Below are 57,671 nucleotides of genomic sequence, written 5' to 3' on the forward strand. Positions count from 1 at the left end.
AGAAGCCAGACCAAAGAAAAAATATATTCCACCTATAGATCATCCTTGGAAACAGGCTTCCTACTTAAATTTTCTTGCAAAACAAAAGCACCGTTCTGGTGCTAATGTTTAAAATTTTTTAGGACATTTTCAAATTTGCTTGACACACTTTTTTTGTTTTTTAAAAGAAAACAAGACCTGTATTCAGATCTTGTTTAATTGATTTATTCTGCTGATGTAAATTCTTCATCAATTTCACTACTACTTAATAAACTTTCAGATAAAGTCTCAGCTTCCAAGTGTTCTGCTTCTTCCAATTCTTTTTCTTTACGTGCTTCTTCTAATTCTCTAGCAATTGTTTCAGGAGATTTCAAAGGTCCTCTTAAACCTGTTCCAGCAGGTAATAATTTACCAATAATAACATTTTCTTTTAGACCTTTTAATTCATCAATTTTTCCTTTAATTGCAGCATCCGTTAAGATTTTTGTTGTTTCCTGGAATGATGCAGCAGATAAGAATGATTCTGTTTCCAACGATGCTTTTGTAATACCTAATAAGATTGGTCTAGCAACAGCAGGATGTTTTCCAGCCTTTAAGACTTCCTTATTCAATTCTGTAAATCTTTGAACATTAATATGTGTTCCAGGCAATGCTCCTGTATCTCCACCTTCAACAATACGCATCTTTTTCAACATTTGATGAATAATAACTTCAATATGTTTATCAGAAATTTCAATACCTTGTAAACGATAAACTTTTTGAACTTCTTTCAAGATATAATTTTCTACAGCTTTCACATCAGCCACTGCCAGTAATTCCTTTGGATCAATTGAACCTTCTGTAATTTTAGATCCAATTCCCACTTCATCACCGACAGATACTCTTAATTTTGCACCATATGGTGTTAAATAACTTCTTGTTTCTAACAAATTAGAAACGACAACTTCTGCTCTACCATTATTATCAATGATATTAGAAACTTCACCATCAATTTCAGAAATAATAGATTTTGCTTTTGGATTTCTCGCTTCAAATAGCTCTTGAATACGAGGTAAACCTTGAGTGATATCAGCACCACCGGCAACTCCACCCATGTGGAATGTACGCATTGTTAACTGAGTACCAGGTTCACCAATAGATTGAGCAGCCATAATACCAATAGCTTCTCCTAATTCAACTTGTTCCCCAGTTGCTAGGTTACGACCATAACATTTTCTACAAATTCCATTTTTAGCTTTACATCCAAAGATTGAACGAATTTCAACTTCTTTGATTCCAGCATCTGTAATATTTTTAGCAATCGCTTCATCAATCATTTCTCCCGCTTGAACAAGCACTTCTCCTGTTTCAGGATGAACAACATCCTTTTGAGAATAACGTCCTACTAGACGGTCATATAATGGCACAATCACTGAATTATCTGAAGTATTGTACAATTCAGTAACAACAAATCCCTGATCTGTGCCACAATCATCTTCAGTAACAATGACTTCTTGAGCAACATCAACCAAACGTCTTGTCAAGTATCCTGAATCGGCTGTCTTTAAGGCTGTATCAGTAGATCCTTTACGGGCACCATGTGTAGAGATGAAGAATTCAGATGCTGTTAAACCTTCTCTAAATGAAGATTTGATAGGCAACTCAATCGTTTCACCTTTTGGATTAGACATCAATCCACGCATACCTACTAACTGTGTAAAGTTTGAGATATTACCACGTGCTCCTGAATCAGACATAATGAAGATTGGATTACGATCATCTGCCTCAAATTCTTCCTTAACAACAGCTTGAACTTGGTCTTTAACAGATTCCCATAACTTAATAACAATATTATGTCTTTCTTCATCAGTGATTTTCCCTTTACGATATAATTTCTTGATTACTTCAAGTTTTTCATCAGCTTCATCAAATAAAACGTATTTACTTTGTGGAACCTGAATATCATAAACAGAAACTGTAATACCAGCAATTGTAGAATAATAGAATCCTTGATCTTTTAATTTATCCAACATCGCTGTTGTATCACTAATTTTTGTAGGATCAAACATTTCATTGATAATGTTTCCTAAAGCTTTTTTACCCAATGGTTTAATTAAAGGCTGTGCTTTAATATGTGCTTTAATATCAGTACCCATTGGTACGAAATATTTATCTGGTGTTGCTACTAAATTTTCTTTACTAGAATCATTGATAAATGGGAATGCCCCATCAAAAATCTGGTTAAAGATAATTTTACCAACACTTGTAATTAAATAGCTATTATTTTGTTTTTCAGTAAATGTCTTATTCTTTAAAGATTTTCCTCTAATCGCAATTCTTGTGTGTAAATGTACAGTTTTTGCATCATATGCCATTAAAACTTCATTCACATCTGCAAAAACAGTTCCTTCACCAACAGCCCCTTCATCTTCTAATGTTAAGTAATAGTTACCTAACACCATGTCCTGAGAAGGTGTAACGATAGGTTTTCCATCTTTTGGTCCAAGGATATTGTGAGAACCTAACATTAACTGTCTAGCTTCTTGAATAGCTTCTTCCCCTAATGGAACGTGAACTGCCATCTGGTCACCATCAAAGTCAGCGTTGAACGCTGGACATACTAATGGGTGCAAACGAATAGCACGTCCTTCAACCAATTTAGGTTCGAATGCCTGAATACCTAATCTATGCAATGTAGGCGCACGGTTTAATAAGACTGGATGTTCTTTGATGACTTCTTCAACGATTGGCCAAATCACATCATCCATCTTATCAATTAATCTTTCAGCCGCTTTAATATTTGTTGCTATTTGTTCTCTTACTAATCCACTAATGACAAATGGTTTAAATAAGTTTAAAGCCATTTCACGTGGAATACCACATTGATACATCTTTAAATCAGGTCCAACAGCGATAACTGAACGTCCTGAATAGTCAACACGTTTTCCAAGTAAGTTTTGACGGAAACGCCCTTGCTTTCCTTTTAACGTATGACTTAATGATTTTAATGGTCTTCCTCCAGCCCCAGTAATTGGTTTTGAACGACGTCCATTATCAATTAAGGCATCCACTGCTTCTTGTAACATACGCTTTTCATTTTGCACAATAATAGAAGGTGTTCCTAGCTCTAACAACTTTTTCAAACGATTATTACGTGTAATAACACGACGATATAAATCATTCAAGTCACTTGTCGCAAAACGTCCACCATCCAATTGTAACATTGGTCTTAAATCAGGTGGAATAACAGGAAGAACATCTAAGATCATCCATTCTGGTTGATTGTGTGAAGTTCTAAATGCCTCAATTGCTTCAAGTCTTTTCAATAATTTTGAACGTCTTTGTCCTTGTGCTTCTTTTAAGTCTTTTGTTACCAATTCAAATTCTTCATCTAAATCGACTTTTTGAAGCAAGATTTTAATCGCTTCTGCCCCAGTTTTAGCCTCAAATTGATGACCAAATTTTTCATAACAGTTACGATAATCTCTTTCAGATAAGACTTGTTTATATTCTAAAGGTGTACTTCCCTTATCAGTAACAACATAAGAAACGAAATAAATAATTTCTTCAAGTTGTTTTGGTGTCATATCAAGGATTAATCCCATTCTTGATGGAATACCCTTTAAATACCAGATATGTGCAACCGGTGTAGCCAGTTCAATATGCCCCATACGTTCACGACGTACAGATGATTTTGTCACTTCAACACCACAACGATCGCAGATAACACCTTTATATCTCACTTTCTTATATTTTCCACAGCTACATTCCCAATCCTTAGATGGTCCAAAGATTTTTTCACAAAATAGACCATCTTTTTCAGGCTTTTGAGAACGATAATTAATAGTTTCAGGTTTTTTAACTTCACCATAAGACCATTCACGAATTTTTTCTGGAGAAGCTAATCCAATTTGGATTGCTGAAAAGTTATTGACATCTGCCATTCATATTTCCTCCTATTCTTCGTTACTTTCTTCTTCATCATCACTAAAGAGTTCATCAATTGCTGAATCTAAATCATCAAATGATTCTTCATCTTCTGAGAAATCACCTTCAACCTCAGCCACTTCTTCATCAGTAACCTCTGGTTGTTCAGGAGTTGTATCAATTGAAGTAGGGAAGCGACGTTCTTCATCTTCAATCTTTCTTGCATCTATTTCTTCACCATTTTCATCTAACATACGAATATCTAAAGCTAAAGCCTGTAATTCTTTTGTTAAAACTCTAAATGATTCAGGAAGTCCTGGTTCAGGCAATTTTTGTCCTTTGACAATAGCCTCATAAGTTTTGACACGTCCTACAACATCATCAGATTTGACAGTTAAAATTTCTCTCAGTGTATAAGCTGCACCATAAGCTTCAAGTGCCCAAACTTCCATTTCTCCAAATCTTTGTCCACCATTTTGTGCTTTACCACCAAGAGGCTGTTGTGTTACTAAAGAGTATGGACCAACTGATCTGGCATGAAGTTTATCATCAACCATGTGAGCTAATTTAATCATATACATGACACCAACAGAAACGTTTGAATCAAAATATTCACCAGTCATTCCAGAAATCACTGGTTGTTTTCCATCAACAGACATTCCTGCTTCTTTCATGATATCTTCAAGATCTTTTGAATTAATACCATCAAAAGCTGGTGTTGCAAAATACATACCTAACTCTCTGGCAGCATAACCTAAATGTAATTCCAATACCTGCCCAATGTTCATACGTGAAGGAACCCCTAATGGATTCAACATGATGTCAAGAATTGTTCCATCTTCTAAGTGTGGCATATCTTCAATTGGTAATATTTTAGAAATAACCCCTTTATTACCATGACGACCTGCCATCTTGTCACCTTCAGAAATTTTACGTTTTTGAACGATATAAACTTTAACTTCTTTATTAACACCCGGTTGTAATTCATCACCATTTTTTCTAGAGAAAATTTTAATATCATGAACAATTCCTGCCCCTCCATGAGGAACTCTTAAAGAATTATCTTTGACTTCTCTAGATTTTTCACCAAAGATTGCTAATAATAATTTTTCTTCTGCAGATAATTCCGCTTGTCCTTTTGGTGTGACCTTACCAACTAAGATGTCACCTTCCTTAACTTCAGCACCAATCATAATGATACCTTCACTGTTTAAGTTTTTACGTGCATCTTCACCAACATTAGGAATATCTCTTGTAATTTCTTCAGGTCCTAATTTTGTATCACGACATTCAATACTATATTCTTCAATATGAATAGATGTATAAACATCTTCTTTAACTAATCTTTCAGACATGATAACAGCATCTTCATAGTTGTAACCATTCCATGTCATGAAACCAACTAATACGTTTTGTCCTAAAGCTAATTCTCCCTGTTCCATTGATGGACCATCAGCAAGAATTTCACCTTTCACAACTTGATCGCCAACTTTTACAATTGGTCTATGGTTAATACAAGTTCCTGCATTGGAAATCGCAAATTTTGTCAAACGATATTTATGAGGCCCTGTATCTTCTTCAACAATAATCTTTTTCGCATCAACATAAGTAACAATACCATCTTTTTTCGCAACAACGGCTGCTCCAGAATCTCTTGCTGCCTGATATTCCATACCAGTTCCTACAAGAGGTGTATGTGGATTTAATAATGGGACAGCCTGACGTTGCATGTTGGCACCCATTAAGGCACGAGTGGCATCGTCATTTTCAAGGAAAGGAATACATGAAGTGGCAACAGAAACAATCTGTTTTGGAGAAATATCAATAAAATCAATTTCTTCTGGTTTTGCCATGATATTTTCCCCTAAATGACGGGCAATAACCTGTTCATCAAGGATTTTACCATTTTCATCATGTTGAACCTTAGCTTGTGCAATCACATAATTCTTTTCTTCATCAGCTGTTAAATAACGCACATCATCTTCATCAATAACACTATGATTGACTTTACGATAAGGTGTTTCAATAAATCCATATTTATTGATTTTTGCATAAGAAGCTAACGTTGAAATCAACCCGATATTTGGACCTTCAGGTGTTTCAATTGGGCAAATACGACCGTAGTGAGAAGCATGAACGTCACGAACTTCATAACCAGCACGATCTCTTGATAACCCACCTGGCCCTAACGCTGATAAACGACGTTTATTCGTTAACTCTGCTAATGGATTAATCTGATCCATAAATTGAGATAACTGAGATGATGAGAAAAATTCTTTAATAGCGGCTGTTAATGGACGAATGTTTGTTAATGATTGTGGAGTGACACTATCAACTTCAGACAATGACATTCTTTCTTTAACAACTCTTTCCATTCTTGACAAACCAATTCTAAATTGATTTTGAATCAATTCTCCAACAGAACGGACACGTCTATTTCCTAAATGATCAATATCATCTAATAAACCAATACGACTCATCAAATTGACTCTATCATCACTTGCTAAATCTAATGAATCATAGATATCCACAAGATTTAACATATATGAATAGGCTGCAATCATATCTGAAATTGTAATATATTTACAATCTAATGATAAATCTGTCCCTACAACTTTCATTTTCTTTGATTTTGTTTCATCAACATAAACTTCTAATACTTGAATACGTCCATGTGATCTTAAAAAATCATTTGTGTGAATATCTCTCATATGAGCTCCAGCTTGGAAAACAGGAGCTAAAAGGTCTACTTTATCTTTTGTTAATAAAGTTCCTTCTTTCATCACAACATTTCCATCTATATCTATAACATCTTGAGCTAAAACACGGTTTGTAATTCTATCTAATAAACTCAATTTTTTACCAAGTTTAAAACGTCCTGCACGTGCAAGGTCATATCTTTTTGCATCAAAGAATCTTGTATATAATAAATTGTTAGCACCTTCTAAAGTTGCAGGTTCCCCTGGTCTTAATTTATTGTAAATTTCAATTAAAGCTTCATCAGTATTATGAGTTGTATCTTTAGCTAATGTATTTCTGATAAACTCATGATCTCCTAATACTTCAATAATATCTTCATCACTACTTAATCCTAAAGCACGTAATAAAATCGTTCCCGGTATTTTACGAGTTCTATCAATACGTACATTTAAAATATCTTTTGCATCGTTTTCAAATTCAAGCCATGTTCCTCGTGAAGGAATCATACTTCCAGTGAAAACAGTTTTACCACTTTTATCCATTGCATCAGCAAAATATGCTCCTGGCGAACGTACTAACTGTGAAACAATAACACGTTCAGCTCCATTAATAATAAAAGTACCAGAATCTGTCATTAATGGAAAATCACCCATAAAGACTTCATTTTCCTTAATTTCACCAGTGCCATTATTCACTAAACGTAAAGTTGCACGAATAGGTGCACAATAATTTGTATCTCTATCTTTTGCTTCTTCCACTGAATATTTCGGTGCATCAAAGCGACAATCCACAAACTCTAAAGTTAAAGTTTCGTTGTAATTGCTAATAGGATAAACATCGTTATAAACTTCTTTAATTCCTTCGTTTTTAAACCATTCAAAAGAATTTGTCTGGATTTCTACTAAATTTGGCAATTCCAAAGACCCACTAATTCTTGAATAATTGCGACGATTAATACGACTTTTTGCCTGAGTTCCATTTCTTTCCAAGCCTGTTTCACTCCTTATTCATGATCTCTATCTCCTAATTAAAGCAAGCAAAAAACACTGCTTTTTATATATGAGTAGGCATTTTATTATACTAGCATAGAGGCCAGTTGAAGTCAATACCAAATCATAAATTTCAAAATTTCTTTTGAAACACAAAAAACAGTGTTATTTTACCGATTTTAAAACAAAATATCCTTTATCTCTTTTTATAATTTCACAATTCCCAAAAACATCTTCCATCTTTTTCTTAGCAGAAGGAGCCCCTTGTTTTTTTTGAATAACAACAAACAAAGTTCCCGAATCATTTAAATGATGATATGCTTTTTCTAAAATTTCAAAAACAATTGTCTTTCCAGCACGAATCGGTGGATTAGATACAATAACATCAAAAGTTCCTTTGACATTTTCATAAACCGAACTTTTATATATTGTAACATCTTCCAACTGATTATAACAAGCTGATTCCTTAGCTAAATTCAAAGCACGTTCATTTACATCAACCATTTCCACCTTAAGCCATGAATACACTTTTTTTAATGATAACCCCAATGTACCATAACCACACCCAACATCCAGTAATGATTTTTGTGATGGTAAAAGATGTATACTTTCAAGAAGAACACGTGATCCATAATCAATATACTCTTTAGAAAAAACCCCTATATCACTGACAAAAGTCAAATCTTGATTACGATATTGAAATGTAATATATTTTTTCTGTGATTTTAAATCAGTATTATTTGTATAATAATGAGCCATCATCTCACTCCTTGTTAAAAAAAAGCCCTTCAATAAGGGCTTTTTAATTTTAGAAATTATTTAACTTCTACAGTTGCACCAGCAGCTTCTAATTGTTCTTTAATCTTAGCTCCTTCTTCAGCTGGAATATCTTTCTTAATTTCAGCAGGAACTTTGTCAACTAAACCTTTAGCATCAACTAATCCTAAACCAGTAATTTCTCTTACTGCTTTGATAACAGCAACTTTTGTAGCACCAACATCAGTTAATGTTACAGTTACGTTAGCTGGAGCAGCATCTGCAGCAGCTTCTCCACCAGCAACAACAGCTACAGGAGCAGCAGCAGTTACATCAAATTTTTCTTCGATTGCTTTTACTAAATCATTTAATTCTAAAATTGTAGCTTCTTCTAAATAAGCTAAGATATCTTCATGTGTTAATTTTGCCATTTTATTTTCCTCCGTTCATTTTTAACTATTCAGCAGCAGCTTCTTCAGCCGCATCTCCACCTTTTGCGTCAGCAACAGCTTGAATAACTCTTGCCACTTTAGCAACAGGTTCTTTCATACATGCAAGTAACATTGAGTACATACCTTCACGATTAGGTAATTGTGATACTGCCATTACTTCTTCTTTAGGTAAGAATTTACCTTCGATATAAGCAGCTTTAATTTGTAATGCTTCGTGATCTTTTGCAAAATTTGCTAAAATTCTTGCAGGAGCCACTGCATCATCTTTACCAAATGCCAATGCGTTTGGTCCAACAAGGTATTCTTCTAATTCGTTCATACCTTCTTGTTCAACAGCTCTTTGAACTAATGTGTTTTTATAAACTTTAAATCCCACATTTTCAGCTCTTAAAGCTCTACGTAATTCAGTAACTTCAGCCACTGTTAATCCACGATATTCAACAACAACTGTAGATTGTGAATTTTTTAATTGTTCACTGATTTCTGCAACAACTTGTTGTTTAGCTTCCAAGATTTCTTTTGACATTGTTACACCTCCTATTAATTTTATATATGCAACAATATATCCGTGAAAAACTCCCTCGTATTTACGAGGGAGTTGTCAATTCTTTGACAATATCACCTCGGCAACTTGATTAAGGTTTCCCCGTTGCTGTCTACGGTATATTGATTGCGTCGTTAATATAGCTTCTCTATTACATAGAAGCGACTTTTACTGAAGGACCCATAGTTGAAGAAATTGCAATATTCTTCATATATGTTCCTTTTGCAGAAGATGGTTTAATTCTTAATAATAAGTCATAAACTGTTTTAAAGTTTTCTGCAATTTTTTCATCATCGAAAGAAATTCTTCCGATTGGCATATGAACATTACCATCTTTATCAGTACGGTAAGTGACTTTACCAGCTTTTGTTTCTTGAACAGCTTTAGCTACATCCATAGTTACTGTTCCAGTTTTAGGGTTAGGCATTAAACCTTTAGGACCTAAGATACGTCCTAATTTCCCTAATTCAGCCATCATATCTGGTGTTGCAATCATTACTTCAAAATCAAGCCATCCTTTTTGAATATCTTCAAGGATTTCTTTTCCACCTACAACATCAGCTCCAGCAGCTTTAGCTTCTTCAACTTTAGCTCCTTGAGTGACAACTAATACTTTCTTTGTTTTTCCAGTTCCGTGTGGTAAAACGACTGCTCCACGCAACTGTTGATCAGCATGTCTTGTATCTAATCCTAATTTAAATACAACATCCACACTTGCATCAAAATTGACTTTACTTGTTTTCTTTACTAAAGCAACTGCTTCATCAATTGGGTAAGCTTTACCTTTTTCAATAAGAGCAGCGGCTTCTTGATATTTCTTACTTCTTTTAGCCATTTTCTTTTCTCCTCTTTTTAAAATTAAGCATCTAAGCCTTCAACTTTTACACCCATATTACGAGCAGTACCAGCTACGATTTTCATTGCTGCTTCTAAATCGTTAGCATTTAAATCAGGCATTTTGTATTCAGCGATTTCTTTTAACTTATCAGCTGATAAAGTTGCTACTGTTTGTTTAGAATCAGATGCAGCTTTTTTAATTCCACATGCCTTTTTAATCATTTCTGCAGTTGGAGCAGTTTTTAATACGAAATCAAAACTTTTATCTTCATAAATTGTCAAAACAACTGGTACCGTTTCTCCCATACGATCTTTTGTCTGATCATTGAAAGCAGTACAGAATTTTGGCATTTGAATTCCAGCACCTGCTAAAGCTGGTCCTGGTTTAGCTCCCCCAGCAGGGAATTGAATTTTCATAACTCTTGTGACTTTCTTACTCACGCGACACACCTCCTATAAAAATTTGTCCGTGCTGTGGTAAAGGACAGTCAATCCTCCCACGCATAATAACACATATTGCGTCGTTTACTTATTATACATAAACTATCACAGATTGCAATAGTTTTTTATTGAATATATCAACTTTTTTACAAAAAAAGATCATCAAAAATGACCTTTTCTTATAATTCTACTTTCTCTAATTGAACAAGTCCGATTTCCATTAAGTTTTCATTTCCTAAAAAATCAATAAAAACAGAAGCCACTTCTTTTTCATGATCAATAGACTCTACTTTTCCCTGTTTTCCAGCAAATGGACCAGAAATGACTTTCACTTCATCACCTACACCAAAATCAACTTCAAGTTGAGAAGTCTTGATTCCCATGCTCTTTAAAATAGGATCAATTTCTTCCTTAGGTAACGGGAAAGGTTTAGCACCCCCACCAGATGACCCAATGAAACCAGTAACTCCAGATGTATTACGCACAATATACCAGGCTTCATCTGTCATAATCATTTCCACTAAAACATATCCTGGAAACATATTTTTTGTTTTATTAATCTTTTTTCCATCTTTAATTTCTGTTTCTACATGTTCAGGAATAACAATATTAAATAAACAGTCCTGAAGTCCCATAGATTCAACACGTTTTTCTAAGTTTTCTTTTACTTTGTTTTCATGACCTGAATATGTATTGACAACATACCAGCGTCTTCCTTCATCATTCATTCCAGACATCTTAATTCATCCCCAATGCTTTCAAAATTAATGCAATCACTGCATCGCTACCATAAAAATAAACGCCAAATAAAAAACAAAAAACCAAAACCACAACAGAATTATAAGCTAATTCCTTTTTTGTTAACCAATGAATATTTTTGATTTCAGCACGAATGCCTTTTAATGTACACCATTCCTTGATTTTCATGTTGACCTCCTATTTCGTTTCTTTGTGAATTGTATGTTTTCCACATTTTTTACAATATTTTCTTAACTCAAGTCTTTCTACATTTAATCTTTTATTTTTAGTGACTGAATAATTACGTGATAAACACTCCGTACATACGAGAATCACTTTTTGTTTCATGTTCATCACTCCTTTACGTTTTTATAATTTAACACATTTATTTTAGCTCGTCAATGCCAACAACTTTCTTTGAATAGCGATAAACAGCATTATAGACACTTTTCACTGAAATATGAAGTTTTTTAGCAATTTCTACTTCATCATATCCTTCTTTTTTATACTTCATAACCTGATTTTCTCGAGGTGACGTTCGTGCTTCAATTTGTGTTGAATAATAAGTTTTTGCCTCTTTCACCATCAAGCTCATCTCAGGATGATAATGTTCATGACTATCAACAACCATATCTACATAACGTATTTCTTTATCGTCATCGACATAATTATCAAGAGATAAAATCGTTGTTCCAGCACGATAACAAATATCTTTATTTACACGCAATAAACTTAAAATACGTTTTGTCAGTGCAATTTTCATAAATGTGGCCAGTGTCGCTTTTTGATCATCACGATAACTATCAATAATATCGTGAAACCCCATCATTGCCATTTGAATAAAATCTTCATGTTCATACCCACTGACAAAATAATATGAAAACGTCAACATCCATTTCGACACCAAATGATAATAGCGTCGATAAAGTATTTCCCTTGCTCTTTCACTACCGCAATGCATTAAATAAACCAATTCATCATCATTACTGTAGCCTCTCATGCTACCTCCCTTCTACTTTAAAGGGTGACGTGAATTGTAAATCTGATAAAGTATAACTGCACAAGCAACAGAGGCATTAAGTGATGTCACATGTCCCGTCATTGGCAAAACAACATTCATATCGCAATGTTCTTTAACAAGACGTGAAATGCCAAAACCTTCGGAACCAATCACAACAACCAGTGGCATATTATAATCAATCGCACGATAATCCTGTGATTGATTTAAATCACAGCCAACAACCCAGAAACCTTGTTTCTTTAATTCATCTAAAGTACGAGATAGATTCGTGACTTGAGCAACTTTGACATGATCAATAGCACCTGTAGATACTTTTGCGACTGTTGGAGATAAACTCACACTACGCTTTTTGCCAATAATAACGCCATCAACCTCAATAGCATCACAGGTTCTTAAAATCGCTCCTAGATTATGAGGATCCTCTAAACCATCCAGCATTACCAACAATGGCTGCTTTCCTTTTGGAATAGCCTGTATCATTTCATCCAGTGAATAATAGCGATAACTTTCTATAGCTGCCACAATTCCCTGATGCACGACTGAACCAACAAGTTTCGTTAGCTCATCTTTATGACGCACGATATGAACTTTAACATTCTTTGCTTTTGCTAAAGAAAGAACTTTATCATCTTTTGCATTTTTCATCAAATAAACCTCATAAACTGGTTTATTTCCCTTTAAAGATTCAATTACTGTGTTTTTCCCATAAATATATTGTGTCATATTTTTCTCTCCATGCGTCTCAAATTTGTCTCATTTTTTTCTCATTTTCCATCTACAAATTCTTTAAATAAATCAAAAATCTCTGTAATTCTCTCTTGTTTTTTTAATAAATATAAATGTCCAACTAATGTTTCAAAACCAGTCGACTGATTATAAGTCATGACAGATGTATTTTTAGGAACATGTCGACTCTTTGCATTTCTACCTCTTTTATAAATACCTATTTCTTCTTCTGTTAACCATTGCTGTTTTAATGCTTCTTGTATAAAGGCCGCCTGTGCTTTAGCACTCACAAAAAATTTAGCTTCTTTCTGTAATAAATCTGGTTTCATTATTCCTTTTTCAACTAATAAATACTCTCTGACATAAACCTCAAAAATACTATCTCCCAAATATGCTAAGGCTAATACATTCATTAATTCTGGCCTCATTTATATAATTCCTTTATCCTGTAATTCTTTTCTTAAAAGGTCTGCCTGTTCAAAATTCTTTTCACTTTTTTCCTTTTGCCAGTTTTGATATAAAGCAATATCTGCTTCACTTAGCACTTTTGTTTCATGTAAAAATCCCATCGTATCCAACATTTTCACAAGTGTCTGATATTCCTTAGAAATCATAGTATTATCTTTATCCTTAACACGCATTAATTGATTTAACACTTTCACTTGTCCTAAAATCTGTGTCAAAGCTAAAGATGTATTCAAATCATCGCTAAGTGCTTTTACCATTTCATCTACTGTTTCCTGACAATACTCATTTTCCAGACAATGATGAACCTGTAGATACAATGAAGACTGTTTTAAAATATTTTCTACTTTTTCCACTTCTTTTTTCACATTATTTAAAACATCATCAGTAAAATTCAATGGATTACGATAATGTGTTGATAACATCAGCCACTTATAAACATTACATCCTAATTGTTCCAATAAATCTTTTGCCCATAAAACATTTCCCAAAGATTTTGACATCTTTTGATTATTAATATTAATCATTTGATTATGCATCCAGATATGTGCAATAGGATGATGATGGCAAGCTATAGACTGAGCAATTTCATTTTCATGATGAGGAAATTTTAAATCCTGTCCTCCTCCATGAATATCAATATATCCATTTTCAAAAATATCATTGATCATCACAACGCATTCCGTATGCCACCCCGGTCTTCCTTTAGACCATGGGCTATCAAATTGAATTCCTTCATCAGTTTTTTTCCACAATGCAAAATCAGTAGAACTTTCTTTTTTATCATTGTCTTCAACACGTTCACTCGCTCCAGCAATCAAATCTTCAATTTTGATACCAGACAACATACCATATTCCTTAATCTTTGTCACTCTAAAATAAACATCGCCATCAACTTCATAAGCATATCCATCTTTAACAAGCTGCTCTATAAATTGAATGATTGGCTGCATTGTTTCTGTAACACGAGGTGCATAAGTTGGGAATAAAAGATTTAAACCTCTACGAACATCTTCATAAGCTTTAATATATTTATCCGTTAATTCTTTTTCTGAAATTCCTTCTTCTTTAGCGGCTTTAATGATTTTATCATCGACATCTGTAAAATTAGATACAAAAGTCACCTTATAACCCAAATATTCAAATGTTCTTCTTAAAATATCAAAAACAATCATAGGACGCGTATTTCCTATATGAACATAATTATAGACCGTTGGACCACAAACATAAATACTCACTTCTCCCTCTTTAATAGGAACAAATTCTTCTTTCTTATTCGTTAATGAGTTAAATAGTTTCATCTCTATTCCTCCTTAAATAAAAAAGCAGATGATAAAGACGTCCTCTTTATTTACTTTATCAAATGCTTTATAAACTCTTTATCAATACTATAACAAATTCACCTTTGTTAATCAAGATTAATGATGTACTGTCAAAGATTCCAAATATTGTCTAGCCGTATCACTCGATTCTTCATAAACATTTTCTGGAGCCTGATAACCATAAACATAACTTGCTTCTTCTGTAAAATAAACCATTTGTATAAACTTCATTCCAGAAGCCTGATAAAGACCTGTAAACTCATAACATTCTATGCCACTAGGAATTGTTTTTAATGAGTAATAAACATCAATAGCTCCATCTTCTTCTAACTGTCCTTCATAGAGTTGTGGAAGTTCATCTAAAACATTGTCAGTATCATCAATGATTGTAGTATATATATACGTTTCTTCATCTTTAATAAAACGAACATCTTTTTGATTTTCATTATTAGCATTTAATTCAAAATCTTTAGGATAATAGAAAGAAACCAGATCAGTCACCTCATACAAATTTCCATCTCTTTCTAAAGATATTTCTACATTATCCTTTTCACAAGCAAAAAGACCTATTATTAACACCAAAATCACAAAAAGTCTTCTTAATACCTTCATCTTCCTCCCTCCTCTCACGAAAACATTGTACTAAACTCACACTTGAAAATCAAATAAAATTTCATGCTCAAACAAAAGAGATAGGTTTCCCTATCCCCTTTATTAATCTAACAATGAATTAAAAACTTTCAAATAGGCATCAGCACTTTTATCCCAATCAAGTTTCGCTTCCATTGCACGATGTACTAATCCTTGCCATTTTTCTTTATCCTGATAAACCTTTAAGGCATAATCAATAATATCCATCATTTCATGAGCATTATAGTTCTTAAAGCTAAATCCATCACCAGTATTTTTATACTCATCATATGGTTCAACACTATCTTTAAGTCCTCCTGTTTCTCTAACAATTGGAATTGTACCATAGCGAAGTGACATCATTTGAGATAAACCACATGGTTCAAATAATGATGGCATTAAGAACATATCACATCCGGCATAAATACGACAAGATAATCCAAAATCATATTTTAGATTCAATGATAATTTTTGATTATGATATGCTGCTATTCCTTTTAGAGGTTCTTCATATTTTTGATCCCCAGCTCCTAAAATAACAACCTGCACATCACGTTTCATTAATTCTTCCATACGATTAATAATTAAATCCAATCCTTTTTGCCAAGTTAATCTTGTCACAATACCAATTAAAGGTACATCTTTATTTTCAGGTAATCCACATTCTTTTTGTAAAGCCAATTTATTGATGACTTTCTTTTCATCAACATTTGTGATATCAAAATGTTCAACAATCTCTGGATCAGTCGCAGGATTAATTGTTTCATAATCAATACCATTTAAAATACCATACAAATCATGTCTACGCATCTGTAAAATATTCTGTAACCCTTCACCAAAACTATCCGTCAAGATTTCCTGTGCATAAGTTGGCGATACTGTTGTGATAATATCACTATAATAGATAGCCGCTTTCATCATATTGAAGCATCCATCATTACGACAGTTTCCATTATAATAGAGATAATTATCCAATCCAAAATGATCACTTAACAAAGCAGGATCACATTTTCCCTGATAAGCAATATTATGAATTGTAAAGACAATCTTAATTCCCTGATAATATTCATAATAAGCATATCTTTCTTTATATAGTGTTGCTATCATTGCTGTCTGCCAGTCATGTAAGTGTAGAATATCAGGCTTAATATCAATATGTGATAACAACTCTAATACTGCAAAATCAAAATAAGCAAATCTTTCATTATCATCATCATAACCATATAAACCAGGTCTTCTAAAATATTGTTCATTATCAATGAAATAATATGTGACACCATCATATTCAGCTTTGAAAACACCACAATAGCACTTTCTCCAACCTACCCAAATATCATAATTTGTTACATATTCAAGTGTATCAGCTAATTTCATATCCTGATACTTAGGCAATACAACAATGCATTCATGTCCTTTTTGAACAAGAGCCTTAGGAAGTGAACCTAAAACATCCGCCAAACCACCAGATTTAATATAAGGATTCGCTTCACTTGTCGCAAAAACAATTCTCATTAAACAACATCCCCTTCTCTAACATAAAGTGGTTCACCTTCACCAATAAGTTCTGTTTTCTTTTCAATATGAGCATCTTTATCAATAATCACATTTTCAAGATGTGCCCCAGCACAGACTTTAGAACCATTTAAAATAATACAATTTTTCACAACTGCATTCTTACCAATAGATACATTACGAGATAAAATACATCCATCAACTTCACCATCAATAATAGCTCCATTAGCTACAAATGATTTTTTCACACTTGCATTTTTCAAATATTTTGTTGGTGGTGTATCATTTGTATTTGTAAAGATTGGCCATGTACTCTTGAATACTTGTGTAGAAATATCCATATCAAGGAATTCCATACTCACTTTATAATAAGCTTCATAAGAATCAATACATCTTGCAAATCCTTTATATTCATAAGCCATAATTTTTCTTTCATCACATAAATAAGCAAGAGTATCTCTTAAATTAAAGAATGAACTAATCTTTTGAGCATATTGAATTAATTTTAATAAAGTCTTTTTATTAATAATATATGTTTCCAAAGACATATTTCTTTCTTTTCTATTTCCTTTATTGTTCTTAATTTCCATCACTTGTTTACCTTTTAAACGTAAGAAATCAGAACCCACAAAAGCTTCATCGGCATTATCAATTTTTTGATAAACCATTGTAATTTCAGCACCAGATTTTGCATGAACATCTACAACTTCTGCATAATTCATTGTTGTAATAATATGTGCAGGAGCAATTACAACATAATCTGCTTTTGATTTTTCAAGGAATGCAATATTTTCCACAATATTATTAATATCATGATTATACATTGGACTATTTGCATACTTTTCATTGTATAAAAGTGAAACTCCACCAGATTTAGAGTTAAAATTCCAAGAGTTTCCATTTCCTAAATGTTTAAATAATGATCTTGGTTTTTCTTTAATTAAAATACCAACAGTATCCACATTAGAATTTGACATATTTGATAAAACAAAATCAATAATTCCATAACGACCTAAAAAGCTGACTGAAGCTACTGGTCTTTTTTCTGTTAAACCTTTATATGAAATATCAGAGTGTAAATTTATATATCCAACTACTTTTGCCATCTTGTTAACCCCCTCGTATTATGCATTGTCACTGACAAGTTCCACTTCTTTAGCTTCTTTATTGATTACATCACTTGATTTCACTACAACACCTTCATCAATAATTGCTTTATAAATTTCTGCGCCTTCTTCTACCAGAACACCTGGCATTAAGACAGAATCAACAACCTTAGCACCTTCACCAATATATACATTGTTGAATAAAACAGAACCTTCTACTTCACCATTAACGATACAACCTTGAGTGACAAGTGAATGTTTAATTGACGCTTTTTCACCAATAATTTGAGGTTTACTCAATGTATCTTCAGTATAGATTTTCCAATCTTTTTTAATGTTATAAAGATCTAACTCTTTATCATCCAGCAAGTCCATATTTGCCTGCCATAAACTTTCAACTGTTCCAACATCTTTCCAATAACCAGAAAATTCATAAGCATATAATTTCTTATCATCGTCCAACATCATTGGAATAATGTTCATACCAAAGTCATGTTTACTATTTTCATCTTTTGCATCCGCAATTAAATATTTTCTTAATTCTTTATAAGTAAAGATATAAATACCCATAGATGCAAGTGTTGATTTAGGTTTTTCAGGTTTTTCTTCAAATTCATAAATTGAACCATCTTTATTTGTATTCATAATACCAAAACGACTTGCTTCTTTTAATGAAACATTCAAAACAGCCACTGTTAAATCAGCACCTTTTTCTTTGTGTGCTGCTAACATTTCAGCATAATCCATTTTATAAATATGATCTCCTGATAAGATCAAAACATATTCCGGATCATATTGATCCAAGAAACTAATATTTTGATAAATGGCATCTGCTGTTCCAGCGTACCAAGTAGCTCCAACGCCACCTCTTTCACGTGCTGGTAAGATGGCAGCTAATGAATTGTTTCCATCAAGACCCCATTTTGTTCCAGCACCTACATATGTTCCTAATAGAACTGATTCATATTGTGTCAAAACTCCAACCACATCAATACCAGAGTTAGCACAATTACTTAAAGGAAAGTCAATAATTCTATACTTTCCTCCAAAATGCACAGCAGGTTTCGCTACTTTTGCAGTTAAGGCTTCAAGACGTGTACCACGTCCTCCAGCTAAAATCATCGCAACAATTTCTTTTCCCATAATTTTTCCTCCTCAATCGTGATTATGAAAGTGCTTACCTATGTTTTTATTTTATCACATTCTTTTTTAAAAAAATACTATTTCATGTCATTTTTAATGAAATTTTTTTCACCTATTTTCCTCTTTTCCAAATAATCTTGGACTCATCAATATTTTTTCATTTGAGTCAACTTTTTCTTATTTTTTCATATATTAAAGAGAGGTGATCACAATGTCCCCACGAATCATATACAATGATTCTGATGTTGAATTATTAGCCCGTATCATGAAAGCAGAGGCATTAGGTGAAGGTGAAGAAGGCATGTTAATGGTTGGTAACGTTGTTGTCAATCGTGTTGTAGCCAACTGTGATGTTTTTAAAAACACCCGTACCATTTCTGAAGTGATCTATCAAAAAAATGCCTTTTCCGGTGTTGGTCAACCCCTTTTCAATCAGCCAGTCAATGCTAAAGAAAAAGAATTAGCTTTACGTAATATCGATGGCTATCGTATTGAACCTGCCACCAATGCCCTCTGGTTTAAAAATCCTGGTCGTAATGTCACCTGTCCCCAACAATTCTATGGTGAATTAAGTGGTCGCTATAAAAACCACTGCTTTTATGCACCCGGTGCAAAAATAAAATGTGATTTATAAAGGAGAATCTATGGATACAAATAATCAATCAATCATACCCAGTTCACAAACATCTTCATTACCAACCCCTATTTCTGAACAGACTTATCTAGAAAATATTTTGCGTTTAAATATTGGAAAACTTGGCACTTTCTATTTCACATATACCGGAAGTGAAGATTGGCGTGATCGTATTTACAAAGGAATCATTGAACAAGTTGGTAGAGATCATTTTGTTGTACGAGATCCTAAAAACCAAAAATACTATATTTTTCAGTTTGTTTATTTTGATTGGGCAGAATTTGATGAACCCATCAATTTCAATACACGATAAAAATAAAAACCAATGAAAGAGTTCATCTCCTTTATTGGTTTTTTGTATCTTGTGTTTGAAGATCAATCAAATATTTTCTGACACGAGAAATAAAATGTAAAGATCCCGTTACAACAATATGTTGTTTTTTAATATAAGCTGTTTGCATAGCCTCAATAAAACTATTGACAATTGTCAAATGAGGACGTGGTGCTATTGACGATAAATCAATAGCTCTTTCATCTTGGAAAGTCGTGATATAAACATGATAACCCGCCTTTAACATAGCTTCCAACATTTCATCAACATCACGATCATTTAAACATGAAAAGACAATCGCCACATCTTCCTCTTTTTTGACTCTCAGGGTTTGTAATAAAGCCTTAATACCCGGCATATTATGAGCACCATCAATGTCCACTTTCACACCTTGATAATCCAATGTTTCATAGCGTCCTTTCCATGAAGCATGTTCAATTGCCGGTTGTGTAACAATAGGATCAAGTTTAATCAGTTTAGAAGCAATTGTTAATGCCAGACGTGCATTTGTCACTTGATAAATCCCTTGATTTTCCAAAGTAAATGCCATATCACGATATCGAAAATGAAAAGGATAACGAGAAACCTGATATTCAGGAACAACATACATCACTGCACCCATAGCGTCACATTGTTCTTGAAAACGCGCTAGAATCGTCCCTTTGGTTTCACTTGTGATAAACATTTGATGAGGTTTAATAATGCCCATTTTTTCATTGATAATATCATAAATATCACCCAATTGCTTTTGATGATCTAAACCAATATTGGTAATAGCACTCACAATAGGATCAATGACATTCGTTTTATCGTTCATTCCTCCAATTCCAGTTTCAATAATACGATAATCTAAATCTAAGGATTGAAAATATGCCAACATAATTAACACATCAATTTCAAACATAGACAGTCCATCTTCTTCAATAATGGCATAATATTGATTGACATATTTTAACAAATCTTCATCACTAATAGGTATATCATCAACACGTATACGATCATTATGACAAATCAAATACGGTGAGGTAAAAGTCCCTACCTTATACCCATGAGCATTAAGTATACTGCGTAAGTAATTCACTGTTGAACCTTTTCCATTTGTCCCTGCAATATGAATCATATTTTTCTGTTTCATTAAAATATGACATTTATTTAAAGTATCTCTAAAAGCATCAATTGATCTTTTACTTCGTTTTGATTCTATGTATGCTATGGCTTCATGAACATCTGTAAACATTATCGAATCCTCCAATCTATAGGTTCTATTCCTTGACTTATTAAAAACTGATTTGTTTTAGAAAAAGGTTTAGAACCAAAAAAACCACGATAAGCAGATAAAGGTGAAGGGTGAGGGCTTGTAATCACACAATGCTTTGTCTGATCAATCATTTTAGCTTTATCAATAGCCTGTCTACCCCAAAGAATAAAGACTAAAGGCTTTTCTCTTTGATTCATCGCTTCAATGATATGATTTGTAAAAACTTCCCAGCCCTTTTCCTTATGTGAATTGGCACGATGTGCCTGAACTGTTAAAACTGTATTCAATAATAAAACTCCTTGATTTGCCCAAGCAGATAAATCTCCATGACGAGGAATCTCTATCCCAACATCATCATGTGCCTCTTTATAAATATTAACAAGACTCGGTGGAATAGGCACACCTTTAGCCACACTAAATGCCAAACCATTGGCCTGATGTTCTTCATGATAAGGATCTTGGCCAATAATCACAACTTTTATATCTTCATAATCTTTAAAATTGAAACAATGAAAAATACGTTGACGTGGTGGATAAACAGTATGAGTTTGATATTCATGATTGACAAACGCTTCTAACTGCTGATAATAAGGCATTTGACGTTCACGATCTATAATTGTTTTAAAATCCATTACAGAATAAACCTTTCAATAATTTCAGCAATAACACCTTCATTATTATCAGCCTTTGTCACAACATCACAAACTTTTTTGACATCATCCACCGCATTTCCAGCAGCTACAGACAATCCTGCCACTTCTAACATTGGTAAATCATTATAATTATCCCCCACAGCAATACATTCAGACAAATCCACGCCAATGATTTGAGCCAGATGTTTTAATCCTTCTCCTTTATCCACACCAATCTTATTAAACTCCATATAACGATTAGATGAATAACTGACAGCACACATTCCTTCTGTTATTGATTTCATTTGAGGTTCTAAACTCATCAAATAAGGAACATCTGTATTTTGAAATAAAATCTTTGATATAGGCTCATCCTTTAAAAAATCCATAGAATTCTCTGTCATAATTTCACATTCTACCTGTTGTTCTTGAATACGTTTTGCTTCTGATTCAGATAAATTAAAAACATACACTTTATCTTTTGTATAAATATGTTGACAAACATCCTGTTGTAAACCAAACTCAAAGATTTCCTTTGTTTTTTCAAAAGATAACCCTTCAAAATAAAGCAATTGATTGTTTTTATTCTCTGTTAAAGCACCACCATTAAATGAAATAACATATTCTTGAGGAATATCATATAATCCCAGTAATTTTAAATCACGTTGAATAGACATAAAACCACGTCCCGTTGCCGGAACAAACTTAACTCCTTTTTCTTTGGCTAAACGAATTAAATCAATATTTCTTTGACAAATGACATGCTGATCATTCAACAATGTTTCATCCATATCACTTGCTATCACTTTATATTTCATTTTCCATTTCCTCCCCCTATAAACTTTTCAATCACTTCTTTAACTGCTCCCTGATCATAATCTACAGTTGTCACATAATCACTGATATCTTGAATATCTTGACTGGCACCTGCCACACATACACCTAATCCTGCCATTTCAATCATTGACACATCATTATAATTATCACCAATCGCAATCACATCTTTGGTATCTATATGTAAATAATTAGCCAACCACTTTAAAGCAGCTCCTTTGCTTACACCAAGAGGATTAAATTCAAGATAGCGATAAGAAGAATAACTAATAGAAAATTGCTGTTTGATTGTTTCAGGCAAATCTTTTTCAATCGATTTTAAATAATCCATATCTGGTTTGACATACAAAAACTTCGCAATCTTAGCATCTTTCAAAAAATCCATATTATATTCATCAACAACTGAAAAAGCTGCTTTTTGGACTGTTTTTCTTTCTATTTCGCTTGGTTCTGCTCTAAATAAATAACAATGATCCAAAGTAAAAATCATCACACAAACATGATACTTCTCACCCCAATCAAAAAGTAACTTGGCTTCTTCAAATGAAAGTCCTTGAAAAGAAAGAATTTGAGCCTCTTTATTTTCAACAATCAACCCGCCATTAAAACAAATAGAATATTGATGTGACTGCTGATATGTTCCAATTTCTTTTAAAATATCTTCAATCATAGGAAAAGAACGTCCTGTGGCTGGTACAAACAAAACATCTTTCATCTGATGAATAGCATCCTGATTCATTTTTGGCACATGATGATTCACTAATAATGTTTCATCTAAATCTGATAAAATCATCTTATACATTTAAACATCCTCCTCATATAAAAAAGACATAAATAAAGGTACTCTTTCTCTCCATTCACTCTCATTATGATGAGCACCCGGAAAATAATGAACTTGTAAATTTTCTACCTTTGGTTCTAAATGTTCATAAATTTGTTGATTACTTTCTATGTACCATTGATTAATGATTTTATCATCTCCACTTTCAAATTCTCCTAAATCCAAATAGAAACGATTTGATTGATCATAATCTTGATGTTCAATAATATCTATAAATTCATCTACATAAAACCAGAACGCTGTCGATAAAGCTGCACATTTTTGAAAAACTTCAGGATATTGAAAAGCTGCATAAGCACTAATGACAGCTCCCATAGAACTCCCAACAATGCCTGTATTCTCTTTTTGCGTACGAAATCGACAATCAATATATGGTTTTAATTCATCTTTTAGCCATTCAATATAAGCCTGTCCTTCACCACCAATAATCAGTCCATCCTGTTGTGTTTCCTGATAAGAAAGCACATCATTAATCGGCCAAGGCCCATATTCATCCATACGTTTAAAGCCTTCTTCATTGCAAGGAATCGCAACCATAATGATATCCATTCCCGTTTCTTTGACATACTCTAAAAAGCCCCAGCTTATTCCACTATATGACAGATAATCAAAAAAAGCATTCTGCCCATCTTGAATATAGAGAACTGGATAATTCTTTTGTGTTCGATAATAATCATCAGGTAAATAAACTGTAATTTCACGTTCACGCTGCAATGTTTTCATTGGAAAACAAAACGAAACAAACATTTTAAAACCTCCTTTAACAAGACAAAAAAATAAGCCCGAGCTTATTTTTTTGATTCCGGTAATTTAATAACTTCTTCATCATCATCTGGAAAAATATACTGCTCTCTTGCATATCGGGCAACATAATCATCATCTGTCAAAAGTTCCACTTCCTTAGACAATTCCTGTTTTTCCTTTTGTAATTCTGCCTTTCTTTCTTCTAATTGTACAAGCTGCTGCTTTTGTCCTATGACACGATAAGCATTGACTCCTAATGTATAGATCAGCAAAGCAGAAATCCCGATATAGACAAATCCTAAGAGCTTTTTATATCTTGGTGTTTTCTTTTTTGCCATTTTTTCTTCATCCTTCCTATTCTTTTTTGTATTATACCATTAATATAACGAAAAAAGAAGATAAAAGGTGAGAATATTCTTTTGAAAAAGTGAACTATTTTCTCTAACCCATACAAAAGATAATAAGCATAATAACGACTATACACCAAATAGCCACCAAGTAAGAAAACTAAAAAATAGCCTCTGACAATTCCCTCATTAAAGAAAACAAGTCCATAAAAATAAAGAACGCCATAAATCATACCAAGACAACATTGTATAATATAACGTATCCACAAAGGAATCCCATATAAAAAACGATTCACAACATGATAAACACCAGTCATGATAAAACCAAATAAAAAGGAATAAAAAAGACATTGAAATTGTATAATTAAAGACATTATTTCAAGAGTTTATTAAACATCTTTTCTTTAGAATGTTGTTTCTTCTTATCTGACACATAACTGATACTATCAATATTTCCTCGAATACTTACTTCATTTTGATCTTGATCCAAACGTACCAGAGTCAATTCACTCCCTGTAATATTTAAATATCCTAAAGATGTTTCAATCAAAAACTCATAAGCATCAAAACTCTCTATCTTTTTGACACCAGTTAACTCCAAACTCTTACGATCCTTTAAACACACATGATGATATGGTGTCTGTTCAAAATGTAAACTATTATCCATATTCAACCCTCCTATACCAACATATGTTGATTTCCTCTTTTTATGCAAAAAGAGGTTTACAAAATCGTAACCTCCTCTTTCTTCTTTTCTTCAATAATATCATATAACATATGGCTATCATCCTTTAAAACATGATCCCTTAATTCATTAACCTTCACAACCAATATACTACGACCAAATTCAATCTCAATGATATCTCCAATTTTTAATTTTGTAGATGGTTTAGCCACTTTGCCATTCACCTTGACACGTGATGCTTCACTCATCTCCTTTGATAACGTTCTTCTTTTAATAATTCTCGAAACTTTTAAAAATTTATCTAAACGCATGACTCTAATTCCTCCTCAATAATATCTCTTACAAATTCCAGTAATGCCTGATCTATTAAATAATAAGGCGTCTGATGACTTAACATCAGCAAAGCTCCTTGTACAACCTGTTCATAAAGCAAAGGAAAAATGGTTACTTTTTCCTCTTTCCCATAAAACTCCATCGTGATTTCTATTTGTTGTTCTCTTTTTTGTAATTGCAATAAAAAATCTTTAGATAATTCACGTCTTTGATATTTTGCCAGACCATCAGAAGAACAGACGACGATACATCTTTTATCACACAATAAAAATGTATTATGATATTTACTATAAAGACGTTCTAATAAAATTTGAATCGTAGGACTCAGTTTGTATAACATCGAAAACTTCGTTAAAATGATATGATTGTGTTCAACCGCAAAAGAAACACTCTCACCTTCCTTCAACATTAACTGTTTTCTAATTTCCTTAGGAATCACAATTCTCCCTAAATCATCAATTCTTCTGACCATACCTGTTGTTTTCATCTTTTCACCTCAAATATTCATTTGATATTAGTATATCCACTCCTAATTCTTTTAATCTTTGATATTCTTTAAAATCCGGAATTGTCCACGATGCAGTGAAAATATGATGTTTTTTTAATTGTTTCATTCTCTCTAAATCCAAAAAATCATAACGTGGATGAAAAGCCTGAATATGATATTTCAATAATTCATGATACTTTTGTTCATAATCATTTTCCATCAAATAACCAACATAAGATTTTGGGGCAATTTCTTTCATCTTCAATACTGAAGATAAAGAAAACGAAGAATAATAAATCTGCTTTTCAACTCTCAATGCTTTGACAAGAGCATGAACTTTTTCTTCAATACCTTGATAAGCAATCACATCTGTCTTTAATTCAATATTCACAACAAATTCTTTATCTTGAATAAATGTCAATAAATCCTCCAACAAAGGCAATGGATAAAAGCCCTCTTTGCCACATGAAAAAGAATATTCCTGTAACTTGGCATAAGTATAATCTTGAATAAAACCATGACCATTACTCGTACGATCAATTGTTTCATCATGAATCAAGACCAGTTGCCCATCTTTCGTCATATGAACATCTGTTTCCACACCATCAAAACCTTTTTGATAAGCCTGTACAAAAGCTTCCATTGTATTTTCTGGATAACATGCACTATATCCACGATGTGCTAATAATTTCATATCTTTATCACCTTCACTATGGTATAATATTATACTATAAATGTGAGGTGTTACAAATGATAAAAGCAATCTTTTTTGATATTGATGGCACATTATTATCCCATCAAAGTCAAAGCGTTCCTGCATCAACAAAAAAAGCTTTGAAAATACTTAAAGAAAAAGGCATTTATACTTTCATTGCAACAGGAAGACATATTTCTGAAATCAAGGATTTACCTTTAGATGATTTAGAATTTGAAGGATATATTACCCTCAATGGTCAATATTGTTATAACAAAGAGGGGGTTATTTACGACTTACCCATTGATCCACAAGATATTCAACAAATTCTTTCTTTCATTGATCAAAAACCATTTCCTTGTATTTTTGTTGAAGATGAGAAAATGTATATCAATTATCACAACCAGGCTGTTGAAACAGTTCAAAAAGCCATTTCTACCCCTTTACCCGAATTAGGCAATTTAAAACGTGGTTTGACTCATCCCATTTACCAAGTCATTCCTTATGATATAACCATTGAACAAGAACAAGAAATTCTCCAACAGATGCCCCATTGTCAATATACTCGTTGGCATGATTTAGCCATTGATATCATTCCTCAAAATGGTGGGAAACAAAATGGTATTTTAGAAGTTTTAAAAAACTACCATATCTCTATTGATGAAACAATGGCATTTGGTGATGGGCATAATGATATAGACATGTTAAAATTAGTGAATATTGGTATTGCGATGGGAAATGCCAATGATGAAGTCAAAGAAGCTGCTGATGAAGTGACTGATAATATTGATCATGATGGAATTTATAAAGCACTTAAAAAGCATCATCTCATTGATGAGTGATGCTTTCTTTTTATTGTGTTAAAACTTCAGTAATAACAGGTACAACTTGTTTTTTTCTTGAAATAACTCCTGGTAAACTTGCCTGCTGATCAACAAGTTCAACATGGAATGCTGTTTCTACATAATCTTTGCGTGGCCCTGCAACCAATACTTCACTTGTCGCATTGATGACATCAGTCAATAATAGCATTGTAAATTCCATATGATTATCTTTAGCCACTTGATCCATATAATCAAGCATATCTTTTTTATATGGAGCAAAGCCTTCAATATCCATTGTATTGACCTGAGCTACACCAGCAGATAAATCACCAAATGTAAATTTCTTATAATCCTGATTAAAGATTTCTTCTACTGTTTTTCCAACAAGTGATGTCCCTGCTTTAAACATACTCATACCAAACTCTTGGATATCAACACCAGCAATTTTAGCCAATTCTTTAGCCATCTTTGTATCAGTTGGTGTACATGTAGGAGATTTAAACAACAATGTATCACTGATGATTGCCCCTAGCATTAACCCTGCCATGTCTTGAGGAATATCAATTCCTGCTTCCTTATAACATTTTGCGACAATAGTTGCTGTACATCCGACCGGTTCCGCTCTAAATAAAACTGGTCCTATTGTTTGAATATCAGCCACTCTATGATGATCAATAATCTCTAAGATTTCTGCTTCTTCAATACCATCAATCGCCTGACTTCTTTCATTATGATCGACTTGAATAACTTTCTTTTTCATCCCATTTAACACTTGATAACGTGAAATAGATCCAACAACTCTACCCATAAAATCAATCACTGGGTAACTACGATAACGTGTTTCACTCATGACCTCTTTAACATAATCGACTGTATCATCCGTTGAAAAAGTTGTTAAACCACCTTTTTGCATCACATATTCTACTGGTACAGCCTGAATGATTTGTTGTGATGCCATAAATGTATTAAATGGTGTAGAAATCACACTTATATGTGCATCCATACATTGTTGTAATAATTCCTTAGAAATGGTTAATGAACCTGTTAAAATCACTAATGATATTTTCTTATTCATTAACCGTTCAATCGCTTCATCACGATCTCCACCAACAATCACTACATCATTTTCATGCACACGTTTACTCGCTTCTTCACCAGTCATAGCGGCAATATGAATTTCACCTTTAATTGTTTTTAATTGTTTATCTAAATAAAGAATACTTGCATCCAATGTATCAATCACATTTTCAATCGGTGTATTCGCTTCTTTTAAAATCAAACTATCCCATTGATCCATATATCCTTCAATAATATTAGAAGTTGATAACAATCCCAATAACTGACTATGATCATCTAAAACAGGTGCACTCTTTAAATTCTGTTGTTTCATTAAAGACCAAGCTGTTTTTAAAGTCAATTCCTTAGAAAAAACAGTTACCTTATCATATTCTAAATCTTCTACTGTCTGTTTTACTGTTTTTAATAAAACAGGAATTTCAGTATGAAATCTTTTCAAAATATATTCTGTTTCCTTATTGATTTCACCTAATCTCACAGGCACCGCATTATAACGCCCTATTCTAAATAAATAATCAGCATAAGCAATCGCACTACAGATAGAATCGCTATCAGGATTTTTATGCCCACTTACAAAAACAATATCTTTCATGTCTATCCCCTTTCCTTACATCTTCTTTAAATAACGATAGATAGTCGGTTCACTTACAGCCAGTTTTTCAGCCACAAGCACAATAGCTCCTTTGACCTTAAACGTTCCTTTTTCCTGTAAATATTTAACCACTTTAATCTTTTCTTCCACATTTAATCTTTCTACAAGAAAATAACTTGGAAATCCCATCTGTTCTAAACACTCTTTAATATATTTATCAATCATCTCATCTAAAGGTGAAGATAAAATCTCAATTGGATTATCCAACTTAAATTCCACATCTTTACGTTCTTTAATACCTAAAATTCTCTTTAACGTTGTTTCGATATACTCATAGTCTGAAATATTGACATTTATACAAAGCATACCCACAGGCATTTCATGCCCCTCTTCTTTAATAAAATAAGTAGCTGAACGAAGTAACTTTCCATCATTACCTGTTGTTTTATAGTTCATGACATAATCATGATCCTTATACTGCTTCGTTTTCAAATAATGAATAGATAAATTCGATAGCTTAGCGCCTATTTCTCTACCAGAAATATAACCATTTGCAATTGCAACAATTTCCTGCTCTTTGGAAGTGAGATCATGAAGTGCTACTTCAACATTATCACCTAAAGATTCTCCTAGAAAATCAACTAATTTTGCATAGGGTTCTAATAATTTATACATGAATTTCGCCTCCATTGCAATTATACACTAATTTTTTTAAAAGAGATAGCTTTTTTATCATGATAAGAAAAAAAGCCGGATTAAATCCAGCTTAATCAATAACTTTCATACCACCATATTTTCTAATCTTTAAAATATGACAGCTTCCTTCACCAAAATATTTTTCAATACTTTGTTTATATGTTTCAACATAATCATCTTCTACAAAAGCTTGAATTGTTCCAGCAAAACCACCACCATGAACACGACATACTCCATGTGTTCCTAATAAATCTTCAGACAATGCAAGAGCTAAAGAAACAGCCTGTTGTCCAACATAGTGATTAGAATAAATATTTTGAAGATATTTAAATGAACTTTCTCCTGAAGCTTTGACAACTTCTTTAAAGGCATCAAAGTCTTCATCTTTTAATGATTGAACAGCTTTTTGAACACGTTTATTTTCATTAAATACATGAATAGCTCTTAATACTGCTCGATCATTTGTCGCTTCCCTCACTTCTGTAAAATGACGATAGAAGTCTTCTTCACTGACATCTCTTAAATATTCCTGATGGAAGAAATGATCAACTTCTTTTAATTCTTCTGGAATAGAAGCATAATCTGCTGTTAAATCAGCATGTGAAGCATGAACATCAACAATACACAAACTATGATGGAAACGTGGAAAATCAACATTTATTTTTTCTACAACAGGATTATCATCATCCTTGAAATCAATGTGAATCAAACTTCCCACTGAACATGCACATTGATCCATCAAACCACATGGTTTACCAAAATAAACATTTTCACTATATTGACCAATTTTTGCAATTGTGACAGGGTCTACTTTCATATCATTATACATACCAGAAAGAACCGTTCCAATCATGACTTCAAATGCAGCCGAAGAAGATAATCCAGATCCCTGCAAAACATCACTTGTCATATAGCCCACAAAACCACCAGTCTGGTAATTGAGTTGCTGAAATCTTGCCAGAATACCACGAATCAATCCTTCTGATGATTCTTTTTCATTTTCTCTTAATGTCATATCATTGATATCTATGGCTGCAATATCATAATCATCAGATAAAATTTTAATCTTAGCATCATCTTTTGCAACGACTGCAATAATATCTAAATTAATAGCTGCAGCCAATACTTCACCATGTTGATGATCAGTATGATTTCCACAAACCTCGCTTCTTCCAGGTGTACTATAAATCGTAATCTCCTGATCTCCATAAAGCTCTATAAATTTTTCAATAGCTTGAATATATCTTGCTTTTTGATACTCTAGTTGTTGTAAATCCATATAAACATCTAATAACATATCATTATATACATTATTTTGAATATCTTGAATAACTAAACTTGCTTTTTTCATGATTGTATCACTTTAAACTGATATGATGTTGTTTCATCATAAGTTTCTCCTTTTCTTAAGATTGTTGTTGGTTGTTCTTCTAAATGAATCGCATCAGGCATATTTTGTGTTTCAATACAAATAGCATCTCTTGCATAATAATGTTCTCCATATTTTCCTAATCGCCCATCTAAAAAGTTTGCTGTATATATTTGAGCCTGTGGTAACGTTGTTGATACAATTAACTGTCTTCCCGTTGATGGATGCGTCAAAATAACTTGATTTTCATGGACATCAAATATAAATGGATGATCAAAACCATTTCCAGTTTTTAATTGTTCATCATCCTGTTCTACTCTTTCGCCAATAAAGGCAGGTTGTCTAAAATCAAATGGTGTTTCTGCAACATCTTTCAATTCACCAGTTGTTAAACCATCGGAGTCAACACAGGCAAATTGGGATGCATGAATCTGTAAAGTATGCTGATAAATGTTTTCTTTATGTCCTGACAAATTAAAATAAGAGTGATTTGTAATATTAATCAATGTATCAGCTGTAGATGTTGCTTGATAGTGTACCTTTAAAGTATCATCTATTAATGTATAAGTCACTGTCAAATCCAAATCACCAGGATACCCTTCTTGTCCATCAGGAGATAAATAATGGAAAACAAGTGTATGGTCATCTTGAATCGTATAATCAAAAACTTGATAACTGAAGCCTTTGATACCACCATGCAAGTGATTAGGTCCATTATTCACAGCCAAATGATAAGTTTGTCCATGAAGGGTAAATTCACCTTTTTTAATTCTATTTGCAACCCTTCCAACCAATGCTCCTAAATAAGCATCTAATGTCTGATACTGTGTAAAATCATCATATCCTAAAACGACATCATCTTTATGACCATTTTTATCGGCCATAATCACTTTGATAATTGTACATCCATAATTAGATACAACAACTTCAAGTTGCTCATTTTTCATCGCAATCATATCAATGCGATCATCAATATGTTGAATAACTTCAATCATGATTATCTTCCTCCTTACGTAATGATTCAACAAAGTCACAAAAAGCATCAATACCTTCATCATTCATTTTAAAAACACCAGCATCTTCTAGAACTTCTACAAATTTTATTGTCAAGGCTGTTTTTAAAACATCATCTACATTATCTTCTTGAATTTGATATTGTTCTTTGATTTCATTATACCATAATTCATGTTTTTGTAATTCAGGATAATCACTAATTTGTTTTTTCTGTAATAAACAATCTTTTAATAATTCCAGTTCATTTTTTAATCTGGCTGGTAAAACAGCTAATCCCATCACCTCTATCAATCCTATATTTTCTTTTTTAATATGATGTAAAGATGCATGAGGATGGAAAATACCATCTGGATATTCTTGAGATGTACGATTATTTCTTAAAACAAGGTCCATTTGATATTGTTGATTCTTCATTCTTGCGATAGGAGTGATAGTATTATGTGGTATATCATCTGTATGTGAGAGAATATCTAAAGCAGGGTTAGAATAGTGTTTCCATGCTTTCAACGTTCTTGAAGCAAAATCAATGATTTCCTGTGGATTGGAAGAAGTTATTCTTATCGTTGAAAGTGGCCATTTCAATATCTCAATCTTTGATTGAGGAAAATCTTCAAATGTTAATGTTTGAATCACATCAGCATTATTCATTGCAAATTCATAACATCCACCTTGAAAATGATCATGTGTTAAAATTGATCCTCCAACAATCGGTAAATCCGCATTAGAACCTAACATATAATGAGGAAACTGTTCAACAAAGGATAAAAGATGTTGAAACGTATCTTGATTAATCACCATAGGAATATGTTCTTTATTGAAAACGATACAGTGTTCATTATAATAAACGTAAGGTGAATATTGAAAATAATAGTCTTGCCCATTCAATTTCAATGGAATAATACGGTGGTTTTGTCTGGCAGGACGATTAAAATCTCCACTAAATCCTACATTTTCTTTACATAATAAACACTTTGGATAACCACTTGTTTTGACAAGTTTTGCTTTCGCAATATCTTTAGGATCTTTTTCTGGTTTTGATAAATTAATCGTGATATCTATTAAACCATATTTATAATATTTTTGAAAACGAATATTCTGATCAGTACGATCTTTACGAATATAATGGGAATCAATGGAAAGATTATAAAAATATTGTGTTGCTTTTTGGGGTGAATGTGCATAGCGGCGATAAAATGTCTGCACAACTTCACTTGGTCTAGGCATTAAACAATTCATTAGACGTGTATCAAATAAATCTTTTTCTACAATGCTGTCTTCAATGATGCCTTGTTCAACTGCATAATTTAACATTTTCTCTAAAATGGGTGTACAATCACCAATCACTTCATGAATATCTTCTCTTTCAAATTCATTGATATTTAACAAATCCAGTAATAAATTTGTTGCATAATCTCTATCAGCTTCTTGTATTAACTGACGATCTAATCCATATTGTATTAACTGATTAATTGCATGGTTCATATTTTGTCCTCCTCATTATCTACCTATACCATACCACGCTTCTTAGAAAACTTCAAATATTTTTTACTTATTATTTAAGTAAATTTTTACTTATTGAGATATTCTTTGAAATATCATAGCATTTTCATGTGTTTTCCTATATAATAAAGAAAATAAGGAGGTAACTATGGCCACTTTAAAAGATATTGCCCAACTGGCAGATGTTTCAATTGCGACAGTTTCACGTATTCTTAATGACGATCCTACTCTAAGCGTCCCTCCCCAGACAAGAGAAAATGTACTTGAAGCCGCCAAAAAACTTCAATATCATAAAAAGAAAAAAAATGATCCAAACATTCATATCTGTTTAATTCAATGGTATTCTTTACAACAGGAAATCCATGATCCTTATTATTTAACTTTACGTCATGGTGTAGAAGACTATTGTGCAAAAAATGGTATTATATTAAGGAGAATTTTTAAAGATGATGTTCATATTGAAAAATCTTTAAAAGGTATTGATGGGATTATCTGTTTAGGGAAATTTAGTAAAAAACATATTGAAACATTAAAAAAATATAATGATTCTATTATTTTGTTAGATATGGATTACGAAAATTTAAAAGAATGTTCGATTGTATTAGATTTTGATTTAGCTTTAAAACAAGCTTTAACATATCTAAAGAACTTAGGTCATCATAAAATCGGTTATTTAGGTGCTATTGAATATCTAGATGATGGTTTAGCTTATGAAGATATCAGAAAACAGGCATTTATCAAATATGCGACAGAGTATCAATTAGAATATGAAGATTATCTTTTAGAAGGAGAGTTTACAAGTGAATCTGGTTATGCGATGATGGTAAGTATGATTCAATCCCATCATTTACCAACAGCTCTCTTTGCGGCGAGTGATCCTATTGCGATGGGGGCTATGAAAGCTTTAAATGATTATGGATTCCATATTCCAGAAGATATCTCTATTATTGGATTTGATAATATTGATGCCAGTAACTATACATATCCACCACTTACAACTTTTTACGCTCCAGCTTTTGATATGGGGCAATTTGGAGCAAAACTTCTCCATCAGGCAATTAAAGATCATACCAAACTATTACCTATGCGTATTCAACTTCCTTGTTATCTGGTGGAAAGAGAATCATGTAAAGCTGTGCAAAAAAACGATTAGAAAGACTCTAATCGCTTTTTATTTATTTCTGTTTTAAAGCTTCATCAATAGCTTGGGCAGCTTTTTTTCCAGCACCCATTGCTAAAATAACAGTTGCTGCTCCAGTCACGACATCGCCACCAGCATAGACACCTTCCTTAGATGTTTTCATTGTTTCTTCATCAACAATAATTCCACCCCATTTTTGTGTATCTAAGCCCGGTGTTGTCTGTCTAATCAATGGATTTGGACTTTGTCCAATGGAAACAATAACAGTTCCTGTTTCAATCACAAAGTTTGAACCTTCCTTAACAACCGGTCTTTTTCTACCACTTTCATCTGGTTCTCCCAGTTCCATTTCTACACATTCCATAGATTTTACCCATCCGTCTTCACCTTCAATTTTAACCGGATTTGTCAACAACTTAAAGATGATACCTTCTTCTTTAGCGTGATGCACTTCTTCAGCTCTGGCAGGAATTTCCTGTTCTCCACGACGATAGACGATATAAACATTTTTAGCTCCAAGACGTTTGGCTGTTCTGGCTGCATCCATCGCAACATTTCCTGCTCCAATCACACACACAGTATCACTAATTTTCACTGGTGTTGGATGCTTTGGAAATTCATAACCTTTCATTAAATTCACACGTGTTAAAAACTCATTAGCGGCATAAACACCATTTAAATTTTCACCCGGAATCCCTTGAAAACGAGGAAGTCCAGCTCCACTTCCTACAAAGATAGCTGCATAACCTTCTTCCTGTAATTCATCAATTGTTATGGAACGTCCAACAACAACGTTTGTTTCAAACTTAACACCTAAATCAGCTACCCCATCAATTTCTTTTTGTACCAAATCTTTAGGCAAACGAAATTCTGGAATACCATATGATAAAACGCCTCCTGTTTTGTGCAAAGCCTCAAAAACAGTGACATCATATCCTTTTTTCGCAAGTTCTCCAGCACAAGTCATTCCAGCTGGTCCACTTCCAACTACAGCTACTTTGATACCATTTTTTTCAATATGATTTTCTTTCTTCTTTCCATGATCACGGTGATAATCTGCAACAAATCTTTCTAAACGTCCAATTCCAACAGACTCACCTTTAATTCCTCTGACACATTTTCCTTCACATTGATTTTCTTGAGGACAAACACGCCCACAAATGGCAGGTAAAGCATTTTCTTGAGTTATAATTTCATAGGCTTCTTCAAAATGACCTTTGGCAACTTCACTGATAAATTCAGGAATAGGAACACCTACAGGACACCCATTCTTACATGGACTATGTCTACAATTTAAACATCTTGTTGCTTCTTCCATTGCCTGTTCTTCTGTATATCCTAAGGCAACTTCCTGAAAATTCTGGTTTCTCACTTGAGGTTCCTGCTCAGGCATTTTCACCTTTTCCAATGACATATTTGGCATTATTTGACACCTCCCATTAAATTACACATACGATTGGCTTGTTCATCCATTTGATGTTCTTCTTCTTTAAACATTCTTTGACGTGCCATCAATTCATCAAAATCAACTTGTAATCCATCAAAATCTGGTCCATCAACACAAGCAAATTTAATTTTTCCATCCACAGTTACACGACAACATCCACACATACCTGTTCCATCAATCATAATCGGATTTAATGAAACAGAAGTTTTGATATTATGAGGCTTTGTAACGCCAACAACCGCTTTCATCATTGGTACAGGACCTATCGCAATGACTTCATCAATAGATTCTCCTTGATCAATTAAATCAGCTAAAACTTGTGTGACAAATCCTTTTTGACCTAATGACCCATCATCTGTTGTGATATAAATATTCTTACAGAATTTTCTAAATTCATCAGCCCATAAAACATATTGAGCTTCTCTACCACCAATAATAACATCAACATCAACACCCATTTGTGCTAACGCTCTTAATTGTGGATAAAGTGGGGCACTTCCAACACCCCCTGCAACACCGACAACGTGTTTAGAAGCATGTAATTTTGTTGGTTCTCCTAATGGACCTACAAAGTCAGTAATATCATCGCCTTCATTTAACAATGCCAATGCTTTTGTAGAATACCCAACAATTTGATAAATAATTGTAATTGTTTCTTTTTCTCTATCATAATCAGCAATTGTCAATGGAATTCTTTCACCATCTTCTCCAACCCTTAAAATGATAAACTGTCCCGGTTCACATTTTCTAGATACATGGGGTGCATGAACTACCATCAACTCTACAACATCATTTAATTTTTCTTTGTGTAAAATCTTATACATCTCTATCTACCCCTCTCATAGTTTAAAAAATTATATCATAGAGATAAATTTTTCGCAATACAACATCATCATTATCTCTTGACCATATCCTTTAGAAAGCTTATGATATGAAAAAAGGAGAAATATTTATGCAGACAAAACTTATCTTTTTTGATATAGACGGAACATTAATTGATGAAAAAACAGGAACAATTCCTCCATCAACAATCCAAGCCATTTTACAGGCTCAAGCCAATAGTCATCTTTGTTTCATTAATACCGGTCGTCCATTTTCAACCATTGATTCAATGATTAGAAACATCCCTTTTGATGGCTATATCTGTGGTTGTGGCACTTACATTCAATATCATCATCAGCCCCTATTTCACGCTCAATTAAATACTAATCTAAAACATAAAGTAATCCAAAGCATTTATCAACATCAAGTTGATGCTATGCTGGAAGGCTATGATGGTGTTTATTTTTCTAAAAATTTGAAGCACCCTTTTATTCAATCTATCCAAAAACATTATCAAGACATCGGTTTTCACACAGGAAGTTTTACTTCTCATGATGATGTTTCCTTTGATAAATTAACAATCTGGTATCAACCTCATACTGATATTGAATCTTTTAAACAAGAATTACAGGATGACTTCCATATTATTCAAAGAGATATCGATTTTTTAGAAATCGTCCCTTTCCCTTATTCTAAAGCTTCAGGCATCCAATATATCATTGATCATCTTGGATATACAATAAAAGATACTATCAGTATTGGTGATTCAACAAATGATCTTCCAATGTTAAAATATACTCATGATTCTGTAGCTATGGGTAACAGCAATCCCCTTTTATTTCATGAAGTTTCTTATATAACAACAGATGTTGACAATCATGGTATATTTAACGCTTTAAAACACTTTCAAATTATATAAAAAAAGAACGTGGGGAAACGTTCTTTTTTATATATAGACGAAATTTATAATATAGGGAGAGGGGTCGTCTATATTTGATATTATATGTCTTGTCTTAAGACATCTATATATTAACTGAGTCATATGAATTTACTGTGAATTTTATGAGAACTTTATGTGAACTTTTATATTTACAAACAAAAAAGAACGTGGGGAAAACGTTCTTCTTTATTTATAGACGATAATTTATAGGGAGAGGGTCGTCTATATTTGATATTATATGTCCTGTCTTAAGACAATTTTATCATACCGTGATGGTATGAATTTTATGTGAACATTTGATTAATCTCTCATGAAAATAAGTTAATGTGACGATTCCAGATCTGGTTGAATCACATAAATATCATTAGGTGCACAAATAATAGAGCGTGAACTCCCTTCTTTGACCCATCCTACTTTTTCACAATCATGATTCGGGCATTCAACATTTATTGCACGATATTGATGATCTTTCACTTCCAAATGAAAAACACCATAATCACCTTCAAAAGTGTATGTTTGATCTTTAGATATATCAATTGTTTCAATCACTTCATTATGATAATAAACTTCTATTTCACCATTTTTTTCCTTTTGTGTAAGTTCATAAACAAGATACATAATGCCAATGACTATGCATAAACCTATAATAAAAATAATATCTTTCTTTTTCATACTTCTTTTCCTTTACTTTTATTTTCTTTATTATGGTAATCAAGTCTTATTCATAAGTCAACAATTTTATGAAATTCCATCTTTAATATTTCATAAAATGGTGAATGGGTGTATAATAATATTATAGAATGAAATAAATAAGGAGGAATATGAAAATGGTTAAAATTATGTTAGCATGTAGTGCTGGTATGTCAACTAGCTTACTTGTAACAAGAATGCAAAAAGCTGCTGAGGAAAGAGGTTTGGATGCGAAAATTTGGGCAATCAGTGAAACAGCTCTAACAACAGAATATGCTGCTGATCCTTGTGATGTTTTATTACTTGGTCCTCAAGTTCGTTTCCGTTTAAAATCTATCAAAGAACAAGTGAAAAACGCTATCCCTGTTGATGTTATTGATATGCGTACTTATGGTATGATGGATGGTGCTAAAGTTTTAGACCAAGCTCTTAAAATGCTGGAAGATTGGAAAAAATAAAGATACGCTAACATATGAATATGGAAAGGACATATACTGCTGATATGTCCTTTTTTACTTAATCTAAATCTTCACCATTTGATTCAATAACTCTTTATACCAATAAAACTAATCTTGACGCCTTCTTGAAAAGTCCCCAGTTTCTCATCATATCTGTTTACACAAAAAAAGCATAACCATCACGGTCATGCTTTTATTTTTTATTTTGCATCTTTAGTTGCAAATTTAGATTCATAATCATAAATTGTACGTAAGATTTCTTCCATATCTTTAACAATTGGCATTCTTGGGTTAGCTGGAGTACATTGATCTTCATAAGCATTCATAGCAATTCTATGAACTGATTCTTCCCAAGCAGCTTTGTCGATACCTTGTGATTTAACGTTATATGCTCCACCAACGCTTACCCATAATTTTTCAACTGCTTCAGCGAACATTTCTACACCTTCAGCAGGAGTTTTTGGTTTTAATCCAATTAATTGAGCTAATTCCATGTATTTAACATCTGCTTTATAGTTTTCAATTTTTGGCCAGATATTTAATTTAGTTGGAACAGTACCATTGTATCTAATAACATGTGGTAATAAGATACCATTTGTACGTCCATGAGGAATATGCCATTCTCCACCAATCTTATGAGCCATAGAGTGGTTCATACCTAAGAATGCATTAGCGAATGCCATACCTGCGATTGTTGCAGCATTATGCATTTTTTCTCTAGCTAATGGAGTTCCTTTCTTCACTGATTCTTCTAAGTAATCAAATACCATCTTAACAGCTTGTTTAGCCCATCCATCAGTAAAGTCAGAAGCTAAAATTGATACATATGCTTCAATTGCATGAGTTAAAACGTCAATACCAGTATCAGCAGCAATTGCTGGTGGTAAGCTCATAACGAATTCTGGGTCTACAATAGCTACAGTTGGAGTTAAAGCGTAGTCAGTTAATGGATATTTCTTATTTGCTTTCTTATCAGTAATAACGGCAAATGGTGTAACTTCTGAACCTGTACCAGAAGTTGTTGGGATACAGATTAATCTTGCTTTCTTACCTAATTCAGGGAATTTGAATGCACGTTTTCTGATATCCATGAATTTTTGTTTGATATCATCAAAGTTAACTTCTGGATGTTCATACATTAACCACATAACTTTTGCAGCATCCATTGAAGATCCTCCACCTAACGCAATAATAACATCAGGTTGGAATTTTCTCATTAATTCAACACCTTCGTTAACTGTATCAATACTTGGATCAGGTTCTACATCAAAGTATAATTCTAAGTCAACTTTATTACGTCTTCTTCTGATAACGTCTTCAATCTTTTCAACATATCCAAGATTGTACATACCTCTATCAGTAATAATCATGGCTTTTTCCATGTATTTCATATCTCTTAAATATCTAATTGAATTTCTTTCAAAGTAGATTTTTGGAGGAAGTTTAACCCATTGCATATTGTTGTTACGTCTCCCTATTCTCTTAATATTTAATAAGTTTACAGCACTAACGTTGTTAGAAACTGAGTTATGACCATAAGAACCACATCCTAATGTCAATGATGGAATGAACGCATTATAAACTGAACCAATTCCACCAAATGTAGATGGGGCATTTTCAATAACACGAATAGCTTTACATCTTAAACCAAATTCTACTGCAATATCATGATTTTGTGTATGAATAGCAGCAGAGTGTCCTAAACCATTGAATGCTACCATTGCAGCAGATTTATTGATACCATCTTCAGTTGAAGTTGCTTTTAATACAGCTAATACTGGAGATAATTTTTCTCTTGTTAATGGTTCATTTGGACCAACTTCTTTACATTCAGCAAGTAAGATTTGTGTATCTTCTGGCACTTTAAATCCTGCTTGTTCAGCAATCCATGTTGCAGGTTTACCAACAACAGCAGCATTAACTGTACCAACTTCATTGACTTTATCACTATATGCTTCAGCACCAAACATATATTTTTCAAGTTTTGCTTTTTCTTCACCGTTTACCCAGTATACTTTAAAACGAGAAATTTCTTCTTTAAACTCATTATAAATTTCTTGGTCAACAATTGCAGCTTGTTCAGAAGCACAAATCATACCATTATCAAATGATTTTGATAACACGATATCATTAACAGCTCTCTTTAATACACATGTTTTTTCAACGTATGCAGGTACGTTACCAGCACCAACACCTAAAGCAGGTTTACCACAAGAGTAAGCAGCTTTAACCATTGCATTACCACCAGTTGCTAAAATTGTAGCAACATTAGGATGATTCATTAATGCATTTGTTGCATACATAGATCCACGTACACCAATCCATTGAATACAATCTTCAGGAGCTCCAGCAGCAATTGCAGCATCTCTGATAACTTTTGCAGCTTGAACTGAACATTCATATGCAGATGGATGGAATGAGAAAATAATTGGGTTTCTTGTCTTTAATGAAATTAAAGATTTAAAAATAACTGTTGAAGTTGGATTTGTTGTTGGTACAATACCACAAATAACTCCAACTGGTTCAGCAATTTCAGTGATTCCAGTTAAAGGATCTTCATTAATAATTCCAACTGTTTTCAAGTGACGAAGATTACTTGTTACATATTCGCAGGCGAATAAGTTTTTAACAGCTTTATCTTCAAAAACACCTCTACCAGTTTCGTTGACAGCTGCTTCTGCTAAAACACCATGTTGATCTAATCCAGCAACAGAACATTTAGCAACAATGTAATCAACTGCATCTTGACTATAAGATTCAAATTTGTCTAATGCAACTAATGCTTTTTGAACTAACTCATCAATATGAGCATCAATTTGTTCATTAGTCCATTCAGCCTTTGGGGCTTCTTTTTTTACAGCTTTTTTTTCTGCCATAACATTTCCTCCGACATCATTAATATTTATAGGATTAATATACTATATTCCTTGTGAAAAAACAAGCAAGAGAAGATATTTTTTAAAAATAAACCTCTTACATTTTATGTAAACCTTTTCAATTCTCACAATGAAAAGTTATATCAAAAATATTTTATACACAAAGAGTCAACCCACAGGTTGACTCACTTCTTTCATTAATCTAATGCAGCAATCATTGCTTTATAAGAATCTTCTTTTAAAGAAGCTCCACCAACTAATGCTCCATCAATATCTGGTTGTTCTAATAAAGCTTTTAATCCTTCTGGTTTAACTGATCCACCATATTGGATTCTTACCTTATCAGCAACTTCTTGTCCATATAATTCAGCAACAACACTTCTAATATATGCACAAACATCTTGAGCAATTTCGTTAGTTGCAGTTTTTCCAGTACCAATAGCCCATACTGGTTCATATGCAATAACAACACGACTCGCACAATTTGGACATACATCCTTAAATGCAGCTACAGTTTGTGTTTTCACAACGTCTTTTGTTGTTCCTGCTTCATATTGTTCTAAAGTTTCACCAACACATACAATTGGAGTCATATCGTTTGATAAAACTTGACGCATTTTTGCATTGACTGTTTCATCAGTTTCACCAAAATATTGTCTTCTTTCAGAATGTCCTAAAATAACCCATTCCACTCCGATTTCTTTCAACATTTCAACACTGACTTCACCAGTATATGCACCACTATCTTTAAAGTGGCAGTTTTGAGCAGCAACAATTAAGTTTTGAGCTGCACCTTTAGCAGTCTGTAAAGCTAAATATGGTGTTGCAATTCCCCAATCAGCTTTATCAGTACATGCTCCATCAACTGCTTCAACAAATTCTTTTGTTTGAGCAATTGTTTTATTCATTTTCCAGTTTCCTACGATAATTGGTTTTCTCATTTTTATAATCCCCTTATTATTTATCATCAATTGCAGCAATACCAGGTAATACTTTACCTTCCATATATTCTAATGAAGCTCCTCCACCAGTTGAGATATGAGAAACTTTATCAGCATATCCAAGTTGCATAACAGCAGCAGCACTATCTCCACCACCGATGATTGTATTAGCATCTGGTAAGTTTGCTAAAGCTTCGCATACAGCGATAGTTCCTTTAGCAAATGGTTCCATTTCAAATACACCCATTGGTCCATTCCATACAACAGTTTTAGCTCCTTCTAAAGCAGCTTTGATATTTTCAACTGATTTAGGTCCAATATCTAATCCCATGTATCCTTCTGGAATATCTTCACCACATACTTTAATATCACCTTCAGCAGCAAATGCATTATTGATTACTGAATCAACAGGTAAGATTAATTTATCTCCACCTTTTTCAATAATTTCTTTAGCTACTTCAATACGATCGTCTTCAACTAAAGAATTACCAATTTCATGTCCCATAGCTTTCATGAAAGTATAAGTCATACCTCCACCAACGATAACTTTATCAGCAATCTTTAATAAGTTTTCAATAACTAAAATCTTATCAGAAACTTTAGCTCCACCTAAAATAGCAACCATTGGTCTTTCTGGATCACTTACAGCTTTTCCAATATAAGCAATTTCTTTTTCAACTAAGAATCCAGCAGCAGATGGTAAATGAGCAGGAATTCCAGCAGTAGAAGCATGTGCTCTATGTACTGAACCAAATGCATCTTCAACGAATACATCTCCAAGTGATGCCCAATATTTACCTAATTCAGGATCATTTTTGCTTTCACCTTTTTCATAACGTGTATTTTGTACTAAAATGACTTGAGCATTATTAGCTTCTTTAACAGCATTTTCAAGTTCAGGTCCTCTTGTACAGTTTACAAATTTAACATCTACTCCTAATAATTCAGATAATCTAGGAGCTACAACAGATAAATCATTTTTAGCTTTATCTTCTTCAGTTTTTACTTTACCTAAATGTGAGAACAATACGATAGCTTTTGGTTTTTGTTCTAACAAATATTTTAAAGTTGGTAAAGCGGCAACAATTCTGTTGTCATTAGTAATTTCTCCTGTTTCTTTGTTTCTAGGTACATTGAAGTCAACACGAACTAAGACAGTTTTTCCAGTAACTTCAATATCTTTAATTGTTTTTTTGTCCATTTTTCTCAATCCTCCATGTGCAAATTATAACATTCTTATCATTGATTTTCAATTGCTTTTATAGATGTTCATTCGATAATAAATGTCATTTTTAAAAAATAAAAATAATCATTCGTTTTATAAAATCATTTTTCATCATCACTCCATAAAAAGAACAAAAAACATGTTTTTTTGAAAATTAATTCATTTCTAAAGATAGTATAAAACTCTCTTTTTTCATAGTCTACGTTCACAAATATATGCTTTTAGCAATCTTTATGTTATAATATGTCTGTATGATGAAAATATTTTAAAAATTTCTCTGAAAAAAAAGAAAAATCCGTTTTTTCTGTATATATGAATAATAGGAGGTATTATTCATGTCTAAGAAAAATTATATGCTCAGAAAGATTTTTGATATTCGCATCAGATCCCTATTCAAAAACTGTCATGTCGCTGCTGATTTTATCAATGGCATCCTTTTCTATGAAAACGCTGTGATCCATTATGACGACATCTCTCTGTCCGATTCCAATCTCGATTCCCACCTTCCTAATCAAAACATCACCAGAGAGCGTGAACGTGACAACATCTATTTTGTCAACATTGATGGCACAGAATGTCTGATTGGCATAGAGCATCAATCCCAGATTGATCATGGCATGTTCCAAAGAACAAGAGAATATGATGAGATGAACTACCTTCAGCAGTTCAATCTCTATCGCTCCACTCATCAGATGATTAAAGGTGTCATGACATTTGTTGTCTACTATGGACAGAAGAAGTGGAAAGCTCCCAGAACATACGAGGACATGATGAACCCCATGCCTCCTGCCTTAAAGGATTATATGAATGCTGCATCCTATCCGCTCATTGAAATGAGATACCTCGATCCAGAGAGATTTCATAGCCAGGAGCTTAAGGAGCTAATCATAGGATTAAGGTATTTATACAATCATCAATATGATGAAGATCATGATATCACAATCAGCCACGACATTGCAGTCACAATCGCAGCACTGACAAAGAACACACAGATTTATGAGAAGGTAAAGGAGGAGAAAATTGATATGTGTCAAGCTATCAGAGATTATGGAAAAGAGAACCTAAACAAAGAGAAATCTATTGGAAGAAATGAAGGTATCATTCAGACTTTAATTAGACAACTCAAATCAAAGTTAGGACACCTTTCAAAAGACACCCTTGCAACAATTCAGTCAAGCACTCAAGAACAACTTGATTCACTGACAGTACATATATTTGATATTGATAGTGAGAAAGATATTCTACATTATTTACAATTAAGCTAATTTAGATATCAAGGAGAAAGTTGATATGTGTCAAGCTATCAGAGATTATGGAAAAGAGAACTTAAACAAAGGGAAATCTATTGGAAGAAATGAAGGTATCATTCAGACTTTAATCAAACTACTCAAATCAAAGTTAGGACACCTTTCAAAAGACACCCTTGCAACAATTCAGTCATGCACTCAAGAACAACTTGATTCACTGACAGTACATATATTTGATATTAATAGTGAAGAAGATATTTTCCAATTTATTTTATAAGCATTTTCATTTGAACACACTTTTAAAAAAGGCATACATTAATATAGGTGATAATTGATGTATGTCAGTATAGAACAACTTATTCAAGATCCGCAGAATATTGTTATTGATTTAAGAGAACACGAATTATTTCAACAACAGCATTTTAATGAAACTATTAATATTCCTCTTAGTATTTTTAATTCACAAATTTCTTTTCTTCCATTTGATAAGTCAATCTATCTAATTTGTGAAACAGGCAAAAATGCAAAAAAACTTTCAAAAAAACTTCAAAATGAAGGTTACCAATGTTTTGCTATTCCTTATGGTTTCACTTTATTAAAAGAATATGCAAAAAGCTCATCACAAAATATTGAATGAGCTTTTTGTGTATTATTGATTCAACTGATAAAAAGCTGTTTTTCCAGCATAAAAAGCTTGATCTTTTAATTCATCCTCAATTCTCATCAATTGATTGTATTTCGCAATACGATCTGTACGAGATGCAGAACCTGTTTTAATTTGACCTGCGTTAGTTGCAACTGCAATATCAGCAATTGTTGTATCTTCAGTTTCTCCAGAACGATGAGAAATAACAGCTGTATAATTTGCTTTTTGAGCCATTTCAATCGCTTCTAATGTTTCTGTTAAAGTTCCAATTTGATTCACTTTAATCAAAATAGAATTAGCAACACCTTTTTCAATACCTTGTTGTAAACGTTTTGTATTTGTAACAAAGAAGTCATCACCAACCAATTGTACACAATCACCTAATTTTTCAGTTAAGTAATTCCATCCTTCCCAATCATCTTGATCTAATCCATCTTCAATGGAAATGATTGGATATTTATCACAAAGTTCAACATAGAAATCAACAAGTTCTTGAGACGTAAATGATTTGTTGTTTTCTCCTGGTAGTGTATATTTTCCATCTTTGTAGAATTCACTACTTGCAACATCCATAGCTAATTTCACATCAACACCAGGTTTATATCCAGCTGTTTCAATCGCTTCTAAGATTGTTTGAATTGCTTCTTCATTAGATGCTAAGTTAGGCGCAAAACCACCTTCATCACCAACGGCAGTGTTTAATCCTTTTCCTTTTAAAACTTTCTTTAATGCATGGAAAACTTCAGCTCCCATACGAATAGCTTCTTTAAACGAAGGTGCATTGACTGGCATAATCATAAATTCCTGGAAATCCACATTATTATCCGCATGTGCCCCACCATTAATAATATTCATCATTGGTGCAGGAAGCATATGAGCATTAACACCACCAATATAACGATATAAAGGCATCTTCAATTCATTGGCAGCACATTTAGCGACTGCTAATGATACCCCTAAAATCGCATTAGCACCTAAACGCCCTTTATTTGGCGTTCCATCTAAATCAATCATCATTTGATCAATTTTTCTTTGTGACATTACATCTTCGCCAATAATCGCTTCAGCAATTTCTCCATTCACATTATTAACAGCGTTTAAAACACCTAATCCTAAATATCTATTGATATCTTTATCTCTTAATTCAACAGCTTCATGAACACCTGTTGATGCCCCACTAGGAACAATAGCTCTACCTAAAGAACCATTTTCACTTTGTACTTCTACTTCAACTGTTGGATTTCCACGTGAATCTAAAACTTCTCTAGCATAAACACTTATAATTTTACTCATTTTCATATCCTCCTGTTTTATCAAATTGATATTTTATATATAGTTAGCTTTGTCTAACTATATATAAAATATCATGTTTCTTACCATAAAGCAACTTTTATACATAATTATTTTCATACATAGTATGTCTTTTTCTTTTATTTTCTATACTAAAAAGTGGCAAACGAAGTTGCCACTAAAATGTATTATTCACTTTTCCACCTGGTCCTGCATGAATAATCGCTTCTGGGAAATGATGATATTGCTTAAAATTTTCTTGGAACATTTCAACCAGCTTTTGAGCAGTTAAATCATAAGCATCTTTACTTACCCATGTTGTACGTGGATTTAATAATTCCGTTGGTACTCCTGGACAGAATAAAGGTATATTCAAATTAAAGAATGGATCAACTTCGTAACTGACATAATCCAACTCACCGTTAATAGCTGCTTCAATCATAGCTCTTGTATATTTTAATGGGATACGTCGTCCTACCCCATATGATCCACCAACCCATCCAGTATTGACTAAGAAAACATTAGAACCCGCTTTTGTCATACGTTTCTGGAATTGTTTTGCATAAAGCAATGGGTCCATTGGCAAAAATGGTTCACCAAAACACGTTGAAAAAGTTGCCTGTGGTTCACTAACACCATTTTCTGTTCCTGCCAGTTTACTTGTATATCCAGATACAAAGTGATAGACCGCAGAATTCATATCCAACTTAGAAATAGGTGGTAAAACCCCAAAAGCATCAGCAGCCAAAAAGAATATTGTCTTAGGGATAGGTCCCATACCACTAGGCTCAATATTTTTAATAAAATTCAAAGGATATCCCACACGTGTATTTTCAGTAATCGAATCATCATCAAAATCAATGATTCTCGTATCTTCAAATAAACTTACATTTTCTGCTAGAGCACCAAATCTCACAGCTTCCCATATATCTGGCTCATTTTTCTTTGAAAGATTAATACATTTTGCATAACATCCCCCTTCAAAGTTAAAAACTGATGTACGTGACCAACCATGTTCATCATCACCAATAAGTTTACGATGAGGATCTGTTGATAAAGTTGTCTTTCCTGTACCAGATAAACCAAAAAACAATGCTGTATTACCATCTTCTCCTATATTCGCTGAACAATGCATTGTAAAAACATTACGCTGAGGTAACATATAATTCATAACGCAGAAAATACTCTTTTTAATTTCTCCAGAATAACCCGTTCCAGCAATTAATACAATTTGTTTTTCATAATCAATGATAACAGCCACATCACTATTTAGACCAACCGATGCATCAATATGACAGTCAGGAGCAACTAATACCAGATAATCTTCTTGAAAATGTTGCAATTCACGTGGTGTTGGTTTAATCAATAAATTTGAAATAAAAAGATTTTGACTTGCTTTTTCATTAATAATCCTAAAACCATAAGAATATTTGGGATTAGCTCCTGCATAACCATCAAAGATATACAAATCTTTATCCTTAAAATGTTGAACAATGGCTTGATAAACTTGATCAAACTGCTCTCTAGAAATAGACTGATTCACTTTTCCCCAAGCAATTCTATCATGGACTGCAGGTGTATCCACAACATATTTGTCTTTAGGGGAACGTCCTGTTCTTTCACCTGTATGTACACATAAACATCCAGCACGACTTAAACGCCCTTCTTTTTTTATTAATGCTTTTTCAATTAATGAACCCGCAGGAATATTTCGATAAACACTTCCCGTTGTATGAATTCCATATTTTTGAATATTATAATGATCCATATTTCACACTCTCCTTTAAAAAGTCTTCTTTCTTTTATTTTATAAAAAAGAACCCTTCATCTCAAGAAAAGTCGTTCATCTAAGAAAAAAAGGATTCCTGAGAATCCTTATCTATTCACTGAAGATGCAATTTTATGATATGTCCAGCGTTTACCTCTAATGGCGATAGATAATGCCATAATATTTTCAGGTAAAGCAATACCACACCATCCAGCATCACCAATATGTTGAATATCAATACCACAACGTTTATTCACTAATGCGATTTCTCTAATTGTTCCTTCATCACTACCTTCTTGTGAAGTTCCAATAGAACTTAATGATAAAGCCCCTTTAGATTTAATTAATTTACAAGCATCTCTGACTTCTTCTTCTGATAAACCAGGCACTGTATAAACAGCAGGCATTAAGATAATATCAGCACCCGCATCAATAAATCTTTCAATGCTATCTAAATCAACTAATGCTTCATCAATTCCACTTGAATGCATTTTACCAGCAATAATCATTCCACCAAAGTATTCTTTCGCAAGTTTAATCGCATTTTCAATAGAAGCATTACTTACACCTGTTCCAGGATTTCCTGTTAAACAGATAAAATCAAATCCCAATTCTTTTGCTTTCATAAATGTTTCTTTTGTCGCATGACGACCATGAGAAATTTCTAATCTGTTTTCCATCATCTTTGCATTTTCATCAATAGGTTCCAAATTACATCCCACTGGTCTACCTACTAATTTCTTCAATAATTTCACTGGTTCATCTGTTTCAGGTAATCCATTGATATGAGGATGATCACAATCAAAAACATTTAATAACACCATATCACTACCAAAAGAAACAGCTAATTCAGCATTTGTTAAATCACCAAGTAAAGGTGGACAAGCCACAACTGTTTCTGTCATAATTGTTCTTCCTTCACTTGCTAAAATAGATTGTTTCAATTCATCTTTGTTCATTGATAACATTTCACTTGTTGTACAATTTAATAATCTTTTCATTTCCCGTATCCTCCTAAGCAACATTATATCGCTTTATTATAACGCTTTCAACAGATTAATTTCTAAAGATTTTTTCAGGATTTAAATTTTTCACCATAACACAAGACAATATGACAGAACACAAAAGTGACAAACCATAAATAATACCCAAAATAACTATCATCTCTAAATATTGAATTTGAATAATCCAAGATAATATCAATACACCCACCAATGATATAAACATTTTAAAAATTTGATCCAGATTCAAAAGAACAATAAACTCATCAAACATCACACCATTAGCCTTTAATATAGTTAATTCTTTTTCACGTCTTTTCAGTGACCAGTAACACATATACATAAAAATCAAAGTAAACAAAACAATTGTAATATATTTTTCCATTGTATACATACTCAATGTTTCATTTTTTGTATTGATTAATAATACAGTATCTTGAAATTGATCATTGATATTCACATTTTCACTATGATTTACGATATAATCCTCTACTTGATACAAAGAATTAATATTTTCACAAAATATAACAGAAGCACTTTTTACTGGTTGAACCCCTGCCTGTAAAGCTAATGATTCCATATCTTCATAATTCATCAACATATAATCCAATGAACTATCATAAGCTACATTCAAACCTATTGCCATAATACCACTCACAGGTATTTCTTTATCAACCTTTATTTTATTATTAAAAGTAAAATCTGAAAAATGATACTCATTTTGATCATGAATCATTGTATAAACACTATGATAAGAAGGATAAAGATGTCTATCTTCTTGAATTGTCTGAAATACTTTCCCTTTAAGCTGATTTTCGGGATATAAAGGATAAACAGGAATTTGTTGACCATCAACTTGAACTGATAAATCATAAAATGGATAAACTTTTTTAACTCCATCATAATTTTGAATATTCTCCAGCAAATCTACAGATAATGGAGAAGCCTCATCATATGCACCTAATTTTTGTGAAACATCACTCGTTTCAATCATGATTTGAAAATCAGCTATACGTTGCATCTTTTGGTCAACACCAGCTTGTGCCTGATTCATTGATTTTTGTATCACTAATGTTCCTAAACTACCCAGTATCAAAACAACCACCATCATTATATTCATAAGTTTTTCATTTTGAAGATGAATTTTTAAATAATATAAAAGAAATGACCATCTATGATGTTTTGACTTTTGTATCAGTTGAATAGGATTATCTGGGCATTCTTTCTTTAAAACAATGCCTTGTTGATTCATCTCATAGATACAATCAGCATATTCTTCAGCCACATAACTATGACTAGCAACAATAATTGTACATTCTTCTGTATGCAATAAATCTTTTAATAATTGAAATATTTCTCTTTCATTCTTTTCATCTAAAGCACTTGTCGGTTCATCTAAAATGAGAATTTCTGGTTTTTTCAACAAAGCACAAGCAATAGCCAATCTTTGCTTTTCACCACCTGACAAAGTCATAATCTTTTGTTTCCAATGACAATAAAGATGGACCTTATGTAATAATTCTTGCATCTTCATTTCATCAAATTTTACAGAACTTAAATAACTGTAATATTTTAAACATTCCCCAACATTCATATTTTCAAGTAATCCATAATCTTGAAAAACATATCCAATAGAATATCTTCTCATACCTGCTTGTTGACGTTGGTTAAGAGCTGTTAAATCTTGTTCATGATACATATAATGATACTTTTGATCCTTTGAAATCAAACCTAATTTATATAATAAAGTTGATTTTCCACTCCCACTCAATCCTTGAATAAACGTTAAATGATGTTCAGGAATCCATATACTTTGTTCTTTCACTTTCTTTGATTTATAACGAGAAGATAAATGTGTTAATTTAATCATTTTCTAATCCCCCTTAATATAAGCATAGGTATCCCTATTTCTATACATAAACTTAAAATAATACAGAATGCAAAGAATGATGGACGAACAATAAAGACTTCATTATACAATAAAGCAAAAAATACATATGCAATTATAAACATAAAAACAATAGATAAAATCATACAAATCAAACTCTCATACAAAAAATAAATTCCCAACATTTTTCTTGAACGTGAAACTGTTAATCCACGTCTTGTAAAAAAGTGAATAAAATCAACATAATCTTGTTTTTGATTATATTTGACTCCAAAGAATAACATTAAAACAACGAGCATAATTAACCCTGAAATCATAAAAATACTTTCATTTAATTGTTTGACAATTTGAACTTTCGTATAAATTTCATCATATGTAGATGAAACTTTAAAACCTAAAGTCTCTATATCTTCCTTAGCCTCATGAAAATCATAACCATCTTCTACTACAAACTGATAATAATTATAATAAAATGGTACGGCATCTTCTGGTATTGTCTTTGATAATTCTTTTTGATATTGTTCTATAACACTAAAAGGATAAAAAACATCAACATCTAAAATACCATTAATAGAAGACATAGAAAATGAATAAGGTGTTTCTATAATCCCTTTGATTTTCATCTTAACATTTACTGTCTTATAATAAATATCATCCATATCATTATCTATCATACGGTAAACAGGGACGTTGATAGGAATTTCTACTTCTGTCTTTTCATTAACTTCTTGACACATTCTTTCTAATTCATCTTTATGAGCAACAAAATCTTCTATAAATTGACCTGTCTTTAAAAAATATAAAAAATCAGGCGAGATATAAACACCTTCATCATTATCAATTTCTTTAACATCATTGATTTTATAATCATAATTCTCATTATATGATGCAACAGAAAAAGCACCCACACTTGTTTCTATTTTTGACTGGTTTTCTAAATGCCCATTTTGATATATTCTTAATGTCATATATTCATCATTTTCATTTAAGTGACTTTCCCAATTTTGATCAATAACAAACGGCCATATTTTTATATGTGACAGTTCTTTGACTGCGTCCAGTTCCTCACCAATAGAAGGTGGATCAGTATCCATTAGAGAATACTCATGATAAAATATACCCCCTTTATTCAAAGGATCCAACTGATCTGCATACTTTTGAATAACGGATTGACCATATAAAATAGAAAAACTACATAATCCAATCGACAAAGAAACAAAAATAATCATAGTTATTTTTAATAACTTTCTATGTTCAAACATTTTATATAAATATTGTGTATAATGTTTAGAATTTGTTAAAATAGGCGGTTTCATCTCGATCGTTTGAGGACCATTGACTATACTTTGTGTTAATTGGCAATTTTCTATCTGATAAACAACATCAGCTTCTTTTTTCAATAATGCATCATGTGTAAAAATAATAACCGTATGTCCTTGATGAGCGTAAGCTTTAAGCAATTTTACAATCAATTGCGTATGATGTTTATCTAAGGATGCAGTAGGTTCATCAAAAACGAGTATTTCTGGTTGATGGATCAAAGCCAATAAAATACTCATTCTTATTTTTTCTCCCCCAGAAAGTTGCTGAGGATAAAGAGAATATGTATGTTTGATTTCCAATTGCTCTGCTAGTTCATCAACATCATAACCATGAAATAATGACTGACATAATGCAATATGATCTTTCATTTTTAAATCATTAATAAATGCAGGTATTTGATTCACAATACCCATATGTGTTTGAACAAATTTCTGTTGTTGATTCTCATTCAGATAAGCAATATTTTCATCATTATAATAATATTCATAAGTTCCAGTTCTTTGAAAAGTCAATAACTCATGCAGAGTAGATTTCCCACTCCCACTTTTTCCAACAACAACAGTCAATTCATTATCTTTAGCACAAAAATAAGCATAATTATAAACAACATGATTATCATATTTTATACATATCTGTTTCATTTCTAACATAACATCACCAACCTTTTTCATATTTACTATATTGAAAATTATTTTAAATTGAAATAAAACAATGATAACCCGTTCATTTTAAGGATAAATCGTATTATTGTAGTAATAAAGAAAGTTGTATAATAAATGATTTATCATCATATTGAATGTTCATTTCACCATGATATTGATGAACAATTCTACGTATGCTTTTTAATCCATATCCATGATTTTGCTTATCTTTCTTTGTTTTCAATGTCTGATCAAACGAAAAATCTATATCATTAATCACTTGTATATGTAAGATAGATTGTCCAAAAAGAATATTTATCCTTATCAAACCATTTTTAGGACAGTTTTCTATCGCATTATCTAAAACATTAGACAACAAATCATTTAAAACATAATCTTGGATAGGCAGACTTTGAGGAATATTTATCAAACATTCTACTTTGATACCTTTCACATCTGCATTCATCATTTTATTATTGATGATTGCATTTATAAGTTCATTTTTCGTTTTCACAAATACAGGTATTGATGTAATAATGTGTTTTCGATTATTTATTAACTCTTTAATCTTTACATAAGCTTTTTGATTTAAATAATGATCGATTAATTGATAATCATGTTTTAAATCATGTTTTGTCATCTTTAATTGATCATAGATATGAAGTAATGCTTGTTCATTTTTAAATTCTTGTTTTAATTTTTCATATTTTTCTTTTTTATTGTTTAAATCAAACAGATAGAGTAAGAGTATAAAAACACTTAATAAACATAACAATAAGATTCCAAACATTTTTATTAATTCAGGCGTATTAGATTTTAAAACAAGATATTCTTGTGTAAAAAATGAAGATACACAATATAAGCCAAATAAAATAACAATCAAAATATAGTCATTCGTTTGGTGCAAAGTAACACGCATAACTTTTAATCTTTTCAAAAAGAAAAACCCTAATACAAAATAAAAAATCTTAGTATAATAAATATCCAATTCTAATAAACACAATTCATTGATAAATAATAATATTATATTCATTGTCAAACTATACATATTTTCCAGCATCACAACAAACAATATTTCACTTATTTTATTATAAGTAAATATATATGCTAAAATAAAATTTAAAATAAAAAGAATAAATACTAGTGGGATATCAGAAATATCTGTTAATCCATAAATTGTTACAATACTCACATTTATAATAACCATCACTATTCTATAAAACCAGCTCATATTTTTCTTTATATCTAACAGTTCTGTTACAAACCATGTTTGTAATAAAGAACCTATTATATTTAAACTTATCCATTCCATATATGTTGACTCCTATATTGCAAATATTTTTGTATAAATGGTTTTTTACTACCTCGAGTAAAAGGAATGCAAATTTGCTTGACCAGTTCAATATGCTGTTTTTGTATACTTATAACATAATCTAAATTGATAATGATATGGTTATTTAACCTATAAAAATGCTGATGATTTAATTCCTGATATGTTTGTTTAAGTGTCTGATACGAAGTATATGTTTGCATAGATGTATGAATGATGATTTGATTACGCAATGACTCTACATAGATAATGTCTTGTTGCTTGATATTGATATGAATACCTTGAACAATAATAGAAAACATTGCTTGAACTTGCAAATGCATTTTTTGATACTTCTTGACAAAGTTGTGATAATCTTCATCAAAATGTGATTTCCTAATAAAGAAAAATGTATTTTGTTGATAACTGTCATAAACAAAATGATCGACACTTGAAATATAAATAATGATGGTACGAGGATAGAGTTTTGAAATATTCATGCCATATTCAAAACTTTCCCCCTCCTTTAACATCACATCTAAAAATACACAATCATATTCTTGATTATAAATCTCATTACAAAAAGATATATAAGTATCTATCTGTACATTCTTAAATGTCTGATTTAAATATGTTTTTAATTGATTTATAAATTCTGCATCATCATCAATAATCATCGCCTTCATATCAATATCACCTATCCTTATATTCCTATTTTAACATAAGTTATAATCAAAAAACTAGGCTAAGCCTAGTCTTGAGGATGTGTATTCAAATAACGAATGACAATTTGAGATATACATGTTGATATCATTAAGCCAAATATCAGCACAATCAAAATATACTGGAATAATTGCATATTAATAGGTGCAAGTTGTAATAAATCATATGTGATATATGAAACAAGAACAAACGCTATAATATCTATAATTAAGACAACTGTACGATAAAGATTAATAGGACTATATATACGATAAATCATATGAATAGATAATATAGCTGTTGTGTAATAAAGAATGGTAAAAACTTGATTCAATGATAACGAAAGAACTGGTGCTAATAACTTTAATGCAATGACACATAACACAATCGCAATAGCATTAGGAAATGAATAACGTAATGTATATCTACCAATAGATTCTTTTTGTTTAGATATATTTTTTTCAAATAAAATCATAAATGAAGGAAACCCTTCAACAAAGTTATCTAATAATGTCATTTGAAAAGGTATAAAAGGATAAGGCATATTTAAAACAATACAAGTCATAGAAATAAGTATTGTATAGATTGTTTTTAAATAGTACATAGATGCTGAACGTGTAACATTATTAATGTCTAGTCTACCTTCTTTGACAACATCTACCATTGTTGATAATTCCCCATTAATCACGACAAACTGTGAAATCTGTTTAGCTGCATCTGAACCAGAACCCATTGCAATCGATACATCAGCATCTTTTAAAGCCAAAACATCATTAACACCATCACCTGTCATAGCGACTTTTTGTTTATGTTTTTGTAAACATAGAATCATCTCATGTTTTTGTGAAGGTGAGGCACGTCCAATCACATGATAATTCATAATCGCATCTTCTAATTCTTTTGGTGTTGTAAGTGTAGAAGCATCAATATATTTTTGAGCATTTTCAATTCCTGCCTGTTTAGCTAAAGCACTGACAGTAACAGGATGATCGCCTGAAATAATTTTCACATCAACATCATTTTCTTTAAAGAACTGTATTGTTTCTTTCGCATCTTCTCTTAACGGATCAGATATAACAATTAAGCCTAAGGCTGTACTTTGCTCCATATTGTCTTGAAAACTATCGAAATCAAAGTGTCTGGCTACAAGCAAAATT

The 57,671-nt window shown here is 32.3% G+C and carries 57 protein-coding genes and 1 other annotated feature (1 of these 58 running past the window's edge); of the genes, 9 read left to right on the forward strand and 48 right to left on the reverse strand.

The window, feature by feature from the left end:
- Positions 1–203: 203 nt before the first annotated feature.
- The 18 genes from rpoC to B5E75_RS04600 form a co-directional block, all read right to left on the reverse strand.
- A complete protein-coding gene (gene rpoC, locus B5E75_RS04515; RefSeq protein ID WP_087357595.1) occupies positions 204–3,902 on the reverse strand; it encodes a DNA-directed RNA polymerase subunit beta' in 3,699 nt (1,232 codons plus the stop codon).
- A gap of 12 nt (positions 3,903–3,914) precedes the next feature.
- Positions 3,915–7,574: a DNA-directed RNA polymerase subunit beta gene (rpoB, locus tag B5E75_RS04520; protein ID WP_087357596.1), complete on the reverse strand. Its 3,660-nt coding sequence runs from the start codon at positions 7,572–7,574 to the stop codon at positions 3,915–3,917.
- Between the two features lie 165 nt (positions 7,575–7,739).
- On the reverse strand, positions 7,740–8,333 hold the full coding sequence (locus B5E75_RS04525) for a class I SAM-dependent methyltransferase (RefSeq protein WP_087357597.1): 594 nt from the start codon (positions 8,331–8,333) through the stop codon (positions 7,740–7,742).
- A gap of 56 nt (positions 8,334–8,389) precedes the next feature.
- Entirely contained in the window at positions 8,390–8,761 is a 372-nt protein-coding gene (rplL, locus tag B5E75_RS04530; protein WP_087244292.1) for a 50S ribosomal protein L7/L12, read from the reverse strand.
- 25 nt (positions 8,762–8,786) lie between these two features.
- On the reverse strand, positions 8,787–9,308 hold the full coding sequence (gene rplJ, locus B5E75_RS04535) for a 50S ribosomal protein L10 (RefSeq protein ID WP_087357598.1): 522 nt from the start codon (positions 9,306–9,308) through the stop codon (positions 8,787–8,789).
- Positions 9,309–9,343: 35 nt separating this feature from the next.
- Positions 9,344–9,462: a sequence feature (ribosomal protein L10 leader region), on the reverse strand.
- 15 nt (positions 9,463–9,477) lie between these two features.
- Positions 9,478–10,161, reverse strand: coding sequence for a 50S ribosomal protein L1 (gene rplA, locus B5E75_RS04540; protein ID WP_087357599.1), 684 nt, complete (start codon positions 10,159–10,161; stop codon positions 9,478–9,480).
- A 23-nt stretch (positions 10,162–10,184) separates the two neighbouring features.
- Positions 10,185–10,604 (reverse strand): 50S ribosomal protein L11, encoded by a 420-nt coding sequence (gene rplK, locus B5E75_RS04545; protein ID WP_087357600.1) that lies wholly within the window; start codon positions 10,602–10,604, stop codon positions 10,185–10,187.
- A 179-nt stretch (positions 10,605–10,783) separates the two neighbouring features.
- Positions 10,784–11,341, reverse strand: a complete 558-nt coding sequence (gene nusG, locus B5E75_RS04550; RefSeq protein ID WP_087357601.1) for a transcription termination/antitermination protein NusG — start codon at positions 11,339–11,341, stop codon at positions 10,784–10,786.
- Position 11,342: 1 nt separating this feature from the next.
- Positions 11,343–11,531, reverse strand: a complete 189-nt coding sequence (gene secE / locus B5E75_RS04555) for a preprotein translocase subunit SecE (RefSeq protein WP_087357602.1) — start codon at positions 11,529–11,531, stop codon at positions 11,343–11,345.
- A 9-nt stretch (positions 11,532–11,540) separates the two neighbouring features.
- A complete protein-coding gene (rpmG, locus tag B5E75_RS04560; protein ID WP_087357603.1) occupies positions 11,541–11,690 on the reverse strand; it encodes a 50S ribosomal protein L33 in 150 nt (49 codons plus the stop codon).
- 37 nt (positions 11,691–11,727) lie between these two features.
- Entirely contained in the window at positions 11,728–12,342 is a 615-nt protein-coding gene (locus tag B5E75_RS04565; protein ID WP_087357604.1) for a sigma-70 family RNA polymerase sigma factor, read from the reverse strand.
- A 12-nt stretch (positions 12,343–12,354) separates the two neighbouring features.
- Positions 12,355–13,086, reverse strand: a complete 732-nt coding sequence (gene rlmB / locus B5E75_RS04570) for a 23S rRNA (guanosine(2251)-2'-O)-methyltransferase RlmB (RefSeq protein WP_087357605.1) — start codon at positions 13,084–13,086, stop codon at positions 12,355–12,357.
- A 41-nt stretch (positions 13,087–13,127) separates the two neighbouring features.
- Complete coding sequence (locus B5E75_RS04575; RefSeq protein WP_087357606.1) at positions 13,128–13,517, reverse strand: Mini-ribonuclease 3; 390 nt, start codon at positions 13,515–13,517, stop codon at positions 13,128–13,130.
- Positions 13,518–14,855 carry a cysteine--tRNA ligase gene (gene cysS, locus B5E75_RS04580; RefSeq protein WP_087357607.1) on the reverse strand — a complete coding sequence of 446 codons (1,338 nt, stop codon included), beginning with the start codon at positions 14,853–14,855 and terminating at the stop codon, positions 13,518–13,520. It abuts the gene before it with no gap.
- 117 nt (positions 14,856–14,972) lie between these two features.
- Positions 14,973–15,488, reverse strand: coding sequence for a hypothetical protein (locus tag B5E75_RS04585; protein ID WP_087357608.1), 516 nt, complete (start codon positions 15,486–15,488; stop codon positions 14,973–14,975).
- A gap of 102 nt (positions 15,489–15,590) precedes the next feature.
- Positions 15,591–17,018: a glycogen synthase GlgA gene (gene glgA, locus B5E75_RS04590; protein WP_087357609.1), complete on the reverse strand. Its 1,428-nt coding sequence runs from the start codon at positions 17,016–17,018 to the stop codon at positions 15,591–15,593.
- A complete protein-coding gene (gene glgD / locus B5E75_RS04595) occupies positions 17,018–18,124 on the reverse strand; it encodes a glucose-1-phosphate adenylyltransferase subunit GlgD (RefSeq protein WP_087357610.1) in 1,107 nt (368 codons plus the stop codon). The genes glgA and glgD overlap by 1 nt, the downstream gene beginning before the upstream one ends.
- 18 nt (positions 18,125–18,142) lie before the next feature.
- Positions 18,143–19,267, reverse strand: a complete 1,125-nt coding sequence (locus B5E75_RS04600; RefSeq protein ID WP_087357611.1) for a glucose-1-phosphate adenylyltransferase — start codon at positions 19,265–19,267, stop codon at positions 18,143–18,145.
- A gap of 211 nt (positions 19,268–19,478) precedes the next feature.
- Between B5E75_RS04600 and B5E75_RS04605 the strand changes: the two genes are divergently transcribed.
- Together B5E75_RS04605 and gerQ are read left to right on the forward strand one after the other, a co-directional pair.
- Positions 19,479–19,901, forward strand: a complete 423-nt coding sequence (locus tag B5E75_RS04605) for a cell wall hydrolase (protein ID WP_087357612.1) — start codon at positions 19,479–19,481, stop codon at positions 19,899–19,901.
- A 10-nt stretch (positions 19,902–19,911) separates the two neighbouring features.
- A complete protein-coding gene (gene gerQ / locus B5E75_RS04610) occupies positions 19,912–20,214 on the forward strand; it encodes a spore coat protein GerQ (protein ID WP_087357613.1) in 303 nt (100 codons plus the stop codon).
- A gap of 31 nt (positions 20,215–20,245) precedes the next feature.
- On the opposite strand, the gene B5E75_RS04615 is transcribed toward gerQ, so the two are convergent.
- From B5E75_RS04615 to B5E75_RS04665, 11 genes are read right to left on the reverse strand one after another with little or no spacing between them, the layout of a single operon-like run.
- A complete protein-coding gene (locus B5E75_RS04615) occupies positions 20,246–21,469 on the reverse strand; it encodes a bifunctional folylpolyglutamate synthase/dihydrofolate synthase (protein WP_087357614.1) in 1,224 nt (407 codons plus the stop codon).
- Entirely contained in the window at positions 21,469–22,122 is a 654-nt protein-coding gene (locus tag B5E75_RS04620) for a uracil-DNA glycosylase (RefSeq protein WP_087357615.1), read from the reverse strand. Before B5E75_RS04620 ends, B5E75_RS04615 begins: the two co-directional genes overlap by 1 nt.
- Entirely contained in the window at positions 22,122–22,940 is an 819-nt protein-coding gene (locus B5E75_RS04625) for a Cof-type HAD-IIB family hydrolase (RefSeq protein WP_087357616.1), read from the reverse strand. Before B5E75_RS04625 ends, B5E75_RS04620 begins: the two co-directional genes overlap by 1 nt.
- Complete coding sequence (locus tag B5E75_RS04630; protein WP_087357617.1) at positions 22,937–23,758, reverse strand: Cof-type HAD-IIB family hydrolase; 822 nt, start codon at positions 23,756–23,758, stop codon at positions 22,937–22,939. The genes B5E75_RS04625 and B5E75_RS04630 overlap by 4 nt, the downstream gene beginning before the upstream one ends.
- Positions 23,759–24,544, reverse strand: coding sequence for an alpha/beta hydrolase (locus B5E75_RS04635; protein WP_087357618.1), 786 nt, complete (start codon positions 24,542–24,544; stop codon positions 23,759–23,761). It abuts the gene before it with no gap.
- Between the two features lie 41 nt (positions 24,545–24,585).
- A complete protein-coding gene (locus B5E75_RS04640; protein WP_087357619.1) occupies positions 24,586–24,879 on the reverse strand; it encodes an FtsB family cell division protein in 294 nt (97 codons plus the stop codon).
- The gene (gene yabQ, locus B5E75_RS14710) at positions 24,840–25,262 is read right to left on the reverse strand and encodes a spore cortex biosynthesis protein YabQ (protein WP_087357620.1); all 423 of its coding nucleotides are present in this window, start codon (positions 25,260–25,262) and stop codon (positions 24,840–24,842) included. Before yabQ ends, B5E75_RS04640 begins: the two co-directional genes overlap by 40 nt.
- Complete coding sequence (gene yabP, locus B5E75_RS04650) at positions 25,262–25,555, reverse strand: sporulation protein YabP (protein ID WP_087357621.1); 294 nt, start codon at positions 25,553–25,555, stop codon at positions 25,262–25,264. Before yabP ends, yabQ begins: the two co-directional genes overlap by 1 nt.
- 56 nt (positions 25,556–25,611) lie before the next feature.
- Positions 25,612–25,884, reverse strand: a complete 273-nt coding sequence (locus tag B5E75_RS04655; RefSeq protein WP_087357622.1) for an RNA-binding S4 domain-containing protein — start codon at positions 25,882–25,884, stop codon at positions 25,612–25,614.
- Positions 25,875–26,393, reverse strand: coding sequence for an AbrB/MazE/SpoVT family DNA-binding domain-containing protein (locus B5E75_RS04660; RefSeq protein WP_087357623.1), 519 nt, complete (start codon positions 26,391–26,393; stop codon positions 25,875–25,877). The genes B5E75_RS04655 and B5E75_RS04660 overlap by 10 nt, the downstream gene beginning before the upstream one ends.
- Positions 26,394–26,397: 4 nt before the next feature.
- A complete protein-coding gene (locus B5E75_RS04665) occupies positions 26,398–27,087 on the reverse strand; it encodes a glycerophosphodiester phosphodiesterase family protein (RefSeq protein ID WP_087357624.1) in 690 nt (229 codons plus the stop codon).
- A 56-nt stretch (positions 27,088–27,143) separates the two neighbouring features.
- On the opposite strand from B5E75_RS04665, the gene B5E75_RS04670 reads away from it, so the two are divergent.
- On the forward strand, positions 27,144–27,929 hold the full coding sequence (locus B5E75_RS04670; protein ID WP_087357625.1) for a Cof-type HAD-IIB family hydrolase: 786 nt from the start codon (positions 27,144–27,146) through the stop codon (positions 27,927–27,929).
- Between the two features lie 10 nt (positions 27,930–27,939).
- Here B5E75_RS04670 and B5E75_RS04675 read toward each other — a convergent pair whose 3' ends face one another.
- The 5 genes from B5E75_RS04675 to B5E75_RS04695 form a co-directional block, all read right to left on the reverse strand.
- The gene (locus tag B5E75_RS04675; RefSeq protein ID WP_087357626.1) at positions 27,940–29,580 is read right to left on the reverse strand and encodes a putative manganese-dependent inorganic diphosphatase; all 1,641 of its coding nucleotides are present in this window, start codon (positions 29,578–29,580) and stop codon (positions 27,940–27,942) included.
- Positions 29,581–29,595: 15 nt separating this feature from the next.
- Positions 29,596–30,255, reverse strand: a complete 660-nt coding sequence (locus B5E75_RS04680) for a helix-turn-helix transcriptional regulator (protein WP_087357627.1) — start codon at positions 30,253–30,255, stop codon at positions 29,596–29,598.
- Between the two features lie 91 nt (positions 30,256–30,346).
- Entirely contained in the window at positions 30,347–31,627 is a 1,281-nt protein-coding gene (locus tag B5E75_RS04685; RefSeq protein ID WP_087357628.1) for a galactokinase, read from the reverse strand.
- The gene (locus tag B5E75_RS04690) at positions 31,624–32,640 is read right to left on the reverse strand and encodes an aldose epimerase family protein (RefSeq protein ID WP_087357629.1); all 1,017 of its coding nucleotides are present in this window, start codon (positions 32,638–32,640) and stop codon (positions 31,624–31,626) included. Before B5E75_RS04690 ends, B5E75_RS04685 begins: the two co-directional genes overlap by 4 nt.
- The gene (locus B5E75_RS04695; RefSeq protein WP_087357630.1) at positions 32,633–34,141 is read right to left on the reverse strand and encodes a UDP-glucose--hexose-1-phosphate uridylyltransferase; all 1,509 of its coding nucleotides are present in this window, start codon (positions 34,139–34,141) and stop codon (positions 32,633–32,635) included. Before B5E75_RS04695 ends, B5E75_RS04690 begins: the two co-directional genes overlap by 8 nt.
- Before the next feature lie 166 nt (positions 34,142–34,307).
- Here B5E75_RS04695 and B5E75_RS04700 point away from each other — a divergent pair, with 166 nt between their 5' ends.
- Positions 34,308–35,312, forward strand: coding sequence for a LacI family DNA-binding transcriptional regulator (locus B5E75_RS04700; RefSeq protein WP_087357631.1), 1,005 nt, complete (start codon positions 34,308–34,310; stop codon positions 35,310–35,312).
- Positions 35,313–35,334: 22 nt separating this feature from the next.
- On the opposite strand, the gene gltA is transcribed toward B5E75_RS04700, so the two are convergent.
- Both gltA and B5E75_RS04710 read right to left on the reverse strand, forming a co-directional pair.
- On the reverse strand, positions 35,335–36,723 hold the full coding sequence (gltA, locus tag B5E75_RS04705) for an NADPH-dependent glutamate synthase (RefSeq protein WP_087357632.1): 1,389 nt from the start codon (positions 36,721–36,723) through the stop codon (positions 35,335–35,337).
- The gene (locus B5E75_RS04710) at positions 36,723–37,571 is read right to left on the reverse strand and encodes a sulfide/dihydroorotate dehydrogenase-like FAD/NAD-binding protein (RefSeq protein ID WP_087357633.1); all 849 of its coding nucleotides are present in this window, start codon (positions 37,569–37,571) and stop codon (positions 36,723–36,725) included. The genes gltA and B5E75_RS04710 overlap by 1 nt, the downstream gene beginning before the upstream one ends.
- A 128-nt stretch (positions 37,572–37,699) precedes the next feature.
- Between B5E75_RS04710 and B5E75_RS04715 the strand changes: the two genes are divergently transcribed.
- Positions 37,700–38,488, forward strand: a complete 789-nt coding sequence (locus tag B5E75_RS04715; protein WP_087357634.1) for a Cof-type HAD-IIB family hydrolase — start codon at positions 37,700–37,702, stop codon at positions 38,486–38,488.
- Between the two features lie 342 nt (positions 38,489–38,830).
- Here the strand turns inward: B5E75_RS04715 and B5E75_RS04720 are convergent, their stop codons facing one another.
- Complete coding sequence (locus B5E75_RS04720; protein ID WP_087357635.1) at positions 38,831–39,181, reverse strand: NusG domain II-containing protein; 351 nt, start codon at positions 39,179–39,181, stop codon at positions 38,831–38,833.
- A 155-nt stretch (positions 39,182–39,336) separates the two neighbouring features.
- On the opposite strand from B5E75_RS04720, the gene B5E75_RS04725 reads away from it, so the two are divergent.
- Positions 39,337–39,657 carry a PTS sugar transporter subunit IIB gene (locus B5E75_RS04725; RefSeq protein WP_087357636.1) on the forward strand — a complete coding sequence of 107 codons (321 nt, stop codon included), beginning with the start codon at positions 39,337–39,339 and terminating at the stop codon, positions 39,655–39,657.
- A gap of 200 nt (positions 39,658–39,857) precedes the next feature.
- On the opposite strand, the gene adhE is transcribed toward B5E75_RS04725, so the two are convergent.
- From adhE to B5E75_RS04740, 3 genes are all read right to left on the reverse strand, one after another.
- A complete protein-coding gene (adhE, locus tag B5E75_RS04730; protein ID WP_087357637.1) occupies positions 39,858–42,533 on the reverse strand; it encodes a bifunctional acetaldehyde-CoA/alcohol dehydrogenase in 2,676 nt (891 codons plus the stop codon).
- 197 nt (positions 42,534–42,730) lie between these two features.
- Positions 42,731–43,474 (reverse strand): triose-phosphate isomerase, encoded by a 744-nt coding sequence (tpiA, locus tag B5E75_RS04735; protein WP_087357638.1) that lies wholly within the window; start codon positions 43,472–43,474, stop codon positions 42,731–42,733.
- Positions 43,475–43,490: 16 nt separating this feature from the next.
- Positions 43,491–44,675 (reverse strand): phosphoglycerate kinase, encoded by a 1,185-nt coding sequence (locus tag B5E75_RS04740; protein WP_087357639.1) that lies wholly within the window; start codon positions 44,673–44,675, stop codon positions 43,491–43,493.
- A 359-nt stretch (positions 44,676–45,034) separates the two neighbouring features.
- On the opposite strand from B5E75_RS04740, the gene B5E75_RS04745 reads away from it, so the two are divergent.
- Genes B5E75_RS04745 through B5E75_RS04755 form a run of 3 tightly spaced genes read left to right on the forward strand, consistent with a single transcriptional unit; the run spans position 45,035 to position 46,583 of the window.
- The gene (locus tag B5E75_RS04745; protein WP_087357640.1) at positions 45,035–45,964 is read left to right on the forward strand and encodes an Rpn family recombination-promoting nuclease/putative transposase; all 930 of its coding nucleotides are present in this window, start codon (positions 45,035–45,037) and stop codon (positions 45,962–45,964) included.
- Between the two features lie 25 nt (positions 45,965–45,989).
- Complete coding sequence (locus tag B5E75_RS04750; protein ID WP_087357641.1) at positions 45,990–46,223, forward strand: DUF4351 domain-containing protein; 234 nt, start codon at positions 45,990–45,992, stop codon at positions 46,221–46,223.
- Between the two features lie 57 nt (positions 46,224–46,280).
- On the forward strand, positions 46,281–46,583 hold the full coding sequence (locus B5E75_RS04755; RefSeq protein ID WP_087357642.1) for a rhodanese-like domain-containing protein: 303 nt from the start codon (positions 46,281–46,283) through the stop codon (positions 46,581–46,583).
- A 12-nt stretch (positions 46,584–46,595) separates the two neighbouring features.
- On the opposite strand, the gene eno is transcribed toward B5E75_RS04755, so the two are convergent.
- The 8 genes from eno to B5E75_RS04795 form a co-directional block, all read right to left on the reverse strand.
- A complete protein-coding gene (gene eno / locus B5E75_RS04760; RefSeq protein WP_087357643.1) occupies positions 46,596–47,885 on the reverse strand; it encodes a phosphopyruvate hydratase in 1,290 nt (429 codons plus the stop codon).
- A 175-nt stretch (positions 47,886–48,060) separates the two neighbouring features.
- A complete protein-coding gene (gene pckA / locus B5E75_RS04765; protein WP_087357644.1) occupies positions 48,061–49,650 on the reverse strand; it encodes a phosphoenolpyruvate carboxykinase (ATP) in 1,590 nt (529 codons plus the stop codon).
- A 107-nt stretch (positions 49,651–49,757) separates the two neighbouring features.
- Positions 49,758–50,651 carry a DUF7916 family protein gene (locus tag B5E75_RS04770; RefSeq protein ID WP_087357645.1) on the reverse strand — a complete coding sequence of 298 codons (894 nt, stop codon included), beginning with the start codon at positions 50,649–50,651 and terminating at the stop codon, positions 49,758–49,760.
- Between the two features lie 55 nt (positions 50,652–50,706).
- On the reverse strand, positions 50,707–52,521 hold the full coding sequence (locus tag B5E75_RS04775) for an ABC transporter ATP-binding protein/permease (RefSeq protein WP_087357646.1): 1,815 nt from the start codon (positions 52,519–52,521) through the stop codon (positions 50,707–50,709).
- Positions 52,518–54,512, reverse strand: coding sequence for an ATP-binding cassette domain-containing protein (locus tag B5E75_RS04780; protein ID WP_162607633.1), 1,995 nt, complete (start codon positions 54,510–54,512; stop codon positions 52,518–52,520). The genes B5E75_RS04775 and B5E75_RS04780 overlap by 4 nt, the downstream gene beginning before the upstream one ends.
- 94 nt (positions 54,513–54,606) lie before the next feature.
- Positions 54,607–55,815, reverse strand: coding sequence for an ATP-binding protein (locus tag B5E75_RS04785; RefSeq protein ID WP_087357648.1), 1,209 nt, complete (start codon positions 55,813–55,815; stop codon positions 54,607–54,609).
- Positions 55,803–56,498: a LytR/AlgR family response regulator transcription factor gene (locus B5E75_RS04790; RefSeq protein WP_087357649.1), complete on the reverse strand. Its 696-nt coding sequence runs from the start codon at positions 56,496–56,498 to the stop codon at positions 55,803–55,805. The genes B5E75_RS04785 and B5E75_RS04790 overlap by 13 nt, the downstream gene beginning before the upstream one ends.
- 65 nt (positions 56,499–56,563) lie before the next feature.
- Positions 56,564–57,671, reverse strand: the end of a protein-coding gene (locus tag B5E75_RS04795) for an HAD-IC family P-type ATPase (protein ID WP_087357650.1). It continues 1,214 nt past the right edge of the window; 1,108 of the gene's 2,322 nt are visible here — the last part of the coding sequence; its start codon lies beyond the right edge, outside the window; the stop codon is at positions 56,564–56,566.

Source organism: Massiliimicrobium timonense, from assembly GCF_002160865.1.
Taxonomy (GTDB): Bacteria; Bacillota_I; Bacilli_A; order Erysipelotrichales; family Coprobacillaceae; genus Allocoprobacillus.

What these genes read in the sequence shown, in the direction of transcription:
- gerQ (WP_087357613.1), top strand. Translation starts at nt 19,912, where the DNA reads ATGGATACAAATAATCAATCAATCATACCCAGTTCACAAACATCTTCA.
- B5E75_RS04745 (WP_087357640.1), top strand. Translation starts at nt 45,035, where the DNA reads ATGTCTAAGAAAAATTATATGCTCAGAAAGATTTTTGATATTCGCATC.
- B5E75_RS04600 (WP_087357611.1), bottom strand. Translation starts at nt 19,267, where the DNA reads ATGGGAAAAGAAATTGTTGCGATGATTTTAGCTGGAGGACGTGGTACA.
- rplJ (WP_087357598.1), bottom strand. Translation starts at nt 9,308, where the DNA reads ATGTCAAAAGAAATCTTGGAAGCTAAACAACAAGTTGTTGCAGAAATC.
- B5E75_RS04525 (WP_087357597.1), bottom strand. Translation starts at nt 8,333, where the DNA reads ATGGCTCATTATTATACAAATAATACTGATTTAAAATCACAGAAAAAA.
- rplA (WP_087357599.1), bottom strand. Translation starts at nt 10,161, where the DNA reads ATGGCTAAAAGAAGTAAGAAATATCAAGAAGCCGCTGCTCTTATTGAA.
- B5E75_RS04680 (WP_087357627.1), bottom strand. Translation starts at nt 30,255, where the DNA reads ATGTATAAATTATTAGAACCCTATGCAAAATTAGTTGATTTTCTAGGA.
- B5E75_RS04670 (WP_087357625.1), top strand. Translation starts at nt 27,144, where the DNA reads ATGATAAAAGCAATCTTTTTTGATATTGATGGCACATTATTATCCCAT.
- B5E75_RS04750 (WP_087357641.1), top strand. Translation starts at nt 45,990, where the DNA reads ATGTGTCAAGCTATCAGAGATTATGGAAAAGAGAACTTAAACAAAGGG.
- B5E75_RS04720 (WP_087357635.1), bottom strand. Translation starts at nt 39,181, where the DNA reads ATGAAAAAGAAAGATATTATTTTTATTATAGGTTTATGCATAGTCATT.
- B5E75_RS04635 (WP_087357618.1), bottom strand. Translation starts at nt 24,544, where the DNA reads ATGTTTGTTTCGTTTTGTTTTCCAATGAAAACATTGCAGCGTGAACGT.
- B5E75_RS04770 (WP_087357645.1), bottom strand. Translation starts at nt 50,651, where the DNA reads ATGAAAAGATTATTAAATTGTACAACAAGTGAAATGTTATCAATGAAC.
- yabQ (WP_087357620.1), bottom strand. Translation starts at nt 25,262, where the DNA reads ATGTCTTTAATTATACAATTTCAATGTCTTTTTTATTCCTTTTTATTT.
- B5E75_RS04665 (WP_087357624.1), bottom strand. Translation starts at nt 27,087, where the DNA reads ATGAAATTATTAGCACATCGTGGATATAGTGCATGTTATCCAGAAAAT.
- nusG (WP_087357601.1), bottom strand. Translation starts at nt 11,341, where the DNA reads ATGTCTGGAATGAATGATGAAGGAAGACGCTGGTATGTTGTCAATACA.
- B5E75_RS04715 (WP_087357634.1), top strand. Translation starts at nt 37,700, where the DNA reads ATGCAGACAAAACTTATCTTTTTTGATATAGACGGAACATTAATTGAT.
- B5E75_RS04775 (WP_087357646.1), bottom strand. Translation starts at nt 52,521, where the DNA reads ATGATTAAATTAACACATTTATCTTCTCGTTATAAATCAAAGAAAGTG.
- rlmB (WP_087357605.1), bottom strand. Translation starts at nt 13,086, where the DNA reads ATGACACAATATATTTATGGGAAAAACACAGTAATTGAATCTTTAAAG.
- B5E75_RS04780 (WP_162607633.1), bottom strand. Translation starts at nt 54,512, where the DNA reads ATGTTAGAAATGAAACAGATATGTATAAAATATGATAATCATGTTGTT.
- secE (WP_087357602.1), bottom strand. Translation starts at nt 11,531, where the DNA reads ATGAAAATCAAGGAATGGTGTACATTAAAAGGCATTCGTGCTGAAATC.
- B5E75_RS04755 (WP_087357642.1), top strand. Translation starts at nt 46,281, where the DNA reads ATGTATGTCAGTATAGAACAACTTATTCAAGATCCGCAGAATATTGTT.
- eno (WP_087357643.1), bottom strand. Translation starts at nt 47,885, where the DNA reads ATGAGTAAAATTATAAGTGTTTATGCTAGAGAAGTTTTAGATTCACGT.
- B5E75_RS04620 (WP_087357615.1), bottom strand. Translation starts at nt 22,122, where the DNA reads ATGGATTTTAAAACAATTATAGATCGTGAACGTCAAATGCCTTATTAT.
- B5E75_RS04700 (WP_087357631.1), top strand. Translation starts at nt 34,308, where the DNA reads ATGGCCACTTTAAAAGATATTGCCCAACTGGCAGATGTTTCAATTGCG.
- gltA (WP_087357632.1), bottom strand. Translation starts at nt 36,723, where the DNA reads ATGCCAAATATGTCATTGGAAAAGGTGAAAATGCCTGAGCAGGAACCT.
- B5E75_RS04685 (WP_087357628.1), bottom strand. Translation starts at nt 31,627, where the DNA reads ATGAAAAAAGCAAGTTTAGTTATTCAAGATATTCAAAATAATGTATAT.
- cysS (WP_087357607.1), bottom strand. Translation starts at nt 14,855, where the DNA reads ATGAAACTATTTAACTCATTAACGAATAAGAAAGAAGAATTTGTTCCT.
- B5E75_RS04695 (WP_087357630.1), bottom strand. Translation starts at nt 34,141, where the DNA reads ATGAACCATGCAATTAATCAGTTAATACAATATGGATTAGATCGTCAG.
- B5E75_RS04615 (WP_087357614.1), bottom strand. Translation starts at nt 21,469, where the DNA reads ATGTTTACAGATGTTCATGAAGCCATAGCATACATAGAATCAAAACGA.
- B5E75_RS04605 (WP_087357612.1), top strand. Translation starts at nt 19,479, where the DNA reads ATGTCCCCACGAATCATATACAATGATTCTGATGTTGAATTATTAGCC.
- rplL (WP_087244292.1), bottom strand. Translation starts at nt 8,761, where the DNA reads ATGGCAAAATTAACACATGAAGATATCTTAGCTTATTTAGAAGAAGCT.
- adhE (WP_087357637.1), bottom strand. Translation starts at nt 42,533, where the DNA reads ATGGCAGAAAAAAAAGCTGTAAAAAAAGAAGCCCCAAAGGCTGAATGG.
- rpoC (WP_087357595.1), bottom strand. Translation starts at nt 3,902, where the DNA reads ATGGCAGATGTCAATAACTTTTCAGCAATCCAAATTGGATTAGCTTCT.
- B5E75_RS04630 (WP_087357617.1), bottom strand. Translation starts at nt 23,758, where the DNA reads ATGTATAAGATGATTTTATCAGATTTAGATGAAACATTATTAGTGAAT.
- pckA (WP_087357644.1), bottom strand. Translation starts at nt 49,650, where the DNA reads ATGGATCATTATAATATTCAAAAATATGGAATTCATACAACGGGAAGT.
- glgD (WP_087357610.1), bottom strand. Translation starts at nt 18,124, where the DNA reads ATGGCAAAAGTAGTTGGATATATAAATTTACACTCTGATATTTCATAT.
- B5E75_RS04565 (WP_087357604.1), bottom strand. Translation starts at nt 12,342, where the DNA reads ATGAGAGGCTACAGTAATGATGATGAATTGGTTTATTTAATGCATTGC.
- B5E75_RS04640 (WP_087357619.1), bottom strand. Translation starts at nt 24,879, where the DNA reads ATGGCAAAAAAGAAAACACCAAGATATAAAAAGCTCTTAGGATTTGTC.
- B5E75_RS04660 (WP_087357623.1), bottom strand. Translation starts at nt 26,393, where the DNA reads ATGAAAACAACAGGTATGGTCAGAAGAATTGATGATTTAGGGAGAATT.
- B5E75_RS04690 (WP_087357629.1), bottom strand. Translation starts at nt 32,640, where the DNA reads ATGATTGAAGTTATTCAACATATTGATGATCGCATTGATATGATTGCG.
- B5E75_RS04725 (WP_087357636.1), top strand. Translation starts at nt 39,337, where the DNA reads ATGGTTAAAATTATGTTAGCATGTAGTGCTGGTATGTCAACTAGCTTA.
- yabP (WP_087357621.1), bottom strand. Translation starts at nt 25,555, where the DNA reads ATGGATAATAGTTTACATTTTGAACAGACACCATATCATCATGTGTGT.
- B5E75_RS04675 (WP_087357626.1), bottom strand. Translation starts at nt 29,580, where the DNA reads ATGAAAGATATTGTTTTTGTAAGTGGGCATAAAAATCCTGATAGCGAT.
- B5E75_RS04655 (WP_087357622.1), bottom strand. Translation starts at nt 25,884, where the DNA reads ATGCGTTTAGATAAATTTTTAAAAGTTTCGAGAATTATTAAAAGAAGA.
- B5E75_RS04625 (WP_087357616.1), bottom strand. Translation starts at nt 22,940, where the DNA reads ATGAAATATAAAGTGATAGCAAGTGATATGGATGAAACATTGTTGAAT.
- B5E75_RS04710 (WP_087357633.1), bottom strand. Translation starts at nt 37,571, where the DNA reads ATGTATAAGATTTTACACAAAGAAAAATTAAATGATGTTGTAGAGTTG.
- tpiA (WP_087357638.1), bottom strand. Translation starts at nt 43,474, where the DNA reads ATGAGAAAACCAATTATCGTAGGAAACTGGAAAATGAATAAAACAATT.
- B5E75_RS04740 (WP_087357639.1), bottom strand. Translation starts at nt 44,675, where the DNA reads ATGGACAAAAAAACAATTAAAGATATTGAAGTTACTGGAAAAACTGTC.
- B5E75_RS04785 (WP_087357648.1), bottom strand. Translation starts at nt 55,815, where the DNA reads ATGGAATGGATAAGTTTAAATATAATAGGTTCTTTATTACAAACATGG.
- rpmG (WP_087357603.1), bottom strand. Translation starts at nt 11,690, where the DNA reads ATGAAACAAAAAGTGATTCTCGTATGTACGGAGTGTTTATCACGTAAT.
- glgA (WP_087357609.1), bottom strand. Translation starts at nt 17,018, where the DNA reads ATGAGAATTGTTTTTGCGACAAGTGAAGCGAATCCTTATATTAAATCT.
- B5E75_RS04585 (WP_087357608.1), bottom strand. Translation starts at nt 15,488, where the DNA reads ATGAAGGTATTAAGAAGACTTTTTGTGATTTTGGTGTTAATAATAGGT.
- B5E75_RS04790 (WP_087357649.1), bottom strand. Translation starts at nt 56,498, where the DNA reads ATGAAGGCGATGATTATTGATGATGATGCAGAATTTATAAATCAATTA.
- B5E75_RS04575 (WP_087357606.1), bottom strand. Translation starts at nt 13,517, where the DNA reads ATGAGGCCAGAATTAATGAATGTATTAGCCTTAGCATATTTGGGAGAT.